Annotated in this window: 53 protein-coding genes (1 of these 53 only partly in view); 19 read left to right on the plus strand and 34 right to left on the minus strand. The window is 65.5% G+C overall.

What is annotated here, in order from left to right:
- Positions 1-218 precede the first annotated feature (218 nt).
- Genes imuA through M3149_RS06735 form a run of 3 tightly spaced genes read left to right on the plus strand, consistent with a single transcriptional unit; the run spans position 219 to position 5,375 of the window.
- Positions 219-971 (plus strand): translesion DNA synthesis-associated protein ImuA, encoded by a 753-nt coding sequence (imuA, locus tag M3149_RS06725; RefSeq protein WP_251708567.1) that lies wholly within the window; start codon positions 219-221, stop codon positions 969-971.
- Positions 925-2,223, plus strand: a complete 1,299-nt coding sequence (locus M3149_RS06730; RefSeq protein WP_251708568.1) for a Y-family DNA polymerase — start codon at positions 925-927, stop codon at positions 2,221-2,223. Before imuA ends, M3149_RS06730 begins: the two co-directional genes overlap by 47 nt.
- Positions 2,224-2,231: 8 nt before the next feature.
- On the plus strand, positions 2,232-5,375 hold the full coding sequence (locus tag M3149_RS06735) for an error-prone DNA polymerase (protein ID WP_251708569.1): 3,144 nt from the start codon (positions 2,232-2,234) through the stop codon (positions 5,373-5,375).
- Here the strand turns inward: M3149_RS06735 and M3149_RS06740 are convergent.
- The 8 genes from M3149_RS06740 to M3149_RS06775 all read right to left on the minus strand — a co-directional run bounded on the left by M3149_RS06740 (position 5,369) and on the right by M3149_RS06775 (position 12,715).
- Entirely contained in the window at positions 5,369-5,854 is a 486-nt protein-coding gene (locus tag M3149_RS06740; RefSeq protein WP_251708570.1) for an EVE domain-containing protein, read from the minus strand. The genes M3149_RS06735 and M3149_RS06740 overlap by 7 nt on opposite strands.
- The gene (locus M3149_RS06745; RefSeq protein WP_251708571.1) at positions 5,851-7,038 is read right to left on the minus strand and encodes an MFS transporter; all 1,188 of its coding nucleotides are present in this window, start codon (positions 7,036-7,038) and stop codon (positions 5,851-5,853) included. The genes M3149_RS06740 and M3149_RS06745 overlap by 4 nt, the downstream gene beginning before the upstream one ends.
- Positions 7,039-7,041: 3 nt before the next feature.
- Positions 7,042-7,596, minus strand: coding sequence for an NUDIX hydrolase (locus M3149_RS06750; protein WP_435370730.1), 555 nt, complete (start codon positions 7,594-7,596; stop codon positions 7,042-7,044).
- A 73-nt stretch (positions 7,597-7,669) separates the two neighbouring features.
- The gene (locus M3149_RS06755) at positions 7,670-8,716 is read right to left on the minus strand and encodes a TRAP transporter substrate-binding protein (protein ID WP_251708572.1); all 1,047 of its coding nucleotides are present in this window, start codon (positions 8,714-8,716) and stop codon (positions 7,670-7,672) included.
- Between the two features lie 105 nt (positions 8,717-8,821).
- Positions 8,822-9,517: a fumarylacetoacetate hydrolase family protein gene (locus M3149_RS06760; RefSeq protein WP_251708573.1), complete on the minus strand. Its 696-nt coding sequence runs from the start codon at positions 9,515-9,517 to the stop codon at positions 8,822-8,824.
- 23 nt (positions 9,518-9,540) lie between these two features.
- Complete coding sequence (locus M3149_RS06765) at positions 9,541-9,864, minus strand: 2Fe-2S iron-sulfur cluster-binding protein (protein ID WP_251708574.1); 324 nt, start codon at positions 9,862-9,864, stop codon at positions 9,541-9,543.
- An 11-nt stretch (positions 9,865-9,875) separates the two neighbouring features.
- Positions 9,876-11,351 (minus strand): glutamine synthetase family protein, encoded by a 1,476-nt coding sequence (locus tag M3149_RS06770; protein ID WP_251708575.1) that lies wholly within the window; start codon positions 11,349-11,351, stop codon positions 9,876-9,878.
- Positions 11,348-12,715: a Rieske 2Fe-2S domain-containing protein gene (locus tag M3149_RS06775; RefSeq protein ID WP_251708576.1), complete on the minus strand. Its 1,368-nt coding sequence runs from the start codon at positions 12,713-12,715 to the stop codon at positions 11,348-11,350. The genes M3149_RS06770 and M3149_RS06775 overlap by 4 nt, the downstream gene beginning before the upstream one ends.
- A gap of 74 nt (positions 12,716-12,789) precedes the next feature.
- Here M3149_RS06775 and M3149_RS06780 point away from each other — a divergent pair, with 74 nt between their 5' ends.
- A complete protein-coding gene (locus M3149_RS06780) occupies positions 12,790-13,509 on the plus strand; it encodes a GntR family transcriptional regulator (RefSeq protein WP_251708577.1) in 720 nt (239 codons plus the stop codon).
- A gap of 15 nt (positions 13,510-13,524) precedes the next feature.
- Here the strand turns inward: M3149_RS06780 and M3149_RS06785 are convergent, their stop codons facing one another.
- From M3149_RS06785 to M3149_RS06815, 7 genes are all read right to left on the minus strand, one after another.
- A complete protein-coding gene (locus tag M3149_RS06785) occupies positions 13,525-14,235 on the minus strand; it encodes an ABC transporter ATP-binding protein (protein WP_251708578.1) in 711 nt (236 codons plus the stop codon).
- Entirely contained in the window at positions 14,235-14,996 is a 762-nt protein-coding gene (locus tag M3149_RS06790) for an ABC transporter ATP-binding protein (protein WP_251708579.1), read from the minus strand. Before M3149_RS06790 ends, M3149_RS06785 begins: the two co-directional genes overlap by 1 nt.
- Entirely contained in the window at positions 14,993-15,976 is a 984-nt protein-coding gene (locus tag M3149_RS06795; protein WP_251708580.1) for a branched-chain amino acid ABC transporter permease, read from the minus strand. The genes M3149_RS06790 and M3149_RS06795 overlap by 4 nt, the downstream gene beginning before the upstream one ends.
- Positions 15,973-16,836 carry a branched-chain amino acid ABC transporter permease gene (locus M3149_RS06800; protein WP_251708581.1) on the minus strand — a complete coding sequence of 288 codons (864 nt, stop codon included), beginning with the start codon at positions 16,834-16,836 and terminating at the stop codon, positions 15,973-15,975. The genes M3149_RS06795 and M3149_RS06800 overlap by 4 nt, the downstream gene beginning before the upstream one ends.
- 62 nt (positions 16,837-16,898) lie before the next feature.
- Positions 16,899-18,086: an ABC transporter substrate-binding protein gene (locus tag M3149_RS06805; protein ID WP_251708582.1), complete on the minus strand. Its 1,188-nt coding sequence runs from the start codon at positions 18,084-18,086 to the stop codon at positions 16,899-16,901.
- 123 nt (positions 18,087-18,209) lie between these two features.
- Complete coding sequence (locus tag M3149_RS06810; protein WP_251708583.1) at positions 18,210-18,698, minus strand: flavodoxin domain-containing protein; 489 nt, start codon at positions 18,696-18,698, stop codon at positions 18,210-18,212.
- 68 nt (positions 18,699-18,766) lie between these two features.
- On the minus strand, positions 18,767-19,690 hold the full coding sequence (locus tag M3149_RS06815) for a LysR family transcriptional regulator (RefSeq protein WP_251708584.1): 924 nt from the start codon (positions 19,688-19,690) through the stop codon (positions 18,767-18,769).
- 96 nt (positions 19,691-19,786) lie between these two features.
- On the opposite strand from M3149_RS06815, the gene M3149_RS06820 reads away from it, so the two are divergent.
- From M3149_RS06820 to M3149_RS06835, 4 genes are all read left to right on the plus strand, one after another.
- Positions 19,787-21,307: an NADH-quinone oxidoreductase subunit L gene (locus M3149_RS06820; RefSeq protein ID WP_251708585.1), complete on the plus strand. Its 1,521-nt coding sequence runs from the start codon at positions 19,787-19,789 to the stop codon at positions 21,305-21,307.
- A 22-nt stretch (positions 21,308-21,329) separates the two neighbouring features.
- A complete protein-coding gene (locus M3149_RS06825; RefSeq protein WP_251708586.1) occupies positions 21,330-23,897 on the plus strand; it encodes a YbcC family protein in 2,568 nt (855 codons plus the stop codon).
- Positions 23,898-24,108: 211 nt separating this feature from the next.
- Positions 24,109-25,257: a site-specific integrase gene (locus M3149_RS06830; protein WP_251708587.1), complete on the plus strand. Its 1,149-nt coding sequence runs from the start codon at positions 24,109-24,111 to the stop codon at positions 25,255-25,257.
- 101 nt (positions 25,258-25,358) lie between these two features.
- Positions 25,359-25,514 carry a hypothetical protein gene (locus M3149_RS06835; RefSeq protein WP_251708588.1) on the plus strand — a complete coding sequence of 52 codons (156 nt, stop codon included), beginning with the start codon at positions 25,359-25,361 and terminating at the stop codon, positions 25,512-25,514.
- A 111-nt stretch (positions 25,515-25,625) separates the two neighbouring features.
- On the opposite strand, the gene M3149_RS06840 is transcribed toward M3149_RS06835, so the two are convergent.
- The 3 genes from M3149_RS06840 to M3149_RS23015 all read right to left on the minus strand — a co-directional run bounded on the left by M3149_RS06840 (position 25,626) and on the right by M3149_RS23015 (position 26,854).
- The gene (locus M3149_RS06840) at positions 25,626-25,970 is read right to left on the minus strand and encodes a hypothetical protein (RefSeq protein ID WP_251708589.1); all 345 of its coding nucleotides are present in this window, start codon (positions 25,968-25,970) and stop codon (positions 25,626-25,628) included.
- Positions 25,971-26,212: 242 nt separating this feature from the next.
- Positions 26,213-26,566, minus strand: coding sequence for a hypothetical protein (locus M3149_RS06845; protein ID WP_251708590.1), 354 nt, complete (start codon positions 26,564-26,566; stop codon positions 26,213-26,215).
- A gap of 156 nt (positions 26,567-26,722) precedes the next feature.
- Positions 26,723-26,854, minus strand: coding sequence for a hypothetical protein (locus tag M3149_RS23015; protein WP_285886639.1), 132 nt, complete (start codon positions 26,852-26,854; stop codon positions 26,723-26,725).
- A gap of 30 nt (positions 26,855-26,884) precedes the next feature.
- Here M3149_RS23015 and M3149_RS06850 point away from each other — a divergent pair, with 30 nt between their 5' ends.
- Entirely contained in the window at positions 26,885-27,226 is a 342-nt protein-coding gene (locus tag M3149_RS06850) for a hypothetical protein (RefSeq protein WP_251708591.1), read from the plus strand.
- A gap of 18 nt (positions 27,227-27,244) precedes the next feature.
- Here the strand turns inward: M3149_RS06850 and M3149_RS06855 are convergent, their stop codons facing one another.
- Together M3149_RS06855 and M3149_RS06860 are read right to left on the minus strand one after the other, a co-directional pair.
- A complete protein-coding gene (locus tag M3149_RS06855) occupies positions 27,245-27,721 on the minus strand; it encodes a hypothetical protein (RefSeq protein WP_251708592.1) in 477 nt (158 codons plus the stop codon).
- Positions 27,694-27,990 carry a hypothetical protein gene (locus tag M3149_RS06860; RefSeq protein ID WP_251708593.1) on the minus strand — a complete coding sequence of 99 codons (297 nt, stop codon included), beginning with the start codon at positions 27,988-27,990 and terminating at the stop codon, positions 27,694-27,696. The genes M3149_RS06855 and M3149_RS06860 overlap by 28 nt, the downstream gene beginning before the upstream one ends.
- Before the next feature lie 1,668 nt (positions 27,991-29,658).
- Here M3149_RS06860 and M3149_RS06870 point away from each other — a divergent pair.
- Positions 29,659-31,656 (plus strand): AAA family ATPase, encoded by a 1,998-nt coding sequence (locus tag M3149_RS06870; protein ID WP_251708594.1) that lies wholly within the window; start codon positions 29,659-29,661, stop codon positions 31,654-31,656.
- A 539-nt stretch (positions 31,657-32,195) separates the two neighbouring features.
- Here the strand turns inward: M3149_RS06870 and M3149_RS06875 are convergent.
- Genes M3149_RS06875 through M3149_RS06890 form a run of 4 tightly spaced genes read right to left on the minus strand, consistent with a single transcriptional unit; the run spans position 32,196 to position 36,668 of the window.
- Positions 32,196-33,140 (minus strand): alpha/beta hydrolase, encoded by a 945-nt coding sequence (locus M3149_RS06875; protein ID WP_251708595.1) that lies wholly within the window; start codon positions 33,138-33,140, stop codon positions 32,196-32,198.
- Positions 33,141-33,169: 29 nt separating this feature from the next.
- The gene (locus M3149_RS06880) at positions 33,170-33,949 is read right to left on the minus strand and encodes an SDR family NAD(P)-dependent oxidoreductase (protein ID WP_251708596.1); all 780 of its coding nucleotides are present in this window, start codon (positions 33,947-33,949) and stop codon (positions 33,170-33,172) included.
- A 34-nt stretch (positions 33,950-33,983) separates the two neighbouring features.
- Positions 33,984-35,027, minus strand: a complete 1,044-nt coding sequence (locus M3149_RS06885) for a TRAP transporter substrate-binding protein (RefSeq protein WP_251708597.1) — start codon at positions 35,025-35,027, stop codon at positions 33,984-33,986.
- A 45-nt stretch (positions 35,028-35,072) separates the two neighbouring features.
- Positions 35,073-36,668 carry a flavin-containing monooxygenase gene (locus tag M3149_RS06890; protein ID WP_285886640.1) on the minus strand — a complete coding sequence of 532 codons (1,596 nt, stop codon included), beginning with the start codon at positions 36,666-36,668 and terminating at the stop codon, positions 35,073-35,075.
- Between the two features lie 96 nt (positions 36,669-36,764).
- On the opposite strand from M3149_RS06890, the gene M3149_RS06895 reads away from it, so the two are divergent.
- Together M3149_RS06895 and M3149_RS06900 are read left to right on the plus strand one after the other, a co-directional pair.
- Complete coding sequence (locus M3149_RS06895; protein WP_251708599.1) at positions 36,765-37,499, plus strand: SDR family NAD(P)-dependent oxidoreductase; 735 nt, start codon at positions 36,765-36,767, stop codon at positions 37,497-37,499.
- Between the two features lie 29 nt (positions 37,500-37,528).
- The gene (locus tag M3149_RS06900; RefSeq protein ID WP_251708600.1) at positions 37,529-37,981 is read left to right on the plus strand and encodes a MarR family winged helix-turn-helix transcriptional regulator; all 453 of its coding nucleotides are present in this window, start codon (positions 37,529-37,531) and stop codon (positions 37,979-37,981) included.
- Positions 37,982-37,985: 4 nt separating this feature from the next.
- On the opposite strand, the gene M3149_RS06905 is transcribed toward M3149_RS06900, so the two are convergent.
- From M3149_RS06905 to M3149_RS06915, 3 genes are read right to left on the minus strand one after another with little or no spacing between them, the layout of a single operon-like run.
- Positions 37,986-38,279: a hypothetical protein gene (locus tag M3149_RS06905; RefSeq protein WP_251708601.1), complete on the minus strand. Its 294-nt coding sequence runs from the start codon at positions 38,277-38,279 to the stop codon at positions 37,986-37,988.
- A gap of 17 nt (positions 38,280-38,296) precedes the next feature.
- Entirely contained in the window at positions 38,297-39,424 is a 1,128-nt protein-coding gene (locus tag M3149_RS06910) for a CaiB/BaiF CoA transferase family protein (protein ID WP_251708602.1), read from the minus strand.
- Between the two features lie 13 nt (positions 39,425-39,437).
- Positions 39,438-40,859 (minus strand): hypothetical protein, encoded by a 1,422-nt coding sequence (locus M3149_RS06915; RefSeq protein WP_251708603.1) that lies wholly within the window; start codon positions 40,857-40,859, stop codon positions 39,438-39,440.
- Positions 40,860-41,004: 145 nt separating this feature from the next.
- On the opposite strand from M3149_RS06915, the gene M3149_RS06920 reads away from it, so the two are divergent.
- The 6 genes from M3149_RS06920 to M3149_RS06945 all read left to right on the plus strand — a co-directional run bounded on the left by M3149_RS06920 (position 41,005) and on the right by M3149_RS06945 (position 46,989).
- Complete coding sequence (locus tag M3149_RS06920; RefSeq protein WP_251708604.1) at positions 41,005-41,970, plus strand: Bug family tripartite tricarboxylate transporter substrate binding protein; 966 nt, start codon at positions 41,005-41,007, stop codon at positions 41,968-41,970.
- A gap of 15 nt (positions 41,971-41,985) precedes the next feature.
- The gene (locus tag M3149_RS06925; protein WP_251708605.1) at positions 41,986-43,716 is read left to right on the plus strand and encodes an FAD-dependent oxidoreductase; all 1,731 of its coding nucleotides are present in this window, start codon (positions 41,986-41,988) and stop codon (positions 43,714-43,716) included.
- 17 nt (positions 43,717-43,733) lie between these two features.
- Complete coding sequence (locus M3149_RS06930) at positions 43,734-44,045, plus strand: NIPSNAP family protein (protein WP_251708606.1); 312 nt, start codon at positions 43,734-43,736, stop codon at positions 44,043-44,045.
- A 76-nt stretch (positions 44,046-44,121) separates the two neighbouring features.
- Positions 44,122-45,072 carry a Bug family tripartite tricarboxylate transporter substrate binding protein gene (locus M3149_RS06935; RefSeq protein ID WP_251708607.1) on the plus strand — a complete coding sequence of 317 codons (951 nt, stop codon included), beginning with the start codon at positions 44,122-44,124 and terminating at the stop codon, positions 45,070-45,072.
- Between the two features lie 40 nt (positions 45,073-45,112).
- The gene (locus tag M3149_RS06940) at positions 45,113-46,504 is read left to right on the plus strand and encodes an MmgE/PrpD family protein (RefSeq protein ID WP_251708608.1); all 1,392 of its coding nucleotides are present in this window, start codon (positions 45,113-45,115) and stop codon (positions 46,502-46,504) included.
- Between the two features lie 29 nt (positions 46,505-46,533).
- Positions 46,534-46,989 carry a MaoC/PaaZ C-terminal domain-containing protein gene (locus M3149_RS06945; protein ID WP_251708609.1) on the plus strand — a complete coding sequence of 152 codons (456 nt, stop codon included), beginning with the start codon at positions 46,534-46,536 and terminating at the stop codon, positions 46,987-46,989.
- Between the two features lie 75 nt (positions 46,990-47,064).
- On the opposite strand, the gene M3149_RS06950 is transcribed toward M3149_RS06945, so the two are convergent.
- Genes M3149_RS06950 through M3149_RS06965 form a run of 4 tightly spaced genes read right to left on the minus strand, consistent with a single transcriptional unit; the run spans position 47,065 to position 51,142 of the window.
- Positions 47,065-48,219: an acyl-CoA dehydrogenase family protein gene (locus M3149_RS06950; RefSeq protein WP_251708610.1), complete on the minus strand. Its 1,155-nt coding sequence runs from the start codon at positions 48,217-48,219 to the stop codon at positions 47,065-47,067.
- Positions 48,220-48,240: 21 nt separating this feature from the next.
- A complete protein-coding gene (locus tag M3149_RS06955) occupies positions 48,241-48,675 on the minus strand; it encodes a Zn-ribbon domain-containing OB-fold protein (RefSeq protein ID WP_251708611.1) in 435 nt (144 codons plus the stop codon).
- Entirely contained in the window at positions 48,672-49,865 is a 1,194-nt protein-coding gene (locus tag M3149_RS06960; RefSeq protein WP_251708612.1) for a thiolase family protein, read from the minus strand. Before M3149_RS06960 ends, M3149_RS06955 begins: the two co-directional genes overlap by 4 nt.
- On the minus strand, positions 49,862-51,142 hold the full coding sequence (locus M3149_RS06965) for a CaiB/BaiF CoA transferase family protein (protein ID WP_251708613.1): 1,281 nt from the start codon (positions 51,140-51,142) through the stop codon (positions 49,862-49,864). Before M3149_RS06965 ends, M3149_RS06960 begins: the two co-directional genes overlap by 4 nt.
- Positions 51,143-51,247: 105 nt before the next feature.
- Between M3149_RS06965 and M3149_RS06970 the strand changes: the two genes are divergently transcribed.
- Complete coding sequence (locus M3149_RS06970) at positions 51,248-51,949, plus strand: nitroreductase (RefSeq protein ID WP_251708614.1); 702 nt, start codon at positions 51,248-51,250, stop codon at positions 51,947-51,949.
- A 1-nt stretch (position 51,950) separates the two neighbouring features.
- Here the strand turns inward: M3149_RS06970 and M3149_RS06975 are convergent, their stop codons facing one another.
- From M3149_RS06975 to M3149_RS06985, 3 genes are all read right to left on the minus strand, one after another.
- Positions 51,951-52,739, minus strand: coding sequence for a FadR/GntR family transcriptional regulator (locus tag M3149_RS06975; protein WP_251708615.1), 789 nt, complete (start codon positions 52,737-52,739; stop codon positions 51,951-51,953).
- A gap of 226 nt (positions 52,740-52,965) precedes the next feature.
- Complete coding sequence (locus M3149_RS06980) at positions 52,966-53,820, minus strand: restriction endonuclease (RefSeq protein WP_251708616.1); 855 nt, start codon at positions 53,818-53,820, stop codon at positions 52,966-52,968.
- Between the two features lie 252 nt (positions 53,821-54,072).
- Positions 54,073-55,704 carry the 3' portion of a restriction endonuclease gene (locus M3149_RS06985; RefSeq protein WP_251708617.1) on the minus strand. 606 nt of this gene lie beyond the right edge of the window, so 1,632 of the gene's 2,238 nt are visible here — the last part of the coding sequence; its start codon lies off the right edge, out of view; its stop codon occupies positions 54,073-54,075.

The following is a 55,704-nucleotide window of genomic DNA, read 5'->3' on the forward strand; positions in this document are numbered from 1 at the left end:
GGCCTGTTGTTCTACCGCTTGCTGCAGCAGGCCGTGGTCACCGACCCCTACACCTATGCCGACGTGGTGCGCAAGGCTCCACGCGTCGCACAAAACGGGGTAGCATCATTACTGGATGGATATCCAGTATAAAGTCTCGACTGGAGCTAAGCGGATACCCCTTATATACGTACAGTAAAGGAGTTGCACATGGTCCCGCTGATGGGCAGGAGGACGCCGTGTCCCCGTCGGTTTTGAAACAGGCCACACCGGTTTGGCCGAGCGCCGTGTGGCGGGCCGACCAGCTGGGCAGCCCGGTGGCGCGCGCCTGGCCCAGCGGCTTCGACGCGCTCGATGCCGAACTGCCTGGCGGCGGCTGGCCAGGCCATGGCCTGACGGAGTTGCTGGGGCCGGTCGGCGGCGCGTTCGAGTGGCGCCTGCTTGGGCCGTGGCTGCGCCAGCCGTCGGTGGCGGCCCGTCCGGTGGTGCTCGTGGGGCCGCCGCATCCGCCGCATCCGCCGGGCTTGCAGCACGCAGGCCTGGCACCCGGCCGGTTGGTCTGGCTGCGGGCCGACAGCGCAGCCGAGCGCCTCTGGAGCGCCGAGCAATTGCTCAAGGGCCGCACAGGGGCGGTGCTGGTGGCCTGGCTGCCGCAGGTGCGCCCGGCGCAGTTGCGCCGTCTGCAGGTGCTGGCCGCTGCCTGTGAGGCGCCGGCCTTCGTGTGCCGGCCCGAAACGGCTGCACGCGAACCGTCGGCTGCGCCGTTGCGCCTGCGCGTGGGGTTGGGGCCCGATTGGGCTCTGACGGTCGATGTCTTCAAGCGCAAAGGGCCGCCGCTGGCGCGTCCGCTGCGTCTTGTGTCGGTGCCCGGTGGGCTGGACGCGGTGCTACCACCGCGGCTCGCACAGCCCGCCCGTGTGCCGGTGCCGATGGTGGAGGTTGCCGATGTGGTGGTGCGCCCTGTGCCTGCCGCCGGACACGCCCTGCACTGAGCTGTCGTGGTGGGCGCTGGGCTTCACGCCGCGCGTGACCTGCGTTGACGAGGCGGTGCTCATGGAACTGGCCGCCAGCGCACGCCTGTTCGGCGGCCGGCGTACGCTGCGCGAACGGGTGCAGGTGCAGGCGCTGTCGCATGGGGTGACGCAGGTCGCCTGGGCGCCCAATGGGCTTGCGGCACTCGCGCTGGCACGCGCCGGGCAGACCGACAGCGGCACGCTGACCCTGGCCGATGCGCTCGATGCGTTGCCACTGGGCGTGCTGAGTGCTGCGCGGCCGCACGAGCGCACACTGGCCCAGGTCGGTTGCCGCACGCTGGGCGCCTTGCGCCGGCTGCCGCGTGAGGGGTTGGGCCGCCGCTTCGACCAGGCGCTGTTGCACGCGCTCGACCAGCTCTACGGCCTGGCGCCCCAGGCGCACGACTGGGTGCGCCTGCCCGAAGTGTTCGAGGCCCGGCTGGAGCTCATGGCACGCGTGGACGACGCTGCGGCGCTGGTGTTCGGGGCGCACCGCCTGCTGCAGCAGATGGCACTGTGGCTGGGCGCCCGGCGCAGTGGCGTGACCGCGTTCACCTTGCGCTGGGCGCACGATGCGATGCGATCCCGCGAGGTCGGCCCGACAGATGAGCTCACCGTGCGCACCGCCAGGCCTTCGCGCGACGTCAGCCACCTGCTCCGTCTGCTGGCCGAGCACCTGCACCACGTGCGCCTGCAGGCACCGGTGGGCGAGCTCTGGCTGCACGCGACCGACGTGCAACCGTTGCGGGAAACCAGCGCCTCACTGCTGCCGGATGCGGGGCAGGAGGGAGAGACCCTGCCGCGGGTGATCGAGCGCATCGCGGCGCGCCTCGGGGCAGCGCGCGTGCTGCGCCCGCTGCTGGTGGCCGACCACCGGCCCGAGGCGATGTGTCGATGGCGGGCGGCCGATCGGTGGGCCGATGCGCCGCTGCCGCACCACAGCGCCCCCATCAGCGACACACCGCAGCCGGGCTTTCTGCTGCCCGAGCCGCTCAAGCTGGTGGTGCGCGGGCATCGGCCGCTCTACCTGGGTGAGCTGCGCCTGCTGCTCGGGCCGCAACGTATCGAAGGCGGCTGGTGGGACCGCGACGAGGCGCGTCACGACATGCGTCTGGTGGTGCGTGACTACTGGATCGCCTTCTCCGGGCGGGCCGGCCTGCTGTGGATCTTCCAGACCCGCGCCACCGATGGCGCCGAGCCGGCCTGGTACCTGCACGGCTTTTTCGCCTGAGGTGGCCCATGCCCGACACCCTGCCGGCCTACGCCGAGCTGTGCTGCCTCTCCAACTTTTCCTTCCTGCAAGGCGCCAGCCACCCCGAGGAGCTGGTGGCGCGCGCGCACGCGCTGGGCTACAGCGCGCTGGCCATCACCGACGACTGCACCATGGCTGGCGTGGTGCGCGCGCACGTGGCGGCCAAGGCGCACGGGCTCAAGCTGCTCATCGGCAGCCGCTTCGAGGTCGATGACGGCGAGCACGGCCGCTTCGCGCTGGTGTTGCTGGCCACCACGCGCGAGGCCTATGGCCACTTGTGCGGTTTCATCACCCAGCTGCGTCGGCGCTCGCCCAAGGGCACGTACCACCTGGCGCGGCATGAAATCGACGCCACCGCGTTGCCCGGCTGCCTGGCCATTGCGCTGCCGGCGCGCCACGCGCCGCAAAGCGCGTGCGACGCGATCGCGCGCTGGCTGCTGCAGCACTTCATCGGGCGCTGCTGGCTGGGCGTGGTGCAGCGCCGCGCCTTCGACGACGAGCTGCACCTGCACCGCCTGCGCGAGAGCGCTGGCCTGTGCGCCGTGCCGCTGGTGGCCGTGGGCGACGTGCGCATGCACCAGCGTTCGCGCAAGCCGCTGCACGACGTGCTCACCGCCACCCGCATCGGCCGTGCGCTCACCGACTGCGGTTTTGCGCTGGCCGAAAGCGCCGAGCAGCGCCTGCGCTCGCGCCTGCTGCTGTCGCAGCGCTTTGCCCCCGGGCTGCTGGCCGAAACCCTGAACGTGGCGGCGCGGTGTCACTTCTCGCTCGACGAGTTGCGCTACCAGTACCCCGCCGAACTCGTGCCCGCCGGTCACACGCCCACGAGCTGGTTGCGCCAGCAGGTGTTCGAAGGCGTGGCCCGCCGCTGGCCCGCCGGCGTTCCCGCCGAGCGGCTGCAACAGATCGAACACGAGCTCGCGCTGATCGCCGAGCTGCGCTACGAGCACTACTTCCTCACGGTGCACGACATCGTGGCCTTTGCGCGCAGCCGCCACATCCTGTGCCAGGGCCGCGGCTCCGCGGCCAACAGCGTGGTTTGCTACTGCCTGGGCATCACCGAGGTGAACCCCGACGAGATGACCATGCTGTTCGAGCGCTTCATCTCGCGCGAGCGCCGCGAGCCGCCCGACATCGACGTCGACTTCGAGCACCAGCGGCGCGAGGAGGTGGTGCAGTACCTCTACGCCAAATACGGGCGCGACCGCGCCGCGCTCACCGCCACCGTCATCTGCTACCGCCCGCGCAGCGCCCTGCGCGATGTGGGAAAAGCCCTGGGCTTCGCGCCCGACGCGCTGCACGCCCTGGCGCGCGGGGTGCGCTGGTGGAGCGAAGGCGCGATCGAGCGCGAACGCCTGGTGGAGGCCGGCCTCGACCCCGATGCGCTGGCGGTGCGCCAGCTGGCCGAACTCACCGCCGAACTCATGGGTTTTCCGCGCCACCTGTCGCAGCACACCGGCGGCTTCGTGCTCACCAGCGGGCCACTCTCCAGCCTGGTGCCGATCCAGAACGCCGCGATGGCCGATCGCACCGTGATCGAGTGGGACAAGGACGATCTCGATGCGCTCGGCCTGCTCAAGGTGGACGTGCTCGCGCTGGGCATGCTCACCGCCATCCGCAAGGCGCTCGATCTGGTCGGCCGCCGGCTCGGGCGCCCCTTCGGCATGCAGGACATCCCCGGTGGCGATGCGGCCACCTACGACATGATCTGCGCCGCCGACACGGTGGGCGTGTTCCAGATCGAGAGCCGCGCGCAGATGAGCATGCTGCCGCGCCTGCGGCCGCGCGTCTTCTATGACCTGGTGATCGAGGTCGCGCTGGTGCGGCCAGGGCCGATCCAGGGCGGCGCGGTGCACCCCTACCTGAACCGCCGCCAGGGCAAGGTGCCCGTGGACTACCCGAAGAACCTGGAGAAGGCGCTGGACCGCACGCTGGGCGTGCCCGTGTTCCAGGAGCAGTGCATGCAGATCGCCATGATCGCGGCCGGCTTCACGCCCGACGAGGCCGACGGCCTGCGCCGTGCCATGGCCGCGTGGAAGCGCAAGGGCAGCCTGGGGCAGTACGAGGCGCGGCTGCTGCAAGGCATGGCCGAGCGCGGCTACGACGCCGGGTTCGCGCGCGGCGTGGTCGAGCAGGTCAAGGGCTTCTCCAGCTACGGTTTTCCCGAGAGCCACGCCGCCAGTTTTGCCAAGCTGGTCTATGTGAGCAGCTGGCTCAAGTGTCACCACCCGGATGCCTTTCTCGTGGCCCTGCTCAACAGCCAGCCCATGGGCTTCTACAACCCGCGCCAGCTGGTGCAGGACGCGCGCCGCCACGGCATCGAGGTGCGGCCGGTGGACGTGTTGCACAGCGACTGGGAGGCGGTGCTGGAAGCCACCGGAAAAATGGAATCTGACCCCAACAAGGAATCTGACCCCAACAAGAAGGCGGTGCGGTTGGGGTTGTGGCTGGTGGATGGGTTGGGCGAAGCGGTGGCGCGGCGCATCGTGGGGGCGCGGGCGCAGGGTGGGTTTGACAGCGTGGCCGATCTGGCGCGGCGGGCGCGGTTGGGGCGGCGCGAGCTGGCGCTGCTGGCAGCGGCCGATGCCTTGCAGTCGCTCAGCGGGCACCGGCGCCAGCAGGTGTGGGCGTCGGCGGCGCTGCAGGCCGCGCCCGCCTTGCTGCGCGACGCGCCGGTGGACGAGGCACCGCTGGCCTTGCCCGAAGCGCCGGAGGGCGAGGCCGTGGTGTGGGACTACGCGAGCCTGGGGCTCACGTTGCGCAGCCACCCGCTGGCGCTGCTGCGCCCGGCGCTGCAGCGCCGCCGCCTGCAGAGTGCGGCCGAATTGCGTGCCGCGCCCGATCGCCGTCTGGTGCGCCACGCCGGCATCGTCACCCTGCGCCAGCAGCCCGAAACGGCCAGCGGTGTGGTGTTCGTGAGCCTGGAGGACGAGACCGGCGTGGTGCAGGTCATCGTGTGGCGGCGTATTCGCGAGCGCTTTCGCCAGGTGCTGCTGCAGTCACGCCTGCTGGCGGTGTACGGCCACTGGCAGCGCGAAGGCGAGGTGGGCAACCTGATCGCGGGCCACCTTGAGGACCTCACACCGCTGCTCGGCCAGTTGAGCACCAGCCAGAGCCGCGATTTTCATTGAGCCGACGGCGTCGCTCGCCGCATCAGCACGTCGGTGATGAAGCGCCAGTGCGCCGGCGACACCGGTGTGATCGAGAGCCGGTTGCCGCGTTTGAGCAGCAGCATGTCGGCCAGCTCCGGCTCGGCGCGCAGTTCCGCGAGCGAGATCAGCCGCGTCTTGCGCAGCGCCTGCACGTCCACCAGTTGCCAGCGCGGTGCTTCGGGCCTGGAGGCGGCGTCGAAGTAGGGCGAAGATGGGTCGAACTGCGTGAGGTCGGTGTGCGGTGCGGACGCCACCCGCGCCAGGCCCGCGATGCCGGGTTGGGGACAACTGGAGTGATAGAACAGCACGCCATCGCCGATGCGCATGGCATCGCGCATGAAGTTGCGCGCCTGGTAGTTGCGCACCCCCGTCCAGGGCACCGTGGCCTGTGGCGCAGCCAGCGCGTCGTCGATCGAGCATTCGTCGGGCTCGGATTTCATCAACCAATACTGCGTCATTGATCGAGCTCCCTGGCTGCCTGGACCGGTGGCCCTGGCACGCGCAGCCACCACAGGCAGGCCAGCGCACTGCCCACCAGTGCGCCAGACACCCACAAGGCCCCGCCGCCCCAACGTTCGACGAGCCAGCCGAACACCAGCGGCGAGAAGGCCTGCGCCACGCGCGAGGGCGCCACGATCCAGCCCTGCCGACGCCCATAACCCACCGGTCCGTAAAAGGCCAGCGGCAGCGTGCCCTTGGCGATGGTGAGCATGCCGTTGCCCAGGCCATGCAGCACCGCAAACACCGGCGCCGCCACGGCGCCCAGCGCCATCCACACCAGCACGCCGAGCGGGTGCATGGATGCCGCGAATCGCGCCGCCCACAGCGGATGAAAACGCCGCAACCCCCCGAACTCCAGCAGGCGCCCAGCCACCTGCGCCGGCCCCACCAGCGCACCGATCGCCAGTGCCCCGGCCAGTGACAAGCCGCCGGCCATCAGCAGGGCGGGCAGGTGGGCCGCCAGCGCGGTGCTGACAAACCAGGTGGCCGCGAACACATAGGCCAGCACCCAGGCCACATGGCGCTGCGCGGGTGGCGCGGCCAGGCTGCCCTGCGGCGCCAGCGCCTCCGGCGCGGGCAGCGCCTGGGTGCGCGGCAGGCTGGCGTTGAGCGGCAGGCCCAACAAGAGGTGCAACGCGGCCCAACCCAGGCAGGCGCCGCGCCAGCCAAACTGCACCTCCATCCACGCCGACAACGGCCAGCCGACAGTACTGGCCAGGCCGCCGAGCAAGGTGATGCCCGTGATCGCGCCGCGCGCCTGCTGCCCCTGCAGGCGTACCAGCGTGGCGAACGCGGCCTCGTACAGGCCCGACCCCATCGCCACGCCGATCACGAGCCAGCCCGCAAACACGGACACCGGCCCCTGCGCCAGCGCAAGCAGGACCAGGCCGGCCGCGAACAAGCCGCTGGTGCCCATGAGCACAGGGCGTCCTCCAAGCCGGTCGATGGCGCGACCCACCGAGGGGCCGACCGCGGCCGACAACAGCAGCGCGAGCGAGAAGGCCAGCCAGACCAAGCCCACGGGCACGCCCGCATCGGCCGCCATGGGCCGGACCAGAATGGCGGGCAGGTAGTAGCTCGATGCCCAGGCCAGGGTCTGGGCGGTGCCCAGTCGCAGCACCAGGGAGGTGTTGCCGTCCATGGCCTAGACGATGTCGATGGTGTGGAAGCCGAAGCGCCCGTTGCGCCGGTCGGCAAAGTAGTGCTGCAGCGTTTCGCGCACGGTGCGAAAGGCGATCTCGTCCCAGGGAATCTCGTCCTCGCGGAACAAGCGTGCTTCGATGGTTTCGTGGCCAGGGTTGAAGCGGTCACTGAGGAGCCGGGCGCGGTAGAAGAGGTGCACCTGGCCCACGCGAGGCACGTTCATGAGGGTGAAGAGCTCACCGAGTTCGATCTGCGCGCCGGCCTCTTCATCGGTCTCGCGCAGTGCACCCTCGGCCGTGGTCTCACCGAGCTCCATGAAGCCCGCGGGCAGTGTCCATTTGCCCCAGCGCGGTTCGATGTTGCGCTTGCACAGCAGCACCTGCGCGCCGTCGCTGCCCCACACGGGCACGGTGCCCACCACGTTGAGCGGGTTGTCGTAATGCACCGTGCCGCACGCCGGGCACACGGCGCGTTCGCGCGTGTCGCCATCGTCGGGCAGGCGCATCTGCACAGCGGTGCCGCAGTTGCGGCAGAACTTGGACGGCGGACGCAGCATCAGGGCAGTGTAGCGGCGGGCGTGGAGGCGAAAAAAAGGCCGGGTGATCCCGGCCTCGTGCGGCAGCAGTGCTTTACGCCTTCTTGCCGTGCTTCTCGATCAGGGCCTTGGCGGTCTCGAACAGCTTCTTGCCGTCAAAGCCACGCTTGTCCATGTCCTGCATCCATTCCACCTCGACCAGGCGCGCCTTGCGCTTGAACTCCTGCGCGTCGGCAGCGGAGATCTTGTGGATGGTGTTGCCCAGATCGGCAGCGGCCTTGCGGCCGGCCGGATCACCGCCTTGCTGCGTCTTGCCCAGCCAGCCCGAGGTCTCGATGCCGGAGTTCTTGTCGATGATGGCCTTCAGATCGGGCGCCAGGCTGTTGTACTTGGCCTTGTTCATCGCCATCACGAAGGTGGTGGTGTAGAGCGCGCCGCCGGCCGGATCGAACTCGCTGTGGAACTTGGTGAGCTCGTGCACTTTCACCGAAGGCACCACCTCCCAAGGGATCACGCAGCCGTCGATCACGCCCTTGGAGAGCGAATCGGGGATCTGCGGCAGCGGCATGCCCACGGGCGTGGCGCCCAGGTAACCCAGCATCTTGGTGATCTGGCGGGTCGGGCCGCGCACCTTGGAGCCGCGCAGGTCGTCGGCCGTCTTGATGAGCTTGCTGCGCATGTGGAACATGCCCGGGCCATGCACCTGCAGCGCGATCGGCTGCACTTCCTTGAACTCGTCCTGGGCGACGGTCTGCACGTATTCCCAGTAGGCGCGCGAGGTGGCCTCCGCGTTGTTCATCATGAAGGGCAGCTCGAACACCTCGATGCGCGGGAAGCGGCCCGGGGTGTTGCCCGGCAGCGTCCACACCACGTCGACCACGCCGTCGCGCGCCTGGTCGTACAGCTGCACCGGCGAGCCGCCGAGCTGCATGGCCGGGTAGGCCTCGAACTTGATGCGACCGCCCGAGTCCTTCTCGACCTTGTCCATCCAGGCCTTGTGCATGTTGAGCCACACGTTGGACTGCGGGGCCATGAAGGTGTGGAACTTCAGCGTGACGCTTTGCTGGGCAAAGCCGGTGAGGGCCGGCGCGCCCAGGGCGAGGGCCGCACCGGACTGGATCAGGGTTCTGCGCTGGATCATGGTGGAGGGTCTCCGTGGTGATGAACTTGGTTGAAGCCTAAATCGTGAGTGGGCCCAGCGGTGAGAGGTCAAACCCGAACACCGCCTGTCACCGCCTGTTCCCGCTCACGCCACCTTGACGGTGATCGGCACGAGGCCGTCCACGCCGCCGGTGAGGGTGTCGCCCGACACCACTGCGTTCACGCCCTCGGGCGTGCCGGTGTAGATGAGGTCCCCGGGTTGCAGTTCCCAGGCGGCCGACAGGTGTTCGATGGTCTCGGCGATGTTCCAGATCAGCTTGTTGACGTTGCTGCGCTGGCGGTCCGCGCCATTGACCTGCAACCAGATGGCGGCATTGACCACGTCGCCCGCCTGCGCAGCGGGCGTGATGGGGCCGATGGGCGCGGAATGATCGTAGGCCTTGCCGATGCACCAGGGGCGGCCCTGCTTTTTCATCTCGCCCTGCAGGTCGCGGCGCGTCATGTCCAGCCCGACCGCATATCCATAGACGTGATTGAACGCATCGGCCGCTGCGATGTTGCGGCCGCCGGTGCCGATGGTCACCACGAGTTCGATCTCGTGGTGCAGGTTCTTCGTCAGGCTGGGGTAGGGGATGGTGGCGGTCTGCCCCGCGTCGGCGACCACGATGGCATCGGCCGGCTTGAGGAAGAAGAACGGTGGCTCGCGGCCGGTGAAACCCATTTCCTTGGCGTGTTCTTCGTAATTGCGGCCGACGCAGTAGATGCGGTGCACGGGGAAGCGTTCGCCACGGCCAACGATGGGCACGGACACGGTGGGTGGTGGGGGGAAGAGGTAGCTCATGGTTCTGAGTGTGCCACCCGTCGTCAGTACTGGGTGGCCGGCAAGTGCACCACCAGGCCATCGAGTTCGGGGGTGAGTGCAATCTGGCACGACAGGCGGCTGGTGGGCTTCACCGGCGCGGCCGCGAAGTCGAGCATGTCGGCCTCGTCGGCCACCGGCGCGGGCAGGCGCGCGGCCCAGGCCTCGTCCACATAGACGTGGCAGGTGGCGCAGGTGAGGGTGCCGCCGCAGTCGGCGGCGATCTGCTCGATGCCGGCGTCGACGGCCGCTTTCATGAGGCTTTGTCCGGGAGCGCAGCGCAGTTCGCGCGTGCTGTGGTCGGCGGCGATGAGGTGGATGGTGATCATGGTGTCTGGCATCAATAGCGCGCGAAGTACTCGCGGCGCTCGAAATCGGTCTTGTCCTCGGCGGCGGCGTGGCGTTCGAGTTCCTGCTGCTTGATGCGGCAGAAGTGGTTCACCAAAGACGCGCCGAGGGCGTCCACCAGCGCGGTATCGGCCCGCAGCGCGGCCAGCGCGTCGCCCAGGTTGTCGGGGATGCGCTCGCTGCCGGCGGCGTAGGGCGCCTCGGTGCCCGCTGGTGGGACCAGGCCGCGCTTGAGGCCGTCGAGCCCGGCGTGGATCTGGGCGGCCATGCACAGGTAGGGGTTGGCTGCGGGCTCACCGAGGCGGTTCTCGATGCGTGTGGCCGCATCGCCCGCGCTGCCCACCACGCGCAGCATGGCGCCGCGGTTGTCGCGCCCCCACAGGATGGCCTGCGGCGCCAGCGCGTTGGGCCGGAAGCGCCCGAAGCCATTGACCGTGGGGGTGCACAACGGCGTGAGCGCGCGTGCGTGCGCCAGCAGGCCCGCAAGCCAGTGCGCGCCGGCCTTGCCGAGCGTGTGCAGCGCATCGCGCGGCGTGTTGCCCACCGCGGGTTCGTCGCGCACGAACACGTTGCGCCCGCTGGCCAGCTCCACCACCGACTGGTGCAGGTGCCAGCCGCTGGACATGATGTTCGGGAACGGCGGGCGGCACATGAAGGTGGCGTGATAGCCCGCGCGGCGCAGCGCCTGCCGCGCGCCGTTGCGCAGCAGCACCATCTGGTCGGCCGCGGTGAGGGCATCGGTGGCGTCGAACACGGCTTCCACCTGGCTGGGGCCGAGTTCGATCTCCAGCGATTGCAGCGGCAGACCCAGGCCCAGGGCGGTGCGCTCCACGATGCGCAGCGCCTCGTCGGCCATGTCGCTCATGGCTTCGCCTTGCAACTGGTAGCCGGGGTGGATCATCTGCACCGCGGGCGGCTCGCCCGGCCAGGCAGCGCGCATCGGGTCGAGTTGCGGCGTGGCGTCGGTGAGGCGGTAGATGTGGAACTCGACCTCCAGTCCGGTCTTGAAGCCCAGGCCTTCGCGCGCCAGCGCAGCCAGCGCGGTCTGCAGCACGCGGCGGCTGTCGAAGTCCACCGGTGTGCCGTCGGCATGCCACGGCTGGCAGCGAAGCCAGCCGGTGCCGGGCGCCCAGGGCAGTTCCACGAAGCTGGCGGGATCGGGCAGCAGCAGCAGGTTGGCCGCGCCCGCAAAGCCGGGCAGGTCGTCGGTGGCGCCGGGCTCGAACACCTTCCACGCGGTCTTGTCGGCGGTGTCCTTGAGCATCAGCGTGCCGACCATGCCCACGCCATCGCGCAGCGCGCGCACCGCGGCGTGCGGCATCAGCGTCTTGCCGCGCAGCAGGCCGTGCGCGTCGCACCAGCCCAGGCGCAAGCGCTCGATGCCGCGCTCCTCGATGTAGCGCGCCAGGCGTTGGCACGCGTCCTCGCGCGCGGCGTCGTGCACGCCGCAGCGGTGGGCGAAGCTCATTTCGCGCCCGCCAGCGCTTCGTGAGGGGCCGTCCAGGGCGCGGCTTCGCGGCGCTTGCGCACGGCGTCCTGCCACCAGGTCTGCCAGGCGCCGGTGGGCGCAAAGCCGTCGATGGTGTCGGGGCCGTGGATGTCGGCGTGTTTCGCCGCGTCGCCGATGCCGGGCGCGGTGCCGCCTTGTTCCACGGCATCGATGGCTTGCAGCAGCAGGCGGCGGTTGGCCATGATGACCTTGTCCGACGTGCCCAGGTGCTCGCGCGTGCGGTCCTGGATGGCGCCCATGCTCTCGCAGGCCCACTGGTCGTGCACGTTGATGTCGTCTTCGCCCATGCCGAGGTAGGTGCGCTCCACCTGCTCCTGCGGGTTGAAGCCCCAGTGGTTGTGGCGGCCCGTCTTGGGCTCGAAGAAGGGCAGCGTCACCGCGTCCAGGCGCGGCTTGCGCATGGCGGCCTTGTCCACCGGTGCGTCGAAGCTGGTGAAGAAGGCGTACCAGTAGTTGCGGGTGTCGTCCACCGGCACGTGCATCTGCGTGATCGTCATGGTCTCGGACAGCGGGATCACAAAGGTCTGGGGGAAAACGGCGTTGGTCACGCGCACATGCGTGAGTTCATCGTTGAGCTTGCGCAGCGCGGTGAGCTGGATGCCCCAGGGCTTGGGCTCGTGCGAGATCTCCGGACTGCCGAACTCGCGCATCACGCGCGTCATGGGCCAGCGTTCGCCCGCCACTTCGCCCGCGCTGGCGCCACGAAACTGCTTGCCGTAGGCGTCGTCCAGCGGCGCGTCATTGAAGAAGCGGTGCAGATAGGAGGCGTGTGCCGGGTCGATGCCGACCTCCAGCGACTGCAGCCAGTTGCAGTTCCAAAGGCCCTTGAAGGCGAAGGTGTGCGTGGCCGGTGCCTCGAAACAATCGAGCGCAGGCAGTGGTGGCGGCTCGCCGTCGCCTAGCCAGGCAAACAGCACGCCGCTGCGTTCAATCAATGGATAGCTCTGCTGGCGTACGCGGTTGCACAGCGTGCTGCCCGCGGGCTCGGCGGGTGTTTCCAGGCAGCGGCCATCAATGTCGAACTTCCAGCCGTGAAACGGGCAGCGCAGGCCATCGCCCTCGTTGCGACCATAGGCCAGGTCGGCGCCGCGGTGCGGGCAGTCGCGGTCGAGCAGGCCGAAACGGCCCTTCGCGTTCCTGAACAGCACGAAATCCTGGCCCAGCAGGCGCACCGGCTTGACCGGGCGCACCGCCATCGCAGGGTCGATGGCCGCGTCGAACTCGTCGAGCAGGGCGACGGGTTGCCAGTAGCGGCGCAGCAGGCGCCCACCGGGGGTACCGGGGCCGACCTGGGTGAGGCGTTGGTTGAGTTCGGCTTTCATGCGTGGCCTGTGTTGGTACCGGGGTGGGGTAAAACGGTATCCCGTTTCTTTGGTTCAGTGTACAGTCTGTGGCCATGAGCTTGCAAGAAACCGTTCTCATGCAGTTGCGCGACTGGATCCTGTCGGGCGAATTCGAGCCCGGCCAGCGCCTGGCCGAGCAACAACTGGCCGAGCGCCTGGGTGCCTCCCGCACGCCGGTGCGCGCGGCCCTGGTGACGCTGGAGCAAGAGGGCCTGGTCGAGGCCAACGAGACCGGCAAGTACCTGGTGCGTCAGTTCACGGCGCAGGAGGTGATCGACGCGATCGCGGTACGCGGGCACCTGGAAGGCATGGCCGCGCGGCTGGTGGCTGAGCACGGCGTGCCGCGCGCGCTGCAGAACGAGTTGCAGGCGGTGCTCGACGAAGGTGATCGGCTGCTGGCGGACGACCCGCTGACGCTGGCGAGTTACGCCGCCTATGCGTTGATGAACGACCGCTTCCACGCGCTCATCCTGGACGCCTGCGGCAACCGCGCGTTGCAGCGCGCCGTGGCGCTCAACGACAAGCTGCCGTTCGCACCGGCCTCGGCCATGCTGCCCATGCAGGGCGCAGTGGCACTCGACCGCGACTGGATGCTCTACGCCCACCGCCAGCACCACATGCTGTTCGACGCGCTCAAGCGTGGCGAGGGCGCGCGCGCACAGGCACTGGCCACCGAACACACCGAAGTGGCGCAGATGAACATGCGCTTGGCTCTGGAGCGGCGCAGCGAGAGCGAGCGGGTGATGCCGTTGATGAAGCTGGTGGTGGGCTGACACCACCGGCCCGCCTCAGACGCCGAGGTACTGCGCCAGGAGTTCCGGCTTGGCGAGCAACTCCGACGTCGCTCCTTCGAACACCACCTCGCCCTTCACCAGGATCACGTTGCGGTCGGTGATCTGCGTGACGTGCTTCCAGTTCTTGTCGACGATCACGCTGCTGATGCCGCTCTCGCGGATGAGCCCGCAGATGCGCCAGATCTCGCGCGCGATCAGCGGCGCCAGGCCTTCGGTGGCCTCGTCGAGGATCAGCAGATCGGGGTTGGTCATCAGCGCGCGGCCGATGGTGAGCATCTGCTGCTCGCCGCCGCTCAGTTGCTGGCCGCCGTGGTTCAGGCGCTCGGCCAGACGCGGGAAGGTGTCGAGCACGCGCTCGTAGGTCCAGTCGCGCTGGCCCTTGGTGCCCGCTCGCGCGGCCATCACCAGGTTTTCCTTCACGCTCAGGTTGCCGAAGATGCCGCGGCCCTCGGGCACATAGGCGATGCCCTGGCGCGCCACGGCATAGGGCGAGGCACCTGTCATGTCGCGGCCCTTCACCTGTACCGTGCCGCCGCTGGGTTTGACGAGGCCGATGAGCGACTTGAGCAGCGTGGTCTTGCCCATGCCGTTGCGTCCCATGAGGCCGATGGTCTGCGCCGGACCGACGGTGAAATCGACACCGCGCAGGATGTGGCTCTGGCCGTAGTGCGTGTGCAGGCCGCGGGCTTCGATGAGCATGGACATCAATGCTCCTCCCCGAGGTAGGCGGCCTGCACGCCTTCGTCATTGCGGATCTGCTCGGGCGTTCCGCTGGCGATCACCTGACCGTTGACCATCACGGTGAGCACATCGGCGAGCGCGAACACCGCGTCCATGTCGTGCTCCACCAGCATCACCGCGTGCTCGGCCTTCAGGCGCTGCAGCAGCGCCACCATCGATTCGGCCTCGGCCGCGCCCATGCCGGCCAGGGGTTCGTCCAGCAGCAGCACGGTGGGTTCGGTGGCCAGTGTCATGGCGATCTCGAGCTGGCGCTGCTCGCCGTGGCTGGTGGCGGCGGCCACGCTGTTGGCGCGCGCCGTCAGGCCGGCGAGTTCCAGCGCGCGCTCGCAACGCCGGTTCACCTCGGCCAGTCGCCCGGCCGGGCTGATCCAGTGCAGTGGGTTGAAGGGCGCATGACGCTCGCGCGATTGCGCGGCCAGTCGCACGTTCTCCCACACGGTGAAGGGCAGGAAGATGTTGGTCTTCTGGTAGCTGCGGCCCAGGCCCTGGCGCGAGATGCGCTCGGGCGGTTGGCCGGTGATGTCCTGCCCGTTGAGCCGGATGCTGCCGCTGGTGGGTGGCAGATCGCCCGAGAGCAGGTTGGTCAGCGTGGATTTGCCCGCGCCGTTGGGGCCGATGACCGCATGGATGCGGCCGCGGTGCAGGTCCACCGACACGTCGTTCACGGCCGCCAGACCGCCGAAGCGCTTGGTGAGGTTCGTTGCGGAGAGCAGCAGTTCGTTCATGCCTTCTCTCCACGCTTGGTGAAGCGCTCGATCAAGCCGAGCAGGCCGCGCGGCGCCACGATGACCACCAGCACGATGAAGCCGCCCATGAGCAGCTGCCAGTGCTTGGTCATGTCCTTGAAGACGTGCATCACGTACTCGAAGGCGAAGGCGCCGACGATGGCACCCGCGAAGTTGCCCATGCCGCCGAGGATGACCATCATGATGGCGTGCGCGCTCATGTGAAAACCCATGAGCTCGGGGTTCACGTAGCCGGTCTGCGCAGCCCACAGGTAGCCCGCCACGCCCGCCAACGCACCGGCCAGCGTGAAGGCGGTGAGCTTGTAGCCGAAGGTGCCATAGCCCACCGCGCGCATGCGGTGTTCGTTGACACGGATGCCGGCCAGCACGCGGCCGAAGGGCGAGAACAGCAGGCGGCGCAGCCCGACGTAGATGAGCAGCAGCAGCGCGAGCGTGAAGTAGTAGAAGACGAGCTTGTTGTCCAGGTCGATACCGAGCGCGGTGGCGTCGGGGCGGAAGGTCACGTAGATGCCGTCGGAGCCGCCCAGTGACTTGTTGTCGAAGAACAGGAAGAACACCATCTGCGCGAACGCCATGGTGACCATGATGAAGTAGATGCCGTGGGTGCGGACCACGAAGAAGCCGATCACCAGCGCCGCCAGGCCGGCGGCCAATGCGGCCAGCGGCAGCGACCACCACAGCGCGATGGGCGTGTCCGGCGGCGTCATGAAGGCCAGCGCGTAACCCGCAATGCCGAAGAAGGCCGCGTGGCCGAGCGAGACCAGGCCGCTCACGCCCTGCAGCAGATCCAGGCTCATCGCGAAGATGGCCAGGATCATCATCTGCGACAGCATGCCGAGGTAGAAGTCGCCGCCGTCCAGCGGCACGAACGGAAACGCCGCGAGCGCGATGGCACCCAGTGCCAGCACGAACTGGATGCTGCGCGGCAGTTTTTCGAGTTGGGCTTTTGCAGCGCTCATTGCTTGAACAAGCCTTCGGGTTTGTAGAGCAGCACGAGCGCCATCAGCATGTAGACCGCCATGCCCGCGATCTGCGGCACGAGCACCTTGCCGAAGGTGTCGACCAGGCCCACCAGCAAGGCCGCCACCAGCGCACCGCGCACCGAGCCGATGCCGCCGATGACCACCACCACGAAGCACATGATCAGCACCGAGCTGCCCATGCCGGGGTACACGCTGGCGATCGGCGAGGCGATCATGCCGGCGATGGCGGCCAGGCCCACGCCCAGCGCGAACACCACGCCGTGGATGAGGCGGATGTTCACGCCCAGCGATTCGGTCATGTCGCGGTTGAAGGCGCCCGCACGGATCTTCATGCCCAGGCGCGTCTTGCTGATCAGCAGGTACAGGCCGATGGCGAGCACGATGCAGATGCCCGACATGACCAGGCGGTAGACCGGGTAGGACAGCGTGTCGGTGAGCGGGATCGACCAGTTCAGAACCTCGGGCACCTGCACCGCGTGCACGTCGTCGCCCCAGAAGATGGAGCGCATCTCCTCGAAGATGTAGATCAGGCCGAAGGTGAGCAGCACCTGGTCGAGGTGGTCACGGTGGTAGAAGTGGCGAAACAGCAGCCACTCGAGCAACCAGCCGAAGACCACCGCCAGCAAGGTGCCGAGCACGATGGCCAGCGTGAGGCTGCCGAGCGCGGAGGTGAAGTACCACGCGAGGTAGGCGCCCAGCATGTAGAAGCTGCCGTGCGCGAGGTTGACCACGCCCATGATGCCGAAGATCAGCGTGAGGCCGGCGGCCAGCATGAACAGCAGCAGCCCGTACTGGACGCTGTTGAGCAGCTGGATGAGGAGGTTGGCGAAGTCCATGGAGTGCAGACGTCAAACCGGCGCCGCAAGGGCGCCGGCTTGCAGGGGGAAAGACGCAAGGATCAGGCCATGCGGCAGCCGGTGGCCGGATCGGCGACGGCCTTGGCGGCGATGCCGATCACCTTGTTCTCCTTGTTCTCCACGCGGCGCAGGTACATGTCCTGGATCGGGTTGTGCGCCGGGCTCATCTTCCACTTGCCGCGCGGGCTGTCGATCTCGGCACCGCGCATGGCCGCGTACAGCGCCTGCTTGTTGCCGATATCGCCCTTGACGGCGTTCGCGCCCTTGATGAGCAGCAGGCCGGTGTCGTAACCCTGCACGGCGTACACGTCGGGTTGCAGCTTGAAGGTCTTGGCGTAGTCGAGGCGGAATTTCTTGTTGCGCGGCGTGTCCAGCGAGTCGCTGTAGTGCATGGTGGTCAGCACGCCGTTGGCGGCGTCACCGGCGGCGTCGAGCACGCCTTCGGTGAGGAAGCCCGACCCGTAGAGCTGGATGCTGTTGCTCAGACCGGCGGCGTGATAGTCGCGCAGGAACTTGGCAGCGCCACCGCCCGCAAAGAAGCAGGCCACGGCATCGGGCTTGATCGAGGCAATCTCGGTCAGCAGGGCCTGGAACTCCACGTTGGGGAAGGGCAGGGCGAGTTTCTTGACGATCTGGCCGCCGGCCGCGGTGTAGCTCTGCTCGAAGCCCTCGAAGGCCTCATCACCCGCGGCATAGCTCCAGGTGATCCACACGGCCTTCTTGTGGCCGCGCTCCATCATGGGCTTGCCCAGTGCCAGCGTGGGCTGGCTGTTGGTGAACGAGGTGCGGAACACGTTGGGTGCGCATTGCGCGCGCGTGGCCACGTGCACGCCGGCGTTGGGAATCAGGCTGAGCACGCCCGATTCGCGCGCCACGCGGTGGATGCCCATCTGCACGCCCGAGTGCACCGTGCCCACGAGCACATCGACCTTGTCGCGTTGCACCAGGCGCGTGGCGTTCTCCACGCCCTTGGCCGGGTTGGATTCGTCGTCGACCTTGAAGAACTCGACTTCGCGGCCACCCAGCTTGCCACCCTGCTCGTTGAGGGCCATGCGGAAACCGTTCTCGATCGCCACGCCCAACTGCGCGAAGGTACCGGTGTAAGGCAGCATGAAGCCCACGCGCACCTTGTCGGACTGCGCGCGCACGATCTGCGGCAGCAGCAGGCCGGAGGATGCAGCGCCGATCACGGCGGCACTGCGGGTCAGGACGAGACGGCGGGTGGTCATGGTCTGGGTCTCCTGGGGGTTATGGATACGGGGCACTGTAGGTTCGTCGGGCGGTGCTTGGCGATCCTGAATTACCCTATGCGCTTCAAATCTGAAATGTTCAGAACTGAAATAAATGCGGTGTCAGGCCGGGTCTGACACGGCCAGTGCCTGGGTCAGCCATTGCCGGCACCAGGCCGCGCCGACGGCCTCGGGGTCGTCATCGCTGGAGGCGTCCAGGATCAGCGGTTCGCCGATGCGCACGGCACCCAGGTCGCGCAGCCGTTCGTCAAAGCGGCGCCCGCCGTTGGCGAAGGTCTGGGGGTACTGCAGGCTGTCGCCGAGCGCGATCAGCCCGTAACGCACATGGCCCAGGAAGCGAGGCTGGCTCTCCAGCGAGGCGTAAAACGCCTGGGCGTTGTCCGGCACGTCACCCGTGCCATAGGTGGACGAGCATATGACGTAAAGTGCATCTTCGTCGAACACGCTGGGGTCAAGCCCGTCCATCATCCGCACCTCGATGCGCTCGATGAGATCGGAGCTGTCCAATTCGATGGCTTGCGCGACGTACTCGGCGGTGCTCGTCACGGTGCCCACGAGAATGAGCAGCTTGGTGGGCGGTTGGGATGGCATAACACGCACTTTAGTGCATGTTCTCGCGGTGCATCATGGGGTAAACCCGCGAGTCATGGCCGCGTCGTTCAAGTTCCCGCAGCCTGCGCCGGGGGCGGGTCGGCCATCAGTGGTGCGGCCGCCAGGAGTTGCTCCAGCCGCTCGATGCGGTGTCGGTGCAAGGTGGTGATGGCGTAGAAGTTCTCTTGCAGTTGGGTGGAGCGGCCCACCGTCACCAGCGCACCGGTGCGCAGTTCGTCCTGCACCACCACCTCGGGCAGCACCGTGAGCCAGCCGCTGTCGCGCGCCAGCAGGCGAAGCATGGCCATGTCGTCCACCTCGGCCCGCAGGCGCGGCACGACGCCCGCGGCCACGCACAGCGCGTCGAACTGCCCGCGCAAGGCGTGGCGCGGGCCCGGCAGGGCCAGCTCCAGCCCCTCCAGATCGTCCGGCACGCGCAGGCTGCGGCCTCGCCACGTCCGGGCAGGGCCCACCAGCGAGATGGCCTGGCTGCCCAGGAAGCGGCAGTGCAGCGGCCGATCCGGATCGGAGGGCACGGCTTCGTTGGCGAGCACCACGTCCAGCTGGTGCTGCTGCAGCCGCGACAGCAGGTCCGCCAGCAGGCCGGACTCCAGCGACAGGGTGACGGTCGGGTCGGCCAGTAACGGCCGGATCCAGTTCTCCTGGTAGTTGCGCGACATGGTGGCCACGCTGCCGACGCGCAGGCGGACCATGCCCTCGCTCTGCCCCTGCAGCCGACCCAGCAACTCCTGGCCCAGGCCGAAGATGTTCTCGGCGTAGGACAGCGCCAACTGGCCGGTGTCCGTGAGCTCCAGCCGCCGCCCGCTGCGCTCGAACAGCGGGCTGCCCAGACGCTCTTCCAGCTGGCGGATCTGCGTCGACAGCGAGGACTGCGACACGTGCAGTTCCTGTGCCGCGCGCGTGAGTTGGCCGGTGCGGGCGACACGCCAGAAATAGAACAGGTGATGGAAGTTGAGCTGCTCGACCTTCATCGTTCTTATTTCAGGATGATTTCGTTCTTTACATTGTAATTTACAGAACCTTGGTTGCGCTGCAACATCGCTGCCGTCCTGACCGGAGCGCCACCGATGACCCCTGACAACGTTCTGTTTTTTGCCACCGCGCTGCTGCCCCCGCTGCTCATGCTCGCCGCCATGCCCCCTGGGCGGGTCGAGTCGGTCTGGCGCCGCTTCCACTTGTTGTCCCTGGCGGCGTTGTCGCTGACCCTCGGTGCGCTGGCGCTGCAGCTCGTGGGGGCGCCTGGCGCCGGCGGGCCCTTGCTCCCGGGCCTTGGCGCCACGCTCGTCGGCGCCTGGGTGGCCGTGCTGGTGCAACTGCTGGGTACCGTCATCGGCGTGTTCTCGTCGCGGTATCTGCAGGGTGAACCGGGGCAGGCGCGCTATGTCGCGGCGCTGGCCGGCGTGCTGGGTGCCGTGCACCTGCTTTTGCTGGCGAACCACTGGGTGGTGCTGATCGCAGCCTGGGCCGCGGTCGGGATGGCCTTGCAGCACCTGCTGTGCTTCTACGCCGATCGGCCGTTTGCGCGGCTGGCGGCCCACAAGAAGCGCGTTGCCGACCGGCTGGCCGACGTGTTGCTGCTGGCGGCCGCGTTCCTGTCCTGGCGCGAGGTCGGTTCCGGATCGTTGCCCGCCCTGTGGCAACACCTGGAGGCTGGCCCGGCGTCGCTCGCCCTGCAACTTGCCGCCGTGTGTCTGGCGCTGGCTGTGGTGCTGCGCACCGCGCTGCTGCCGCTGCACGGCTGGCTGATCCAGGTGATGGAGGCGCCGACCCCGGTGTCGGCCCTGCTGCACGCCGGCGTGGTCAACCTGGGCGGCTTCGTGCTGATCCGCTTCGCCCCCTTGCTCGAAGCCGCACCGCTGGCGCGCTGGCTGCTGGTGGTGATGGGCCTGGCCACCGCCTTGCTCGCCGGGCTGGTGATGCTGACGCGGGTGAGCGTCAAGGTGCGGCTGGCCTGGTCCACCGTCGCGCAAATGGGCTTCATGGTCATGGAATGCGCGCTCGGGCTCTACACGCTGGCGTTGCTGCACCTGATCGGCCACTCGCTCTACAAGGCCCACACCTTCCTCGCGGCATCGGGTGCGGTGGAGGAGGCCCGGCTGCGTTCGATGCGCGGCGACGCATCCCCCTCGCTGCAAAGCCTGCTGATTGCGCCGCTGGCAGCCGGCGCCATGGTGTCGTTGCTGGTGGCCTGGGCGCCACTGCCCGCCTGGCCCTGGTGGTGGAGCGCCGTGCTGGCGCTGGCCTGGGCGCCGCTGCTGTGGACGCCGGCAGCGGCCGCGCCCGACGCCGCGGAGCGTGCCAGGCGCTGGCTCACGGCCATGGGCCTGGTGGGGCTGCTGGCCACGGTGGCGCTGCTGGGCCACTCCGTTCCCTTTGGCGTGCAGGACGCGCCTCACACCGCCGCGGGGCTGGTGGCGTCGGCCGGCATGGCGGTTCTCTATGCATGCCTGGCCGCCATGCAGGCCCGCCCGCAGGCGCTGGCCACCTGGCGCCGCTGGAGCTACGCGGGCTTCTACGTCGACGAATACGCCACACGGGCGGCGTTGCGCTGGTGGCCAGCGCGCTGGATGCCCGCCGCGAACGATTGACCCGCAACACAAGGACGCACCGATGGAAACCTGGATGACACCGCGCGCCGATGGCGATCGCCTGGCGCAACGGGCGCTGGCGCACCCGCTGCCCTCAGCCGCGCAGGCCGACTGGAACGAACGCATCGACGCCGCCTGTGCGCAGGCCTGCCGCGCCATCGCACCGGCCTGGCCGCTCGACCAGGCCATTGCGGTCAACCCGCACTGGGAGCGCGTCGAGCGCAGCGTGCGCAGCGTGGCCGCGCGCATGGCGGTGCTGGGTGGCGTCGCTGTCTTTCCACCGCGCCAGCGGCTGCGCGAGGCGTGGCATTCAGGGCGCATCACCGAGGCCGATCTCGCCGAGGCGCTGTCGCGACTGGCGCCCGAGCGCGATCACGCTCTCGATGCGGCACAGGCCATCGCCGCGCTGGGCGCCATGCCCGCGCTGGAACGCCTGCCGCTGTTGATCGACGTGCTCGATGACGACCCGACCGGGCACACCCGGCTGCCGTGGCGCCAGGCCATCACCCACCAGGTCAGCCAGGTCTGCGCCGCTTACTTCGATGAACACCAGGCCGACTGGGCGCCAGAGCGCCGCGGCGGCCTGTATGCCTTCTGGCGCGACACGCTCACCCACGACCACGGCATCGGCCATCTGATGGGCTTGCCCCACATTGCCCGCGGCCTGGCCGCCTTGCCCGCCACCCGCGAGGACGCGGAGCGCTGGGTGTTGCGCCGCCTCGGTCTGCCCGAGGCCTGCTGGGCCGACTACCTCGAGGCGGTGCTGCTCACCGTGAACGGCTGGGCTTCGTGGTGTGCTTACCTGGGCTGGCAGGCACGCCTGGCAGGTGGCGATGACGGCCACCTGCGCGACCTGCTGGCGATCCGCCTCGCCTGGGGCGCCATCCTGCTGGAATGCCGCGACGACGCGGCGGCCCAGCGGGCCTTTGCCGCGCTGCAGGCGCGCTGGGCCCTCGCACCCGCACTGCTGGCGCAGGCCGAACACGCGCTGCGGGTGGACGAGGTCTGGCAGCTCGCTTTCGAGATCGGCTATCAGCGCGGCCTTGTGCAGCGGCTGGCGGCGGTGGCGCCACTTGCACCCGCAGCCCATGAAACGCCGGCGGTGGAGGTGCAGGCGGCCTTCTGCATCGACGTGCGCAGCGAGCCGCTGCGCCGGGCGATCGAGTCGGTCTGGCCCGCCGTGCAGACCATCGGTTTCGCGGGCTTCTTTGGCCTGCCCGTGGCGTACACCCCGCTGGCCACATCCGCGCGCCGGCCACAACTCCCCGGCCTGCTGGCGCCCGCTGCGGAGGTGACCGACCGCGTGGCCGACACGGTGGCGGACTTCGGCCCGCAGGGCGATGCGCTGCAGTGGCAAGCGCAGCGGGCCCGGCTGGGCCGCTTCTCGCGCACGGCCCAATGGGGGGCGGGGAGTCGCTGGCCCGGCGCGGCGTTCTCGTACGTGGAGTCGGTGGGCGCGGGCTACCTGGGCAAATTGGGGCAGTGGTTGCGTCCGTCGGCCGCGCCGCGCGCATCGCTGGATGGCGAGGGTCTGCCCCCGCGCTATCGCGCCGTGTGCCGCCCCACGCTGGCGGGGCTGGACCTGTCGGCCAAGGTCGAGCTTGCCGCCCGTGTGCTGCACGCGATGGGGCTGGACCGCGGCCTCGCGCCCCTGGTGCTGTTCGTCGGGCACGGCAGCCAGAGCGCCAACAACGCGCAGGCCGCCGCGCTGGATTGCGGCGCCTGCTGCGGCCAGAGCGGCGAGGTCAATGCCCGGGCGCTGGCCGGGTTGCTCAACGAGCCCGCGGTGCGGGAGGGCTTGCGCCAGCGCGGTATTGCCGTGCCGGCCGACACGGCCTTTGTGGCGGCATTGCACAACACCACCACCGACGAGATCGAACCCTTCGACCTCGACCTGCAGGACGAGGCGGCCCGCACGCGCTGGTTGCGGCTGCAGACGGCTCTTCAGCACGCTGGCGACCAGGTGCGCCGCCTGCGCGCCAGCTCGCTCGGCCTCGATCCGCGCGCACCGCACGCCACCTTGCTGGACCAGCTGCGCCGCCGCGCCAACGACGGCGCACAGACCCGGCCCGAGTGGGGCCTGGCGGGCAACGCGGCCTTTCTGATCGCGCCGCGCGCGCGCAGCCTGGGTGCCGTGCTGGACGGGCGCGCCTTCCTGCACGACTACGACGCAACCAACGACCCGGATGGCAGCGTCCTTGAGCTGCTCATGACCGCGCCCATGCTGGTGACGCACTGGATCAACTGGCAGTACCACGCCTCCACCTGCGATCCGCAGCGCCTGGGCAGCGGCAACAAGCTGCTGCACAACGTCGTCGGTGGTCGCATTGGTGTGTTCGAGGGCAACGGCGGTGACCTGCGTATCGGCCTGGCGCGCCAGTCGTTGCACGATGGCGAGCGCTGGCTGCACGAGCCACTGCGTCTGACGGTGGTGATCGATGCCGCGGCCGATGCCATCGAACGCGTGATCGGCCGCCACGAGGTGGTGCGCCGCCTGGTGGACAACGGCTGGCTGCACCTGTGGCGTTTCACCGCCAACGGTGGGGTGGCCCGGTACGAACGAGGCGTGTGGCGCGCGGTTGAAGGCTGAGCGCGAAACGGGGCCCCGGCCACGGGTTGGCCTGCCCGGAGGGACTCGAACCCCCGACCTGCTGCTTAGAAGGCCAAAAATCCAGGCTTTCTAAGCCGTTGATCTGTCTAAAGTTTTCGGCATTTCGGCCGAAATTCGAGGTCAACGGGGACAATTTGGGGACAGTTCGCAGTATGAAATTCAGTGCGACCGCATCGAAGAGGGGCCTTTCATGGCCTCGGTGAAGCAGCGTCTCAGCGGGACTTGGCAAGCAAAGGTCCGTCGCCTGGGGTTCCCCGATCAGTCCAAGACGTTCGCGCGAAAGACCGACGCGGAAGCGTGGGCGAGGGCGGTTGAGCGGGAAATGGACGTGGGCAGTTTTGTTTCGAGGAACAAGGCAGAGAACACCACGTTCGGCGAGGCCGTCGATCGCTACCTGGCTGAGGTCGTGCCCAAGTTTCGGGCGCAGCGTCAGCCCACCAGCATGTTGCTCAAGTTGAAAGAGCGTTTCGGCGAGTACTCGCTGGTGGCCATCCAGCCATCGATGCTCGCGGCCTATCGTGACGAGCGGCTTCGAGCCGTTGGTCCCCAGACCGTGACCCACGAGCTGGGGCTGGTCAACCGGGTCTTTAAAGCCTGCCAACTCGATTGGGGCATCCCGCTGCCGCAGGGCATCCCGACGGCGGGCATTCGTAAGCCCAAGTTGCCGCCCGGCCGAGATCGACGCCTGGAGGGTGACGAGGAGGCGATCCTGCTGCGGTCGCTCGGTCAATTGGGAACTCCCTGGATGAAGGCTGCTTTCGTTCTGGCCGTTGAAACGGCAGCACGAAGGAGCGAACTGCTTTCCCTGGCCTGGCAGGAGGTTGACCTGACGAGGCGTGTCGCTCGCATTCGAGGGGTCGATGGTCGCGCCACGAAGAACGACCAGCGCTACCGCGATGTGCCGCTGTCCACGCGAGCGGTGGCGACACTGGCTCAACTGCCGCGTTCAACGACCGGTCGGGTGCTGCCCATCACCGCGGATGCGCTCGACTCGGCCTGGGATCGCCTGATCGCCCGATGCCGGCGCGAGCACGTTCATGGCGTTCTCACCAGGAAGCTCGAAGAACAGGGGATCGACGCGGCACGAGAGATTCGGGCCTTGGTCTACAAGAAGCGGGCCCCGCTGGACATGACGCTGAAGCTGCTCGCAGAAGTCGAGCGGATGGAGATTCGGTTCCTGGATCTGCATTGGCATGACCTTCGGCACGAAGCGGTCTCGCGCTTGGCCGAGCGCCTGCAAATGCACGAACTGATGAAGGTCACGGGGCAGAAGACCGCCAAGATGGTCGCTCGCTACTACCACCCACGTGCCGAGGACCTTGCTGCGAAGCTGGGCTAGCTAGATGCGTGCCTTGCGGAGACTGAAGCTCATTGAATGGCGCCTTCCAAATAGAATGAACGACCTCTGTGTGACAGTGGACCTCAACCTCGAAAGATCTCATGTCTGCGGCGGACTACCTCAAGCTCTTCATGCTCTTTGGCATCGCGATCGGCATCGTGCTGAATCGGCGGTTGGCGCGATCGAGCGTCGCGCTTCGAATCGCGAACAAGCGCTACGTTGACCAAACCGATCGCATGTTTGCTCTGAAAGACTGAGCGGTGCCGAGAGCACGAAAGGCGTGCTCCTCGGATTGCCGTGAGGATTTGCGCGCGATTTCGCGGTGCGCTTCCCATCCGCAGGAAATGGATCCTGGCTAGGAGGCGGATTTATGTATGGGACCATTGAGGCAGAGGCTCCCCACGGCTCAAGGCGAGCATCGAGCGCGAAGCCAGCTTCATGAATTTGAGGGTTTGCCACATCGTGCTGGGCTTTGAGACATCCCTCAGGCCGAGGTCGTCCACCATGCGCTCCAGTTCCGGATCCAAATACTCGGCGTACCGCCACTCGGGCACGTCCATCTGAGGTTCCACTTGGCGCAGCCGCATCTTGAGCAGATCGCGACCAAACGCTGTGGCGAGGAGCCAGTGCGGTGAAGTCCTTGCGGAAGGCTCCGGGGTGAAGTTTTCACGGAAACCTGCCGCGGTCAGGGTGGACTCTTTCAGGTCGGTCATCTTCTGGCCTCATGTCTGATGGGATGACTACCAGCCTCGCACGGCTGCTCGTGATGTCAATGGTCACCACAAAAGAAAAGGACCGGCGCGCCGGACCTCTCTATTGCAGCAATGGCTACTAGACGGTGGGCAAGAGCGCCATGGGCGAACCGATGCGCTCCAGGGCGAGCGCGATCGACGCCGACCGCGCATCAGCCACAGGCTTGCTCATGCGTGGAGCCGGCTCGGATCGACGGACTGACTCAGTAACCCGCACTTGCGAGGTGTAGAGCGCCGGAATGAAGGGCGAGCCAATAGCCATAGCCCTCAATCGAAGCGACCGTACCCGCGGGGTGTGCGAGCAAGGCGCGCGAGACAAGCTCACTGGTTTCCATCAAGCGAGTGAACGCTTGTGCCTCGTCTGCGTGCTCGCTGTATCGGCGTTGTGCTTTGTGCAGCTTGTAGCCGCGTTCGTCGGCGACTTTGGAGAGTGGAGGGCGGGGGAGGTTTGATGACATCGAAAGTTCCTGTTGTGCTTTCAAGCTACAAGAGGAACCCTCGAAGTCAAGGCGACCGCGGTCGATAAAGCCTGGCGTGTGCGCGCCGTTCGTTGCCATCTTCGGCCGCTCGTACGATCGCATCGAGGAATGAGGAATGCGCCACGCGAATCGAAGGTGCGAAAGGCCGCACGGGAGCCTTCATTTGCGCTAAGTCATCGAGAATCGAGGGCCAAGGAAACAGCTCCTATGCCCTTGACACACGCGCACCACGCATCAAGCACCCACGATCTCCACGTCGACTTCGCTGACAGCCTCCCGGCGAGTGGGCAACGAGTCAACGAACATCCCGCTGAAGAACGTTGCCAGCCCCAGGATCAGGTGGCCCGACAGGCGATGCATCGACATGCCCTGCGCGATGTCCTCACGCGAACCGCCGTGATCGAGGCCATCCTGCAGAGTGAGTTCAAGGGCAAAGGGCGCGGCATCCACAGCAAAGTGGCGTCCAGCGCCCATCCCATACCGCCGGAGCTTGCCGCGCGATTGCGCTACATCGGAGCCGTGCGCAACAAGGCGGCGTACGAGCCGACGTTCGCGATTCCAGACCGAGCCAACTTCATTGTCATGTGCGACGAGGCAGCATCGGAATTGGTGCTTCTGTCGGGGCGCTATCGCAACCGCGTCGAAGTGGGATGTGGGCTACGACGCAGCCTTTTCAAGCTGGTAGCCGCGATATGGAGTGACGCTCGATTGAGCCGACGAAACGCCCTTGCTCGGTAAACGGCGATCGTGTTTGTTTCAAGCCGTTCGCTTCGCAAGGATCGCCTGAATGCGGGCTTCATGATCGAGGCGGCGCAGCATGATCGTCTCTAGCCGCTTGTTGACCTCGCCAATAGCCTTGGTGGCCTCATCCTTCGAGATGGACTTGCCCTCAATAGAGTAGATCGCAAACTGTCCGTCACGAAGCAAAGCGCCTCTGCCGCCCACACGCTCCGCCGCCAAGTGATGCTGAAGGACTGCCTTATCGTGGTCAGAGATCTGCTGTACCAAGAACTGAAGATAGTCTCTGTGAATGCTTGCCTCAGCCAGCGACGCATTGACCAGGCTGGTAAGCGCCGCAAGATCCGCGGAGTCGTTGGCGTGGCGGGCTTGCTCGTCAAGTGCCTGTCTGGTCGCGGCCAACTCCTTTCGCTGCATGCGAATCGAGAGCGCGAGCAGGTACAGAGCGGCCGAGGCAACCACCGGGTTCAACAGCCCGCCGAAGTAGTCGCCCAACTGCCCCCATTTGTCCGACATCCACTGGAATGGAACGCTACGCCCTTGCCAGCGAAGTAACGCGTGCCTCCCAAGGTGACCACCGTCCCATCGGCGGCCTGCGAACCCTCGCGAATCTGGAAGCCATCGTTTGACAGCACGGGCGCAAGGGCAGGGAAGACACCGGTACGGATCACGACCTGGCCGCCGACTTGGGCGCGCCCCGCGCTGTATTTGACGTTGGCATAGCCGACGTCAACCGCACAAGACGAGACGACGGTGGGATTCATATCACGATGCATTTGGACTCTCCGAAGTTGACATACACGACAGGTGCACGCGGCGATTGTCCGTAGCGGAGCGCGATTTGTCGCGCGATCTGGCCCACCACTGCCTCAGTGGGCCAAAGTGGGCCAGTGGTGGCCCAATCTGGCCCAGCACGACGACTGCGATGGTGGTCGATGAAGATGAAATGGGCCAAAGTGGGCCAGTGGTGGCCCAATCTGGCCCAGCACGACGACTGCGATGGTGGTCGATGAAGATGAAATGGGCCAAAGTGGGCCGCGGGTGGCCCACTGTGGCCCAGCGCGACGACTGCGATGGTGTGCTACGGGGTTTGCTCACTCTGGGCGGGGGAGGGCGCCGCCGAGGGTGTGAGCGCTGCTCGTGGACCAGACCTGCCCTGCGGCTGGGCCATCGACAAACCATGTCTCATCAAAATGCCGCAAACCGCACCGGCTTGTCCACGTTGCTTGGCAAGCGCCGGTTACCTGGGATGCGTCCAGACGGAGTGAGGACAGAACGCAGCGTGGACGCGGCCTGCCGGGCACCGTTAAAGGCATTATCAGCAGGATGAACGAAGTCTTGAACCTGTGGATATCTGCGTTTGCGGCCTGCGATGTTCACAGGTGGACCAGATCGCTAGCGCACATCCAAGTACGTGGGTAGAGTGCGCACCACTGCATCCAAGTGATGTATCGGAAGCCAAGCGCTTTCAGAGAACCGCTCCCATGCTGGAGCAACTGCCTCGCCTCCCAAGTTGAGAGTCGCAGTGCAAGGACCAAGAAGGTCCAGAACCGGGTCAGCAGACCCAGCAGCCTTGTCCCCAGATGCGGACAGGAAGTGGCGGCCCCGCATGGGGTTCAGCCCGCTAGTAATCCATCAGGTCCAAGACTGGACCCGCCATCACGTGCTGTTCTCTACAGAAGCATCTGAGCCGGCGCCCTTCGGGGAATCAAGCAATCGCTTCACGTTCCGACGCACGCATCCACCGAGAGTGGCAAGTCAAACCGCCTGGCACAGCCGGGAGCCCATGGGGCCTACAAAGGGGGAGACGGGAAAACATGCGTGCGGAGCGGGTCAGTCGCCACGTCCGGCTGACAAGTGAAGAAACGGATTCCGCAAATAGCGGGTCGAGGCTGGCCACCGGAAACGGCCCTGGCTTTTGAAGTCAGTTACCCCCCCTGAGCTGCCTCACAGGCTCAGGGTGCCCCTTGCAAGAGGGTTGCCCCACGGAGTCGCTACCCGTGCCGGCAGGATGGATTACTAACGTACTCAGCGACACCAAGACGAGTGATGAATGCCCGCCAGGGGGTGCAAGACCTGGAAGCTGTTCTGTAGAGGTACGAACCGATGTGGTGCGCGTTGTTCTTTTGCGTTTGCGAGGTCGGGCCAGTGGTTGTCGATCGGTGTCAATGACTTGCACATCGCGGCTCATGCCCGCAGTGAGGGATTGGTGCTGGTCACGAACAACACCTCGGAGTTCGATCGGGTGCCTGCCCTGGAGCTTGAGAACTGGGTAGGCAACGGTCCGTGAGGCCTTGTGGCCGCACGTGAAGACCGCGGGCTATGCAGGGAGTCCTTGATGACTATCCCCATGTGAAAGAGGTGAACTCGGTGCCCTTGACGATGTGGGGTTCTCCGGTACGTTGGTCACAAGACCACTCACGTACCTCCCCATGCTCAAAGAGTTCATCTACGCGATCGAATACCAGGCGTCATTGCGCGCGGCCCAGCTGACCGCCATTCTTCAGTTCTTCTGGCTGCTGAAGATGCTGGTTTCCATCGTCTTCGAAGGAGGCCCTCGGCTCGATCATCGCGCGGTCAACGCCGAGTTCCTGATGCCGATGCTCATCGCGGTCATCGGCACCATTGCCCTGTTCTGGCGTGTGCTGGGTCGTTGGGTGCTGGGCAGTTGGAGCAACAACGAGTCGTTCTGGATGGAGCGCAGCGCCTTCAGGCATGCCCTCTGGGGCGCGGGCGTGATGGCAACCCTCTGGTTTGTTTACGAACGCTTCGACGCGAACATGATGTACCTGACTGGGTATGTGCTGTACCTCTCGATGCTCACCATGCTCGTGCGTGCCGGGCCGCTGACCAATGGCGTATATCGCCAAGCCCGAACTCGTGCCTGTGCAGGGGCGCAGCGGCGTGAGGACGGTCTACCGAGCGTGGCCAGAGCGGTCATGCCGAAAATCAGCTTTAAGGACATTCATGGCAACGCTGACATCAAGGCTCGGCTGAAGGAGGCCGCGCAAGCAGTGATTGAAAAGCGGGGAGGGGTGCGAACCGAGCGAAACGGCATCCTGTTGTCCGGCAAACCTGGCAACGGCAAAACCATGTTCGTGGAAGCGCTTGCTGGCGAGCTCAAGCTGCCCCTGCTGCAACTGACCTACGGCGATGTGGCGAGCCCCTGGGTGGGCGAGAAGACTGCCCGCATTAACGCGGCCTTCGCCCAGGCGCGCCGTCAACAGCCATGCGTGCTTTTCATCGACGAGGTGGACAGCTTCCTGAGTTCGCGCGATGGTGAGGCTGGCAACGGCGTCAAGGAAGACCGCGACGTGGTCAACGCGCTGCTCACCCTGATGGTGGACATTCGCAAGGAGCGGGTCATCCTGGTGGCCGCCACCAACCACATGGATCGCCTTGATGCGGCCGGCGTCCGAGAAGGCCGGTTCGACTTCAAGGTGGAGATCACGCCGCCCGATGCCGAGGCGCGGATCGGTCTGCTCAAGCTCGGCCTCAAAACCCACCTGCCGAAAACCAGCGTGGATCCGGTGGTGATCGAATCGGTTGCCCGCCGTTGGAACGGCTATTCGGCCAAGCGCATCCTGGCCGTCACCGAGGAGCTCGGGCCTTACCTGCGGCGCGCAAGTCGCGTGACACCTGTCTACGAAGACTTCATGGGCGCACTCCGCGCGCTGCAAGGTCGCAAGGGCGTATCGCTGGAGAACGTCAAGGCACTTGACGAGCTGGTACTGTCGCCAGTCACCCGTGAATCGCTCGGGCTCATCGCCGGGAGAATGGCCGATCCGCAGCACACCGAGGCACACGGCGGCACCCTGCCAACCGGTGTGCTCTTCTATGGTCCGCCAGGAACCGGCAAGACGGCCACGGCCAAAGCCCTGGCCAAATCGATCGACTGGGCGTTCCTCACGGCCACGGGAGCAGACCTCGCGCGCACTCCCGCGGAGCTGCAGAAACTCCACGACCAGGCGAACGAACTGCGCCCCTGTGTCATCTTCGTGGACGAGGCCGACGAGTTGCTCAGGAGCCGTGACCTTTCGCCCCACACCGAGGGGACCAACAAGCTGCTCACGCTCATGGACGGGGTAGGGGACCGCGTGAAGGACGTCGTGTGGATCGCCGCGACGAACAACCCTGAGCAGATCGACCCGGCGCTGCTGCGTGGTGGACGGTTCACGGAGAAGGTGCCGTTTGACCGACCGAGCGCGAAGAGCCTGAGCCTCTACCTGGAAACCTGGTTCGCGAGCCGCAAGGTCCGCCTCGCAGGCGGCCTCACGGTCGCGGCGGTGGCCCAAACGCTGAAGGGCGAGAGCATCGCGAACGCGGAGGCGGTTGCGCAGGGAGCGCTCAACCGAGCGATTTCGCGGCGCAGCACACCGGTGGTGGTCACTTCAGCCGACATCGAGCAAGCTTTAGTGACGGTGCTTTGATTCACATGCCAACAGGAGGTCCGCTGACTTCACGATGGGCGCACTGGTGACTCCGCTGATACTACGCACCTCGGACGGGGGATTCAATCTGCCAGAAGGGGTAGTCGCCACGCGAGATCCCTGCGCTGGGGCAGTGCTGACGGCGAGAGGGGTGGTGGAGACGAGGAGGATCTCCACCAAACGTTTGCAAGTCCTTGTTCCCCAGGTAGTTTTCGGGGCAGATGTGCGGGAAAGGGCGCGTTTTGGACCACCTGATTGGGCCACTCGATAAGTCTATCCGGTGCGTCGACGGTTGGCCAAAGAGTGAGATGCGTCCTGTCGGGGGAACGGCGCCTTGAGGATGCGGAGCACGCCCTCAACAAGACGCTCGAAGTCGACCTCCGCAGTGGCGCTCAGGGGCTTGGCGTTCACGAACGTAGCCCATTTGCGGCGAAGACATCAGGTCGTCGCATGTCGCCGATGGGTCATAGCCGTCGGCAGGGGCAGGAGGGCCAAACTTCCCGGGGGTAGTCTGGAACGGCAATTGGGACCTCGGCAGTTCAGGTTTGTACGGTCGCGGTGGCACCGTCAATCCCGGACACGATCCGCTCGAACGCACGTTCCGCAGCTGGCGCATAGTTCACCATCGCCAGAAACCCATGTACAACGCCATCGCAACGCACGACGTCCGTGGTGACACTGGCTTCACGCAGTCGTTCGCCATAGGCCTCTCCCTCGTCACGCAGGGGGTCGAGCGCCGCGCTAAGTACCAGAGCGGGGGGGGACGCCGATAGGTCCGGCGCACGCAGCGGCGAAGCCAGCGGATCGTCCCGCAGTTTCACGTCCGGCTGGTACTGATCCCAGAACCAGGCCATGTCGCGACGGGTCAGCAGGTACCCCTCGGCAAAGTCTTCGTAGCTTTCTGTGTCGAACCGGTGGTCTGTGACCGGGTAGGCCAGCACCTGATAGTCAACGGGTCGCGCAGACGGCAGTTCGTTATGCAGGCGGGCCGCCACGGTAGCCAAGTTTGCACCCGCGCTGTCGCCCATGGCGATGAGCACAGGAATCGGTGCCCCGATACGGGCGACGGCAGCATCGCTGGCAGCCCACTCGATGGCGGCACGGGCGTCGTCCAGCGGCAGCGGGAAAGGGTGCTCTGGCGCCAGCCGGTAGTCGACCGAGACCACGGCGCAGCCTGTGCGCTGAGCCAGGTAGGCGGTGAAGGGGTGGTATGAATCGACGCTGCCGATGACCCAGCCACCGCCGTGGAAGTACACGATCAGGCCCTTCGGCTCCTTGTCGGGGACGTAGAGACGCATTCTCAACGCATGACCCCAGGAGGAATCGACGTTGAAGTCCTCCACTCTCCCGATCTCCGGCGCAGGGCCGAACAGCAGTGCCATCAGCGTGGGCCCGCTGCGTGCCTGCTGTGGCGTGCTCTGCCAGAACGGTGTGCGCTTGGCTTCCTTGATCTGTTGCAGCAGTGTGGCGATCTCGGCGTCCATCAGTAAGGGTTTCCTCGAGTCGTTGGATATCAGAGCCCTGCGCGGCGCTCTGCCACGCTGGCCAGGCGCTGCGGCGGCGCGCCAAAGGCCAGCCAGCCGCCATCCACGGGCAAAGTGGCGCCGGTAACGAAGCTTGCGGCCGGCGATGCCAGGAAGGCGATGGCCTCGGCGATCTCCTCCGGTCGTGCGAAGCGGCCCATGGGTGTCCTGGCCTCGATGTCGCTGGCGTTCAAGGCGCCTTTGTCGATGAGCGCGCGCACCAGGTCGGTCATCACGTAGCCGGGTGCCACCGCATTGACGCGGATACCATCGAGTGCCCATTCGCTTGCCATGGCCTCGGTGAGTGTGGATACGCCGGCCTTGGCGGCGCCGTAGGCGTTGCGCCCGGGGTGTCCGCCCCAGCCCGCGATGGAGCTGAGGTTGACGATGCAGCCCGATTGCTGCGCCACGAACAGGCGTGCGGCCTCGCGACTCATCAGGAAGCAGCCGCGCAGATGGACTGAGACGATGCGGTCGAACGCTTCGACCGTCTGCTCCAGCGTCATCATGGGTTGCTCGCCGATGCCCGCGTTGTTCACCAGAACGTCGAGGTGGCCGAAGCGATCGTGAACTGCTTCCAGGGTGCGTACCACCTGTGCCTCATCGCTCACGTCGCAAGCCAGGCCCAGGTGATTCGGCCCTAGTTCGCCCGCACGCGCCTGTGCGACGTCGCCACGCAGATCGGCGAGGACCACGTGATCGACATCCCGCGCCAGGCGTTGTGCGGTGGCCAGGCCGATGCCGTCGGCCGCTCCGGTGATCAGGGCCACGCTGGCCCGATCACGCTTGCCCTGCGTACCCACTTCAGGCCTTGGGGCGATGCCGCTGGATCAGAGATCTGGCCTCGGCCAGCAGCTTGTTGCCGTCGAAGCCCTTGGCGCTGACCTCCTTCACCCAGTCAGCGGTCACGGGCTCGGTGAGCTTGATGAACTCCTCGGTTTCGGCTTTGCCAACCACATGAACGGTGTTGCCACGGTCGACCACGGCTTTGCGGACCACCGGGTCTGCCATGGCGATCACGCGACCGTACATGGCCGATACGTCGGCCCCCGAGTTGTTGTCGATCACTTTTTTCAGATCGGGTGGCAGACCTTCGTAGCGTGCCCGGTTCATGGTGAGAAACTGAATGCTGTTGTTGAAGCCCGGCATGCCTGCGGGAAACTCGGTGTGGAACCTGGTGAGTTCGTCGAGCTTGGCCGCGGGCACCGTGTCCCAGGGGATGATGGCACCGTCGATCACACCCTTGGAGAGTGCGTCGGGGATGGCGGGCAGCGGCATGCCCACCGGGACCGCACCCACGTTGGCCAGGAACTGGGTGGCGCGCCGCGACGGCCCACGAACCTTCAGGCCCTTGAGTTCGGCGGCTGACCTGATGACCTTGTTCTTCATGTGCAGGATGTTCAGGCCATGCATGTGGCATGCCAGCAGCTTGACGTCGCGGAACTCATCGGCGGCGTTGGCCGCCACGTACTCCCACGCGGCGCGCGATGCGCCCTCGCCGTCGTAGGTGAAGAAGGGCAGTTCGAATACCTCGGTGCGCGGGAAACGGCCCGGCGTGTAGCCGGCCAGCGACCAGATCACGTCAACGACGCCATCGCGGGACTGGTCATACAGTTGCGCGGGCGAGCCACCCATCTGCATGGAGGCGTAGCCCTCGAACTGGATGCGGCCCCCCGAGTCCTTCTCGATCTTCTGCATCCAGGGCGTGATCACCTTGCTGTAGACGTTGGAGGTGGCCGGCACGAAGGTGTGCAGGCGCAGCTTGACGGGGTTCTGCGCCGAGACCGGCAGCACGATGGCGGGCGCGGCCAGCGCCGCGGCGGATTTGAGAAGGGTTCTGCGGTCCATGGTCTGTCTCCTAGAAATGAGTGGTGGTGCCCTTGCTGCGTGGCCTCAGGCGATGTCGAATCCCTGGTAGTTGTTGGCGGCGACTTCTTCGATGATCCGGCGGTACAGCGGTACGCCCGACACGAAGGCCATGAACACGCGCGGCTTGCCGGCAATGTTGGCCCCCATGTACCAGCTGTTCGCCTGGGGATAGAGCGTCTTGCCCGCTTCGTCCGCACAGCGCTGCACCCAGGCGTCTTCTGCCTCCTGCCTGGCGGCCACCCGTCTGGCTTCGCGCGCTTGTGCGGTGTGGATGAGCTTCATGATCCAGTCCACATGTGTCTCGATCGAATGCACCATGTTGCTCAGCACCGAGGGGCTTCCGGGTCCGGCGACCACGAACAGATTGGGGAAGCCAGCGATGCCGATGCCCAGGTAGGAGGTGGGCCCGTGTTCCCACTTGTCGCGCAGCAGCACGCCGCCTTCACCGCGCAGGTCGATCGATTTGAGCGCGCCGGTCATGGCATCGAACCCGGTGGCAAAGACGAGGGCATCGAATTCGATCTCGCCGCTGGTCAATCTCACGCCCTTGGGTGTGGCTTCGACCAGCGGGTTGGCGGCGATGTCAACGATGTCCACGTGCGGCAGATTGAAGGACTCGTAGTAGTTCGTGTCCACGCAAAGGCGTTTGGTGCCGAACGGCAGGTCGTCTTTGGGGCACAGGATCTCGGCCTTTCTCGGGTCTTTCACCACCTCTCTGATCTTTCGCCGTGCGAACTCGGCCACGAGACGGTTGGTTGACAGCCTGGACATCTGGTCGGCAAAGGCGCGCAGCATGCGGAAACCGCCGCCTGCGCCACGCCACCGGTACTCCAGTTCGGCCATCTGCTCCTCGGGCGTCATTTCGGCCGCGGTCTTGGTGTTGGCGTTGAGGAACTGCCCGGTGATCGCTTCGCGGCCCATGGCCCTTCGCTCGGAATAGCGCGCCTTCGCGGCTTTCAGCGCCTCGGGTGTGAACGGCACGTTGTGCGCGGGCACGCTGAAGTTAGCGGTGCGCTGCAAAACGGTCAGTTGCCTGGCCTGGGCTGCAATCTCCGGTGTCATCTGAACGCCACTTGAGCCGGTGCCGATCATCACCACCCGCTGGCCGGTGAAGTCCACGCCTTCGGTGGGCCAGCGCGCGCTGTGGTACCAGGGTCCTTTGAATTCGTCTAGGCCTTTGAGCGAGGGCTTCTGCGGAACCGACAGTCCGCCTGTGGCCATGACCAGCCAGGTAGCTTCATGGTGCCGACCGTCGGCGGTTCGCACATGCCACAGGGAGTGGTCCTCGTCGTAGTGAGCAGCCGTCACGCGTGCGTTGAGCTCAATGCCGTCGCGCAGCTCGAATCGATCCACCACATGATTCATGTAGCGCAGGATCTCGGCCTGCGATGCATAGCGCTCGCTCCATTCCCATTCCTCTTCAAGCTCGCGGCTGAACGAGTAGGAATAGTCCAGGCTTTCCACGTCGCAGCGCGCACCGGGGTAGCGGTTCCAGAACCAGGTGCCGCCGATGCCTTCCCCGGCTTCCAGCACCTTTACGCTCATGCCCGCTTCGCGGGCCTTGTACAGCTGATAGATGCCCGCGAAGCCGGCACCCACCACCAACATATCCAGTTTCATGCTTGTCTCTCTCGTCAATAGGTTGTCATGTCAACCTGAGCTAAGTGTCGACTCATTAGGTTGACGCGTCAACATGATGTAGGCAAAATCCGACGGATGGACAGACAGGACCTCAAAGAGCGGCGGGTGTTGGTGACAGGTGGGGCAGGCGGCATAGGCTTGGCCTGCGCGCGCCACTTTCTGGGGCGGGGCGCGCACGTGACGCTTGTGGATGTGGACGCCAGCCGGCTCGCGGCGGTGCATGGGCAACTCGGCGGTGCGGGCGTGGCAACTGTGGTGTCTTCGCTGGCCGATTCGCGGGAGTGCGCGCGGGCAGTGGCGGCCGCGGGAGGGCCGCTGCACGCGCTGGTGCATATGGCGGGAGTGTTCGAGCACGATCCACTGGAGGTCGGGGACCGCTCGGTCTGGGATCGCGCCATTGCCAGCAACCTTAGCAACGCCTACGAGATGGTGCTGGCCTTTCGCAGCGCGCGGGATGTCCGTGGGCCTTCGCGCGTGGTGATGTGCAGCTCGCGTGCCTTCCAGCGCGGCACCTCCAACCGCGCGGCGTACGCAGCAGCCAAGGGGGGCATCGTGGGGCTAGTGCGGGCGTTCTCGCGCGACCTCGCGCCGCAGACCCTGGTCAACGCGGTCTCGCCCGGGCTCATCCGCACACCCATGACGGATGCACTCGTCGTTTCCATGGGCGAGCAACGCCTGGCCGAGATCCCCCTGGGGCGATATGGGGAGCCTGAGGATGTGGCGGGCGTGGTGGGCTTTCTCTGCAGCGACGCGGCAAACTATGTCACCGGCCAGGTGATCACCGTCGACGGTGGCGTGATCAACGGATGAGTGGCCGCCATTCAGACCCGACTCTCGCCATGCAACTCGATCTCGACCGATACGTACCCGGCCTGCTGCTCTGGCTGTCGAACAAGGTGTCCAGCAGCGCGTCGGCGCTTTACCATGACAGGTTCGGCATCAGTGTCACGGAATGGCGTGTCCTGGCGTACTTCAAGATCTACCCCTGGTCCACGGCGTCCAAGGCCTGTGAGCTCATGGGGCTGGACAAGGCGGCGGTGAGCCGCAGCGTCGCTCAGCTCGTCGCCAATGGATTTCTCGAATCCCGGCCGCAGGGCCTGCGCAAGATCGAGTACCGGGTGACCGCGGAAGGCAACAGGCTGCACAACGCCGTGTACCGCTTCGCGATGGCCCGCGAGCAAGCCCTTCTCAAGGGCATCAGCGATGCCGAGCGCGTGCTGCTGATCGATCTGCTGCAGCGCATGCTTGGCAACCTCGAGGAAGTGCAACAGGTCGGGCGTGGTTCGCGCTGATTCCTCAATTGACTGACGGGTCCGACCTCGCGAGGATGCACAGAACATGTTCCACCAAGGGGCCGAAGTCGATCGAGGCCGGCCTGACCGATGGCGAGGCATGTGCAAAGGCGGCCCAATCCCTGGCCGTTCGCCGGATGCGTTCCAGGTCGCGCGGCGCACAACGCCGCATGGCAGCAACGCAGTAGCTTTGGTGCGCGGGGGGGACCGGGTGGCTCAGGGCTTCGAGCATGAAGTAGTAGCGCAGTGCGACCTTGTAGTGGTTTCTGGCGCGCTTTTGCTCCAGCAGTTCCAGCAAGGTCCTGTGTGCAGGCCCTATTGACATGGCTGCGCGCGAGAGAGTTGCCAGCCATCGAGTACCTCGTCTGCCGGCCAGCGTGCTGCGGTAGGCCCTTGCGAGATGGTGCCGGGTGTGACGGAGAAACGCGGTGCTGGTGCGGTGTGCTCGACGCCGTCCACCTGGATGAAGCCGCGACGCGCGACGATGTGCGGGTGTCGGGCCGCTTCGGGCGGTGTCAGCACCGGGGCGAAACACACATCAGTGCCCTCGAGCCGCGCGCACCAGTGCGCCAACGGCTGGCGGCGCAGGGCATTGCCGATGGCCGCGTGCAGCGCCGGCCAGTGCGAAGGGTCGTTCTGCAGGCTTGCCAGGGATTCGGGCAGTTCAAGCTCGCGGCACAGCGCCTGGAAGAACCTGGGCTCGATCGGGCCGATCGACACGTATCTTCCGTCTGCCGTCTCGTAGGTTGTGTAGTAGGGGGCACCGCCGTCGAGCATGTTGCTGCCTCGTTGATCGCGGAACCGGCCTTGCATGCGGTGGGTCATGTTGTTGCTCAGCAGAGAGAGAACACCGTCGCAGATGGCCGCGTCCACCACTTGGCCTTGCCCCGTGGTGCGCGCGTGCAGCAACCCGGCAAGCAACCCCATCACGAGGTAGAGGCTGCCACCGCCATAGTCGCCCACCAGGTTGAGCGGCGGCACAGGCGCGCCGTTGGACGGACCGATCAACGACAGTGCCCCGGCGAGTGCGATGTAGTTGATGTCGTGACCCGCCGCCTGGGCCAGTGGGCCGTACTGGCCCCAGCCGGTCATGCGCCCGTAGACCAGACCTGGATTGCATGCATGAACGGTCGTCGGACCGAGGCCGAGGCGTTCCATGACGCCGGGTCGAAAGCCTTCCACCAGCAGCTCTGCGTGCCGGGCGAGCTCGAGTGCCCTGGCGACGTCTTCGGGCGATTTCAAGTCGAGCGCAACGGTTCGACGGCCACGGTTGACGATGTCCCGTGCGTCTATCGGTGGTGCGTCCGGGCGGTCGATGCGGACCACGTCGGCACCCATGTCGGCGAGCAGCATGCAGGCAAACGGGGCCGGGCCAAGGCCGGCGAATTCGACAACACGCACGCCGTGCAGCGGGCCACCACGGGGGGATGTTGGTTTGTTCATGGGTTGTTGTCCTTCACGCATGAATCCATGTCGCCAGCGTGCCGAGCAGGACCGACGAGACGAGTAGCGCCAACAGCACGAAGCCGCCGTTGGCGCGCAAGCTGATGGTGAGTACGGGAACGCCCGACCAGCGACTGGCCATCAGGCTCAGCACCGAGAATGGTGTGATGGTGATGGCCAAGCCCCAACCCACCAGCAGGGCGGTGAGGTGCACGGGCAGGGGAAGACCCAGTGTGGTTGGTGTGAGGCTGGTGCCCACGATGACGGCACACAGCATCGGGTGAATAGCCGCTGCACACAGTGCCACGATCAGCGCCGACAGCGTGAGGCAGGCCAACACGGGTGCACCTGCCACCCAAGCGCCAATCTGCGCAGTCCAGGCGTCAGGAATGGCACTGGCGATTACGGTTCCTGCGCATCCCGAGGCGAGGAACATCAAGACCTCGCTGGTCATGCTCCGGAAACCCGCCATGTCGGCCCACACCATGCGCGCCCCCGTGCCCAGGCCTTTCGAGCCATGCTGACCGATACAGGCGTTGACGACCCAGGCACCCAGTGGCGTCACGGTGATGATCACAGCGGTGATCGGCCATTGCTGACCATGGCTGAGTGCGACCAGGACAGCCATGAAGCACAGCATGGTCACCACGATCGGAGCGCCGGATCGCCAGATATCACGGGCCGCCACGTCGGGCGTATCGACCGTATCGGCCGTCGCCTCACGGCCACGACGACCGAGGCGGTCCATGGCGGTCCCCAGCACGATGAACAAGGCCGTGACGCCCAGGGCCATTGGAAGCATGCCCGTCCAACTGGTGCCTGCGTACAGGCCGAGCACGATACTCATGTTGCTGTACAGGGGACTCCACAGACTCAACGCGGAGTAACCCCTTGCAATGGCACAGAAAGAGGACAACTGTTCGCGCGCGTCGTCGCGGTCGTGTTGGGCGGCTGCCTCCATCATCATGGCGATGCCGGCCAGACCAAGAAGTCCGCCGAAGAACTGGCTGGCAAGGCTCAAGCGCCAATAACGCGAGGGGTGTGGCGATTGCTGCAGCGTGCGCAGCACGTCGCGCACGCGGGTGGTTCGGCCGGCGGCGCGGGACAACAGGTTCACCGATACCAGCAAAGAGGCAATCAGGGCACCGATGCGAACGCCCTGTTGCAGGGCCATCCATGGTTCATCCAACCCGGGCAACAGCAGCAACGTCAGGGATCCGAGCAGCACCGATGTGCGTAGAACACCAGCGCTGACCTGAGTGGCGTTCAACAACAGAAACAGTGCAAGCACGGCTGCCAGTACGGCGATCGATCCGCTCGGACGCAGCATGAGGTCCACCAGCGTGATGACCGGAATGGCGCCCGTCACGGTCAGCGTCAACGAGGAGGTGGGTGCCGTGAGAACAGGGGGTGAGGCCGTCGCGGGGTCGCGCATGGGTTTTAGGGGCTGCCGCTTGTCGGTGAGTCGCCGGTAACCGCCGCTGGGGGGTTGTGTATCTGGGTCACTATACTATCATTGGATCAACCATTGAACATATAGATCAATCAGGGACAACCATCCACCACGAGGAGCAACAGACATGAAATCCATCAAGTACCTTGCCGCTGCGGCGGCGTTGACCGTCGGTGCCGTCGCCTGGGCGCAGGACACCTTCCCGTCGCGTCCCATCACCATCGTGGTTCCGTATCCGGCGGGTGGCACCAGCGACAACCAGGTTCGCATGTTCAAGGACGAGCTGTCCAAACTGCTTGGACAACCCGTCGTGGTCGACAACAAGCCAGGTGCTTCGGGCGCCATCGGCGCACAGTTCGTGGCCCGTGCTGCAGCCGATGGCCACACGCTGCTGTACCCGAACAACGGCGTGGTCATTGCGCCGCTGCTCAATGACAAGGCCGGTTACGACGCGATCAAGGACTTCAAGCCGGTGACGCAGGTGACCGCGGTGCCCATGGTGCTTGTGACCAACAAGAGCGTGCCCGGCACCAATCTGAGTGACTTCCTCAAGCAGGCCAGGCAGGTGCCCAATGGGCTGCTTTACGCATCGGCCGGTACGGCTTCTTACGGGCACCTGGCCTCGACGCGCCTGGGTTCGATGACCGGCCTGAAGCTTCAACACGTTCCCTACAAAGGCGAGGCCAATACCACCCTCGCGGTGCGCACGGGCGAGGTGCAGATGCTGCTGACCACACCGTCCTCGGCCATGATGGGTCAGGTTCGTGAAGGCCATCTGAATCTTCTTGCCGTGGCTTCGGAGGGGCCTTCGCCTGTCGTGCCAGGTGTGCCCACCATCAACAGCGTGGTCCCCGGTTTCGTGGCCGAAGTCTGGTTCGGTCTTCTGGCCCCGGCAGGGACTCCTGATGCCGTGGTGAACAAGATCAATGCCGCCATGCGCCAGGTGATGGCCAATGAGGAGCTGGCCAAGCGACTCTTGCCCACGGGTGCACAGCCTCGCGTGTCCAGCCCTGCCGAACTGGGCGGCGTGATGAAGCGCGAGCAGTCGGATTGGCGCGAGATCATCACCAAGCACAACATCAAGGCCGACTGAGTTCGGGTACGCGGCATGAAGTCTGAATACGATCTGGTCGTCGTCGGTTCCGGGGCAGCAGGACTCACCTGCGCCATCACGGCGCGCAAGCAGGGGCTTGACGTCGTGGTGCTGGAGAAGGAGCCGGTGTTCGGTGGCACCACCGCGCTCTCGGGCGGCGTCTTGTGGGTGCCACTCACGCGCCATGGCCGCGCTCAGAACCCCGGCGACACGGTGCAGGCGGTGCGCGATTTTCTGCAAGCCGAGACTGGCCGCTTTTACGACAGCGAATCGGTTGAGGCCTTCATTGCCAACGGGCCGCAGATGGTGGACTTTCTGGAGCGCGAAACCAGTATGAAGTTCGTGCCGACGCTCTACCCCGACTATCACCCCACGGCACCCGGTGGTGCGGATGTCGGGCGCTCCATCCTTGCCCAGCCCTACGACATCCGTGGCCTCGGCAAGGATATGGACCGGCTCAAGCCACCGCTCAAGACCATCACCTTCATCGGGATGATGTTCAACTCGTCCAACGCCGACCTCAAGCACTTCTTTCGTGCTACCAAGTCACTTCGCTCGGCGCTCTACGTCGCGCGACGCCTGCTCAACCATGTGAAAGAGCTGGTTCTCTATCGTCGCGCCGTACAAGTGACCAGCGGTAACGCCCTGGCGGCGAGGCTGGCGAAATCGGCACTCGACCTGGGGATTCCGATCCTCACATCAATGCCGGTTGCCCGCCTGGCAACGCAGGGTGATCGTGTTCACGGGGTGTATGTCGACAATGCGGGCGCCGAACGGCTGGTGGGCGCTCGAAAGGGCGTGGTGCTTGCCTGTGGTGGATTCCCCCACGACAAGGAGCGCGTCGCTCAGGCCTACCCGCATGTGCGGCGCGGTCACCAGCATCTTTCGCCTACGCCGGTGGGAAATACGGGCGATGGTTGTCGTATGGCAGAGGCCGCTGGGGGCTACGTGGATATCCGGTTTCCCCAGCCGGCAGCCTGGATGCCGGTGACGCGCGTGGACTTCGGCAAGGGCGAGACGGGCGTGTTCCCGCACCTGCTGGATCGCTACAAGCCGGGCGTGATCGGTGTGCTGTCCAATGGCCGACGCTTCACCAACGAGTCCAACTCGTACCACGACGTGGGCGCAGCCATGATCAAGGCCTGTGAAGGTTTGCCAGAGACGGCGATGTGGCTGGTCTGCGACAAGCGCGCGCTTGCCAGCTACGGGCTTGGCTACGTGAAGCCCGCCCCCATGCCGATCAAACCGTTCGTTCGAAATGGCTATCTGGTAGAGGGCAAAACCTTGTGGGACCTCGCTCAGCAAGCCGGCATCGACCCCCAAGGGCTCGAAGACACCGTGCGTGAGTACAACCGTCACGCCGTCAATGGCGAGGACCCGGCGTTCGATCGCGGAGGCAACAGCTTCAACCGCTACCTGGCTGATCCCGAGAACAAGCCCAACCCATGCGTGGCGCCGCTCACCGATGGTCCGTTCTACGCGATCAAACTGGTGATGGGCGATCTGGGTACCTTCGACGGCCTGAGCACCAGCACCGAGGGCGCAGTGCTGCGACGGGACGGCTCGGTGATCGAAGGCCTCTATGCCGTGGGCAACGACCGCGCCAGCCTCATGGGCGGCAACTACCCGGGTGCAGGCATCACGCACGGCCCCAACATGACGTTTGCCTACATCACCGCGCGACACATCGCATCCGGCATTCGTGCGCGCGAGGCCAGGGAAGACCGAGAGGTGGTGGCCGCATGACCATGTCAAATGCTCCCATGAAGGCCTGGGTGGACCACCGCGTCTACACCATCGCGTTGCGCAAGATGCCGGAGTTCCTCGAGGTGTTCCATCGCCTGGCCATGCCCGTCCTGATGGACACACTCGGCCATCCACTTGGCTTCTGGACCAGTGTCGTCGGACCGCAGAATCAGTTCATCCATCTGTGGGGCTATGACGACCTGGCGGACTATGAACGCCGTTGCCAGGCGCGCGACTCGCATCCGGAGTTCCCGGCCTATCTCGCCGCCTCGGGTCACTTGATCACATCACAGGAGACCCGGCTCGTCCGCGCCGTGGCACTCGCTTGAAACCCGACGGCGGTCCGCTGGATTCGCTCACCCAATTCATAACAACTGGAGCCAAGACAACATGACATTCGCTCGATTGACCCTGATCGCCACGCTGGCTGTTGCCGCGCCGTTTGCTCATGCTCAGGAGGCTGCCTATCCGACGCAGCCCATCACCATGATCGTTCCCTTCACGCCCGGCTCCAGCTCGGACGTGACCGCACGAGCCATTGCACAAAAGTTGTCCAGCTCGATGGGGCAGCCCGTGGTGGTCGACAACCGCCCAGGGGCCGGTGGCGGAATCGGAATGCAAGCGGTGGCGCGCAGCAAGCCGGACGGCTATACCTTGGCGGTGAGCACCGTGTCGTCCACCGTGGTGCCGCCCATCATCATGAAGAACGTGATGGTCGACCTGTTCAAGGAGTTCACTCCGGTCGCCACGATGGCCAACACACCGCTGCTGCTGACGGTGCATTACGACTCGCCTTTCAAGAGCGTTCAAGATCTGATCGCCGCAGCCAAGAAGGCGCCAAAGACCCTGACCTACGGCAACTCGGCTGGTCTGTACCGGATCGCCATGGAGGCCTTCAACCACCAGGCGAGTATCGACCTTCTGGGCGTTCCCTTCAGGGGGCCGGCGCAGGCCGCCACCGAAGTGCTGGGCGGACGACTGAGTGTGAACCCCGACGCGCTGGGAGCCGCCGGACCGATGCTGCAGGCCAAGCGCATGCGCGCGTTGGCGGTGCTTGGATCAAACCGAACGCCAGCGTTGCCGGATGTGCCGACGATGCAGGAACTCGGCTTCAAGGATTTCGCCTTCAACGGTTGGCTGGGTGTGCTGGCACCCGCAGGTACGCCTGCGGCCATCGTGCAGCGTCTGCACAAGGAAATTGAACAGGCTGCCCGCACGCCGGACGTCCAGGCTTTGTACGCGCGACTCGGGATGGAGGGAACCGTGCTGTCGCCCAAGGCTTACGGGGAAGAGATGCGCAAGGATTTCGCGAAGTACAGCGACATCGCGAAGCAGGCCGGCATCGAGAAAGAATGACGCCACGCCGAGCGGCCTGGAGCAGACAGTTGTGACCCACATGCCACCCAACTCCTTTGCGGCACTGAAGCTGCTTGCCCGGCAGGCCCGGGACATGACGATCGAGACCATCCCGGCAGAGGTCGCACACCAGGCCCGTCTGTGCCTGCTGGACTCGGTCGGCTGCATGCTGGCGGGCACCCGCACGCAAGAGGCCGAGCTGGTGATGGAATGCGAACCGGCCTTGGCCGCCGAAGCGGGTGCAACCATTGTGGGCACGCCCCATCGGCGCGACTGGCGCGGGGCCGTTCGAGTGAACGGCTATCTGGGCGACGTGCTGGAACTCAACGACCTGATCGGCGGGCACGCCAGCATCGGCGTCGTTTCGGCCACCATGGCGTTGGCCGAAACCCTGGGGAGCCCGGGCGTACGCACCGTCGAGGCCTTGGTGCGCGGCATCGAGGTGACAGCGCGCGTCTACGATTCGGTCTACCCCTCGTTGAAGCGTTATACGGACATGGCCTTGGTGCCTGTCGGTATTCCATCAACCATCGGGGCTGCGGCCGCTGCAGCCTGCCTGCTCGAGTTGGACGAGGACAAGACGCACCACGCCATGGCGATCGCTGCAGCGCTGGCTGGGTGGTGCCCGGCCGAAGTGATCTTCGGCGACGGCGGCACCGTCAAACCCATGCTGTTTGGTGCGCAGCCCGCAGACACGGGTGTGACGGCGGCGTGGTATGCACGTGCCGGCATGACCGGGCCGCCGGCCATTCTGGACGGCAAGACGGGCTACTTCGCCACCGCCTCGCTCGAAGGCAAGTTCGATGCCGAGGCCTGGCAAGCCCGATGGGCGCTGGCTGAACCCCGGCGCAAGCTGCACGCCTGTTGCGGCTACCTGCATGCGCCCGTGGATGCCGTGCGCCAACTGATCGGTCGACTGGGCAAGCTTCAGAGTGACGGCGCCATCGAGGTGCGGGTGGCGCCATATGTGGCCGATGTCGTGGCCAAGGATCGTCCACCCCAATCGTCAAATGACGCGCGGTTTCACCTGCAATTCTGCGTGGCGCTGGCTGTTTGTGGAGCCGATGTCATCTTGCCGGAGCACAGCATCGAGCTCGAGCGCCAGTTGCAACGCGAGGACGTGCGTGCGGCCATGGGTCGCATCCGGGTTCGCCCCGACGCCACCTTGAACCACTACCACCACTGCGCGGTAGAGACGACGGATGAGAACGGTCAGAACGTCTCCCTGGCTCTGACGTCGCCCCGGGGTTCACCCAAGACACCTCTGACCGACGAGGACGTCTTGACCAAGTTCAAGGTGCTGGCGGAGCCAGTCATCGGCGTCGAGCGTGCCAGGCAGTTTGCCCAAGCCTGCGAGGCGATCGATCGCATGAGTGACACGCACGCGCTGTTCGCCTTGCTTCAAATACCTGCGGGAAAGGATTGCCGATGAGTCACCACCCCAACTACCGCCCACGCGGAATGTATTTTGAAGAATTCGAGATCGGCCAGACCATCGTCACGTCGCGACGTACGGTGACGCAGACCGACATCGTCAACTTCGCCTGCCTCTCGGGCGACCACAACGCACCGCACATCGATCACGAGTTCTGCAAGACACAGCCGTACGGAGAGCCGATTGCCCATGGCCCCTTGGTGCTGGCCATCGTGGGCGGCCTGCAGTGCCTCAGCGGCATCAACGACGGCACCATCATTGCGATGACCGGGCTGGATCAATGGCGCATGCACTTGCCGGTGAAGGCGGGCGACACCATTCACGCGCTCATCACGCCGTTGGAGAAAAAGCTCACCAGCAGCGGCACCAAGGGCATCGTGACCTGCGAGCGTATCGTCAAGAACCAGCGCGACGAGATGGTGCATTCGATGATCATCTCCAACATGTACCGTTGCCGACCGGTACTGGCAGCTACTGCCTGAGCAGCGTCGGCGCCAACGAGAAACCGGGCCTTGGCCCGGTTTTCTTTTGTCAGGAGTGGGCCCGAAGGCCCCGTCTCATGCGAGATCCATTTGCTTGGCAATGATATTGCGCTGGATCTCGTTTGTGCCACCGCCGATGGGACCGACGCGTGAGTCGCGGAAGAACATCTGCATGTCGTACTCGTTCGAGTAGCCTGCGCCGCCCAGGATCTGCATGCCGATGTCGGCGCACTTGAAGTTGTTCTCGGTGCAGACGATCTTGGCGATGGAAGCTTCCTGAACCACTTTGTGACCACCGTCGAGCAGTTCGGCCACGCGGTAGACGGACTGGCGGGCCGTCTCGGCCATGATCATCATGTCGGCCAGCTTGTGCTGGATCACCTGGAACTGCGAGATCGGCTGACCAAACTGGATGCGCTCGCGTGCGTAGTCGCGCGCGTATTCGGTGATCTTGAAGCAATGTCCGGCCGAGATGGCGGCCAGGCCCATGCGTTCCAGGCCCAGCGCGGCCATGATGTTCTTCCAGGCCTGACCTTCGCCGCCGAACAGGTTGCTGGCCGGCACGCGCACGTTGTCGAAGAAGACCTCGTTGGCGTGGGTGGTGCGACGGCCCAGCATGGACAGCGGGCGGATCGTCACGCCCGGTGTATTGGTCGGCACAAGAATGGTGCTGATGCCGTTGTGGCGTGCCTGCTTGTCGGTCTTGACGATGGCGACCAGATAGTCCGCCACGTGCGCACAGGTGATCCAGACCTTGCTGCCGTTGATGACGTAGTCGTCTCTATCACGAACCGCCGATGTCTTGATGCCGGCGACATCGGAGCCCGTTCCCGGCTCGGACATGGCCAGGGCCAGCTTGACCTTGCCGGCAACAATCTTGGGAACGATGTCCTGCTTCATCTCTGGTGTGCCGAACTTGGCCACGTGCATGCCGGCATAGATGGCGGTGGTGGTGACGCCCTGGGCAATGCCGGTGTAGTAGTAGCCCAGTGTCTCCATGAACACGGCGATGTCCTTGTAGCTCGCGCCCATGCCGCCGAGTTCTTCCGGGTAGAAGATGCCGAGATAGCCGGCCTCGGCGAGCGCGTTGTAGGCCTCGTGCGGGAACTCGCGGGCTTCGTCCATCTTGCGCACACGCTCCCAGGGCAGGTGGCGGGATAGCAGATCCAGCACGCCCTCGCGCATCATCTTCTGCTCGTCGGTCAGGCCGTGGGTGTTGATCAATGACATAGGGGTCTCCTCGGGTTGGGTTCAGATCGGGCGGGCGGCGAACAGAGGGCCGTCCTCGTAGCTCAGCACCACCATTTCGACCGGCATGCCCGGCGTCCAGGGGATGTTGTCGGTTTCCACCAGGCGGCAAGCCAGGCGCAGTCCGTCGTCGAGATCGACGATGCCGACCGCGTAGGGCGACTCGGCGGCGAAGACGGCGGGAGCTGCGTGTATGCGCGTCCAGGAATAGAGGCGACCGCGCGCGCCCAATGGCGCCCACTGCATGTCGGTCGACCAGCAATGCGGGCAGACGGGTTTGGGCGGGAAGGTGGCGTGGCCGCAGGCGCCGCAACGTGTGGTCTGCCAGGTGCCTTCTCGCAATGCCTCCCAGAACACCGCGGTGAAAGCGGAGTGGCGGGGAGGGTAGGCGCGCGCGCCTGTTTGAGGCAAGCGCTCAAGGCGGGTGGTATTGTTCATCGCACAGCCTCCAGCACATGCACAAGGGCGGCGTTGTAGTTGCCCAGTTCACCGGTGGCCAGGCCCCAGAGCGCGTCCTTCACCTGCCGATCACCGGCGCGCCCGCGCAATTGGTCGGCCAGCTCGACGTAGTTGTAGAGGGAGGTGACATAAGCCGGGTGACCGCGCGACGTGAGCCCGCCTGAAGTCGAGACGGGGATGCGCCCGCCGAGTCGGGTTTCACCGTCGAACGCTGCTCTTGCGCCTTGGCCTTTGGCAGCGACGCCAATGGCCTCGGTCACCAACACCTCGACGATCGTGCAGGGTGCGTACAGCTCGGCGAGGTCGAGGTCGCCCGGTTGTATGCCCGCCTGTGCATAGGCGTCGCGCGAGGCCTTCGCAGCGGACTCGAAGGCGATCATGTCGTTGGGCACGTCGCTGATCTGGTGTGAGCCGTCATGACAGAAGCCGCGCCCACGCACCAGCGCATAGGGCCTTCCGGTGGCCTTGGCCACTTCCTCACTGGCGAGCACCAGACAGGCGGCGCCATCGCTGCGGCCGGGCACGTCGTACAGGCCCAGGGGCTCGACGATGGGTCGCTGGTTGATCACGTCCTCCAACGTGATCGGCTTGCGGTATTGGGCCAGCGGATTGAGTGAGGCGTGATAGCGGTTTTTCACCGCAACGGCGCCGAGTTGTTCGCGCGTTGCGCCGTGCTCGTGCATGTAGCGTGTGGCGTCCATGGCGTACCAGGCAATGGGCGTGAAGCCGGCTGAAGTGTGGAAATCCACGTCACCCGTGGTGCGCATGCTGCTCATCATGTGTTCGGCCGCCGGGACGGCGCTTTCCATGTTGATGCCCAGCGCGAGGGCCACGTCCGTGCGGCCCAGCAGAATCTCGTCGCAAGCCTTGTCGAAGGCGAGGGCGGCCGTCATCCCGTTGCCCATCACCTCCATCACGCTGCCCCGGCAGGCCAGGCGCAGTTGGCCCATCAGGAAGGTGTGAAAGTACTTCTGGCGTGTATAGGGGCGTGGCAGCGTGAAGACCAGGCTCTGGATGTCTTCCTTGCTTATGCCGGCATCGCTCACCGCCTCGGCGACCAGGCGCGTCATGATCTCGTGTTCCAGCGTCTGCAAGGCCGCGTCGTCGGCCGTTTGGTGACGCCCGACGGGAATCGCGCTCGCGCCAATGAGGGCGACGCGCCGTGTCATGCCGAGACTCCGTCCAGAACGCCGAAGGCCCCTGCCTCGCGCAGTGCTGCGATGCGTTCTTCGTCGTATCCCAGCACCTCGCGCAGCACCTCTTCACTCTGGGCGCCAACGGCGGGCGCCGCCTGCGACGCCACCGCCGGCGTGCGCGACATGCGGATCGGCGAGGCAATGTTGGGAATCCAGCCTTTGACCGGATGCGGGATGCGGGTGACGAGATCGCGTGAGCGAACTTCATCGGAAGTCAGGGCCTCGCTCAGCGTCTTGACCTGACCGTGAGGCACATTGGCTGCGCGCAGCTTGGGTGCCCAGTGGCTCCATGGCTGGGCCGAAAAGGCCTCGTCCATGATCTTGAAGAGAAGCTCGCGTTCGCGCAGCCGGTTGACGCGTTGCGACAGCACCGGGTCGTGCGCCAGATCGGAACGGTCGAGCACCTGTTCGAACAGGCGCTGATAGATCTTGTCGTTTCCACAGTTGATGTAGAACGGTTTGTCCTGGGCCATGAACACGCCGGACGGGCAGGTGTCGGGACTGACGTTGCCGTTGCGCTGGGGCTCGTAGCCGGTGGTGAGGTGTTGCATGGCGCCGAAGCCAGTCATGAGGATGGCAGTGTCCAGCAGTGCAACCTCCACACGTTGGCCGACGCCATCCCGGGCACGTGCGATGAGGGCCAGCAAGATGGCGTTCGTGGCCGTCATGGCGGTGGCGGTGTCCATGATGGCGGCGCCAGTGCGCACACCCTGCCGGTCCGCGTATCCGTTCATGGAAATGAAACCGCTTTCGGCCTGCACGATGGGATCGAAACCCAGGCGGTCGGCATAGGGGCCTTCGCGTCCGTATGCCGAGACCGAGCAGTAGATGAGCTTGGGATTGATGCGGGCGCAGGTCTCTGGGTCGAGTCCGAAACGCTCCATCACGCCCGAGGAGAAGTTCTCCACCAGCACGTCGGCTTGGGCAATCAACTCCCTGACCACCTGAATCCCGGCCTCGCTCTTGAGATCCAGGGCCAGGCTCTTCTTGTTGCGGTTCGTCCAGAGAAAGGGGCCGCCTTGAGCAGGAATCTCAGGGTCCACCGTGGGGTAGTGCCGAAAATCGTCGCCGCGCACGGGCGCTTCGATCTTGATGACGTCGGCGCCGAAGTCCGCGAGCGTCATCGTGGCCAGCGGGCCAGCCACGAAATGTGTGAAATCCACCACCTTGAGCCCTTGAAGCACGGGCGCAGCGGCGCTGGCGTTGGGCCGCTGGATGGGCAGTGCGTTGATGCGCTGCTGGTCGAACATGGTTGCCTCCATATCAATGGTTCAACCATTATACTTCTCGAGAGACAACTGACAACCTCCATCCGTCATCTGCCGTTCGCCGTCCACCATCCCTGGAGTTCAGACATGAACACAAGCCTTGAATCCATAGCCTCAGCCGACTGTGCGGCGCTGGATCGCCTGCTGCAGGCGCGCCACAGTTGCCGGGGCTTTCTGCCAACACCCGTGCCGAGGCCTCTGCAACGAAAGATCCTCGCGATGGCGCAGCGCACCGCGTCCTGGTGCAACTCGCAGCCATGGCAGGTCCACATCACCGAAGGCGAGGCCACCGAGCGTTTCCGCGCGACCCTGCTGACGCCCAAGGCGGCCGACGAAGCGGGACCTGATTTCGTCTGGCCGTCCGAGTACCGGGGCGTCTACCGCCAGCGCCGGCTGGACTGCGCGCTGCAGTTGTATGAAAGCGTAGGTATCGCGCGAGGTGATCGCGAGGCCTCGGCCAAGCAGGCGCAGGAGAACTTCCGTCTCTTTGGCGCGCCCCATGTGGCCATCGTCACGACGGACGCTGCGCTGGGCGTGTATGGTGCCGTGGACTGCGGCGGTTTCGTGGCGAACTTCCTACTGGCCGCGCGCAGCCTGGGCGTGGCCACCATTGCGCAGGCTGCCCTGGCCTCACGACCGGCGCGCGTTCGCGAGTTCTTCGGTCTGAGTGATGACCGGCTCGTGGTCTGCGGAATTTCGTTTGGCTATGCAGACGAAGCGCATGCCGCCAATGGTTTCAGGACACCGCGCGCATACCCGGACGAGGCCGCGAGCTGGCTGTCGACCTGAGCTACGTGCCGCGTCCAGCTGCCTTCTTCGGATCCGCATCGCTTCGGGCGTGAGACAGATAGCTGCGTTGCAGCTTCTTGAGGCTGGCCTCCATCTCGGCAATGGCGCCGTCCACGTCACGCGCTTCCATGTACTTGAGGAATCGCTTGCGGGAGGGCACAACGAACGCGTTTTCGTAGTCGCCGATCGACAGCACGTAGTGACGCAGAACTGTCAGCACGCCGTCCATCACGATCTCCATGATGGGATTGCGAGTCATGCGAGCGAGCAGTCGGTGGAACTCCAAGTGGATATCGGCGCGACGGTGAAAATCGCCAGCAGCGATGGCAGCCTCTGCATCGCGCACGTTGGCGTGCAGCATTTCGAGATCTGCTGGCGTCGCACGCAGACACGCCTCGCGCACGATGATGGATTCGAGCCAGATGCGGGCCTCGGTCAGTTGAGCGGGTTGGATCGCACCGAGGTGGTACATGTCCATCAGGCCGGTGGTGATGACCTGGCCATTGCCCTCAGTGATGAAGGCGCCACCTGTCGCACCCTTCTGCAGTCGGACGAGGCCCGCGTGTTCGAGCGATCGCAGGGCCTCACGCAGGGTGTTGCGGGATACACCGAACTGCTCGGCCAGCGCCCGTTCGGAAGGCAGGCGACTGCCTACACCCAAGCGACCTTGCGCCAGTTCCGTGCGGATCTGCTCGGCAATCTCCTCGAATGCCCGCTGCGAGCGGATGGGCTTGAAAGCAGTGGATGGTGGGGGACTGGCAGGAGAGGAGGGATGGTTCGGCGTGGCCACGGCGCTTCTCAAGGGTAGTTAGATCAATGATAGAACCAATTGATCCGGTCGACTTGATTCGGCCACATCGGGCGGTAAATCTGTCAGTAGCCGGCACCCGGGATAAAACGGCTTTAAGTGAGGTCAGCAGCACAAACGTACTGCATACGGCTCCATGCCCATGGAGAAAGGGGCCTCCTCGCATCCTGGGGCGATTCAAGGGGGACTCATTCAGGTGACAAAGCTCTCAAGCGGGCCGCACGCCGCGGCATTTCGGGAACTGTCGACAGCCCCAGAACGACTCGCCCGCCCGGTTGCCTTGCTTGGCCTGCCTGAGCACCATCGCGCCCTTGCAGACGGGGCAGGTCGGCGTTGTGGCCATGGCAGGCTCCCGCCGCTCTGCTTCGAAGCCTCGGTGCGATTGCGGCTGGGCGGACTTGCTGACAGCGGCGACCGCCTTGCTCAGTTGCTCGCCGTCGATGAGGACAATGGGTTTGCCGACCGCAAACTCGATGGCCTCGTGAGTGAACCTTCCCGAAGTCACAACGAAGCCGCCCGCAGCGCCCTCCGCGGTGATGAGGCCGAACTGTTCGCGTACAACCGACACACCCACACGATAGGTGCGCCACTGCTTGCACTGCACGAGATAGCGCTGCCCCGCCTTGGTTGCGAGCAGGTCAACGCCTCCATCGGCGCCTCCGCCGCCGTTCTCGACGACTTGATAGCCCATGCGGTGAAGCGTTTCGCCCACCAGACGCTCGAACTGCGGCCAAGTCATCTGGTTGAGGCCAGAAGTGCCCGGTGCACTGGCGACCCGCTCAACCAAAGCCGCACCCTCACGGCGCCGTAGAAAGGAGGTGAGTGCGCCCAACAGGAATAGCAGGGGGACGACGTACTGTCCCGCAACCGCCAGGCCCTTCCAGAGCGAACCGACCATCAGTGAACTCACCTGGTTCGGCTGGACACTCTTTGGCGTTGGCGCGCTCGCAAATGAGCTGAGCAGCAGATAAGCGACGAGTGCGCACAGAACCGAAACCCACCATGGCAGGCGCGAGATAAGCTGAACCAGTTCGTTGGCTTCTTTGCGATTTCTTCTTCCCACGTGGACGCTCCCTTGCGCAGCTGTTGAACTGTTCTGACGCCTGAAATGTAGTTGTAGGGCGTCTCAAGTGACGAGTCCGTGGCCAAAGCTCAGCCAGTGCCCTGAGTTCCTTGAGTGGTGACGCCACTCTATGGGCAGCTGCGCAGCGACTCCAGTCGTTCAGCCGGTCCACCGAGTTCACGCTTTCGGCAGGCTACCGGTCACTGACTCGCCCGGACTTGATCCGACGAAAGCCTGCTCCGAGAAGCACGGCTATCCGCTGACTGGGCCGGTGGACATAAGCGAGAACATCGACTTGATCTCGGCGTCCGAGATTTCGCCAGCCGCTACCTGCGATCCGGTCTGTTGATATGGATCGCTGTCTTCTTCGCCCTCGCGCACTTCGAGAGTCTCGCGGCGACTTTGAATGTCTTGCATCAATGTCGGGCCAATTCGGACGTCATACGTCTTTGCTGCGGAGACAAGCTCTTCGAGGAACGTTCCGAGTTCTTGAGTGGATGAGATGTCGGAAAGTTTGCCCTCAATTCCACAGATGAGCCCTTGCAGCGCTTTGCGCGCTGAGCTGTGGACCACGCCTTCTTCCGTCAGTGGCTCAAGTGCGCTAGCAATACTGGTAATGTCGTCGATCGCCAAGTCATCACCAGCATTGGCAAGCATGTTTGCCGCTGCATTTGTCAGGGCTTCGCGGGCTGGAACAAGAAGTTCATCCGTCCGAAACGGGAGCCGCTTCAACTGCCGCAGAGAAAACAAGCACTCATAGAAATCTCCTGGCTCGATTCCCTGCAACATCAAATCGTTGACTACCTTGAAAAGAACAGCCTTGATATGGAGACCCGGCAAGTGTTCGCGCATCTCAAGAATGTGCCGCAGTGATGCGATCGCGGTTGTTCTGTTGTCGCCCTGGACGCGGACCATGGCGGCTAGCCACAGATCCTGTTCGCCGAATTGATCGCGACACTTCGCAATGTTTGTCCTGAAAAAACTCCATGCGCTTCTGAACTCGTAGATCGTCGAAACGGATCGCACAACGACGGGAAGCAGCTGGTCGTCGATGAAGACACTGCTCAGGAAATCACGAATGCCGGGATTCGCGAAGGAAATTTCTTGATCTCCGACCGTAACAAACGATCCGCTCAGTTCCTTCAACCCTGTCCGGAAACGTGAAACTGCATCCGACGAAGCGATCTGGAACCCTGCGTTTGCGGTGATTCGCTTGAACAGTTGCAGACAGAGATCCATTCCTACATAGGGGCCGGTAAAGAAGGTAGCCCACAACAGACATCTCGCATCTGCGCTCAGGTGCGATCGATACGGCCGCTCCCAGAGTTCCAAAGGGTTGTCCAAAACACGAAGGACAGTGGCCTGGATGGAATCGTCGCCTACAGAATAGTAGTCTGCGGAAGTCAGCAACTCGATCAAGCGGGGGCTGAAGTTGCGGTGGTCGATCATCGTCAGGAAGAAGTCACCGTCCAGGAGCTTAGCCTTTTCTTCATCGACCAGATCTGAGAAGTAAATGTGATTGAAGACAACTTTGGCTTTGATGATCCGTGTATAGACCCCAACGTTCAGAATCATTTCGCTTGCCTCCACTCGTGAAGACGAGAGCTTGTCCGACTGGATCTGCGCTTGGTTGAGCAGGTACAGCCTAGTTGTCAGGATGAAGCGAAGATCCTTGTTGTTTCGAAGTCGATCCAGGAAAACGGGCAGACGCTGATCCACCTTACCCAACAGCTCGTTGGTCAGACTGATCTGACCCAGGAAATCGTCGAGGAAGATGAGCCGCTTCTCGCCGGCTGTACTGACGGCCATAGCCTCCTGCAGGTCGTCCACGACAAAGACCTTCCAGTTCTGCTCCATGTGGAGCCAAAGCAGCATGCGGCCAAG

It is taken from the genome of Hydrogenophaga intermedia (genome assembly GCF_023715105.1).
Classification (GTDB): domain Bacteria; phylum Pseudomonadota; class Gammaproteobacteria; order Burkholderiales; family Burkholderiaceae_C; genus Hydrogenophaga; species Hydrogenophaga intermedia_A.

What these genes read in the sequence shown, in the direction of transcription:
- M3149_RS06730 (WP_251708568.1), top strand. Translation starts at nt 925, where the DNA reads ATGTGGTGGTGCGCCCTGTGCCTGCCGCCGGACACGCCCTGCACTGAG.
- M3149_RS06735 (WP_251708569.1), top strand. Translation starts at nt 2,232, where the DNA reads ATGCCCGACACCCTGCCGGCCTACGCCGAGCTGTGCTGCCTCTCCAAC.
- M3149_RS06740 (WP_251708570.1), bottom strand. Translation starts at nt 5,854, where the DNA reads ATGACGCAGTATTGGTTGATGAAATCCGAGCCCGACGAATGCTCGATC.
- M3149_RS06745 (WP_251708571.1), bottom strand. Translation starts at nt 7,038, where the DNA reads ATGGACGGCAACACCTCCCTGGTGCTGCGACTGGGCACCGCCCAGACC.
- M3149_RS06750 (WP_435370730.1), bottom strand. Translation starts at nt 7,596, where the DNA reads ATGCTGCGTCCGCCGTCCAAGTTCTGCCGCAACTGCGGCACCGCTGTG.
- M3149_RS06755 (WP_251708572.1), bottom strand. Translation starts at nt 8,716, where the DNA reads ATGATCCAGCGCAGAACCCTGATCCAGTCCGGTGCGGCCCTCGCCCTG.
- M3149_RS06760 (WP_251708573.1), bottom strand. Translation starts at nt 9,517, where the DNA reads ATGAGCTACCTCTTCCCCCCACCACCCACCGTGTCCGTGCCCATCGTT.
- M3149_RS06765 (WP_251708574.1), bottom strand. Translation starts at nt 9,864, where the DNA reads ATGATCACCATCCACCTCATCGCCGCCGACCACAGCACGCGCGAACTG.
- M3149_RS06770 (WP_251708575.1), bottom strand. Translation starts at nt 11,351, where the DNA reads ATGAGCTTCGCCCACCGCTGCGGCGTGCACGACGCCGCGCGCGAGGAC.
- M3149_RS06775 (WP_251708576.1), bottom strand. Translation starts at nt 12,715, where the DNA reads ATGAAAGCCGAACTCAACCAACGCCTCACCCAGGTCGGCCCCGGTACC.
- M3149_RS06780 (WP_251708577.1), top strand. Translation starts at nt 12,790, where the DNA reads ATGAGCTTGCAAGAAACCGTTCTCATGCAGTTGCGCGACTGGATCCTG.
- M3149_RS06785 (WP_251708578.1), bottom strand. Translation starts at nt 14,235, where the DNA reads ATGTCCATGCTCATCGAAGCCCGCGGCCTGCACACGCACTACGGCCAG.
- M3149_RS06790 (WP_251708579.1), bottom strand. Translation starts at nt 14,996, where the DNA reads ATGAACGAACTGCTGCTCTCCGCAACGAACCTCACCAAGCGCTTCGGC.
- M3149_RS06795 (WP_251708580.1), bottom strand. Translation starts at nt 15,976, where the DNA reads ATGAGCGCTGCAAAAGCCCAACTCGAAAAACTGCCGCGCAGCATCCAG.
- M3149_RS06800 (WP_251708581.1), bottom strand. Translation starts at nt 16,836, where the DNA reads ATGGACTTCGCCAACCTCCTCATCCAGCTGCTCAACAGCGTCCAGTAC.
- M3149_RS06805 (WP_251708582.1), bottom strand. Translation starts at nt 18,086, where the DNA reads ATGACCACCCGCCGTCTCGTCCTGACCCGCAGTGCCGCCGTGATCGGC.
- M3149_RS06810 (WP_251708583.1), bottom strand. Translation starts at nt 18,698, where the DNA reads ATGCCATCCCAACCGCCCACCAAGCTGCTCATTCTCGTGGGCACCGTG.
- M3149_RS06815 (WP_251708584.1), bottom strand. Translation starts at nt 19,690, where the DNA reads ATGAAGGTCGAGCAGCTCAACTTCCATCACCTGTTCTATTTCTGGCGT.
- M3149_RS06820 (WP_251708585.1), top strand. Translation starts at nt 19,787, where the DNA reads ATGACCCCTGACAACGTTCTGTTTTTTGCCACCGCGCTGCTGCCCCCG.
- M3149_RS06825 (WP_251708586.1), top strand. Translation starts at nt 21,330, where the DNA reads ATGGAAACCTGGATGACACCGCGCGCCGATGGCGATCGCCTGGCGCAA.
- M3149_RS06830 (WP_251708587.1), top strand. Translation starts at nt 24,109, where the DNA reads ATGGCCTCGGTGAAGCAGCGTCTCAGCGGGACTTGGCAAGCAAAGGTC.
- M3149_RS06835 (WP_251708588.1), top strand. Translation starts at nt 25,359, where the DNA reads ATGTCTGCGGCGGACTACCTCAAGCTCTTCATGCTCTTTGGCATCGCG.
- M3149_RS06840 (WP_251708589.1), bottom strand. Translation starts at nt 25,970, where the DNA reads ATGACCGACCTGAAAGAGTCCACCCTGACCGCGGCAGGTTTCCGTGAA.
- M3149_RS06845 (WP_251708590.1), bottom strand. Translation starts at nt 26,566, where the DNA reads ATGGCAACGAACGGCGCGCACACGCCAGGCTTTATCGACCGCGGTCGC.
- M3149_RS23015 (WP_285886639.1), bottom strand. Translation starts at nt 26,854, where the DNA reads ATGTCGATGCATCGCCTGTCGGGCCACCTGATCCTGGGGCTGGCAACG.
- M3149_RS06860 (WP_251708593.1), bottom strand. Translation starts at nt 27,990, where the DNA reads ATGAATCCCACCGTCGTCTCGTCTTGTGCGGTTGACGTCGGCTATGCC.
- M3149_RS06870 (WP_251708594.1), top strand. Translation starts at nt 29,659, where the DNA reads ATGCTCAAAGAGTTCATCTACGCGATCGAATACCAGGCGTCATTGCGC.
- M3149_RS06875 (WP_251708595.1), bottom strand. Translation starts at nt 33,140, where the DNA reads ATGGACGCCGAGATCGCCACACTGCTGCAACAGATCAAGGAAGCCAAG.
- M3149_RS06885 (WP_251708597.1), bottom strand. Translation starts at nt 35,027, where the DNA reads ATGGACCGCAGAACCCTTCTCAAATCCGCCGCGGCGCTGGCCGCGCCC.
- M3149_RS06890 (WP_285886640.1), bottom strand. Translation starts at nt 36,668, where the DNA reads ATGAAACTGGATATGTTGGTGGTGGGTGCCGGCTTCGCGGGCATCTAT.
- M3149_RS06895 (WP_251708599.1), top strand. Translation starts at nt 36,765, where the DNA reads ATGGACAGACAGGACCTCAAAGAGCGGCGGGTGTTGGTGACAGGTGGG.
- M3149_RS06900 (WP_251708600.1), top strand. Translation starts at nt 37,529, where the DNA reads ATGCAACTCGATCTCGACCGATACGTACCCGGCCTGCTGCTCTGGCTG.
- M3149_RS06910 (WP_251708602.1), bottom strand. Translation starts at nt 39,424, where the DNA reads ATGAACAAACCAACATCCCCCCGTGGTGGCCCGCTGCACGGCGTGCGT.
- M3149_RS06915 (WP_251708603.1), bottom strand. Translation starts at nt 40,859, where the DNA reads ATGCGCGACCCCGCGACGGCCTCACCCCCTGTTCTCACGGCACCCACC.
- M3149_RS06920 (WP_251708604.1), top strand. Translation starts at nt 41,005, where the DNA reads ATGAAATCCATCAAGTACCTTGCCGCTGCGGCGGCGTTGACCGTCGGT.
- M3149_RS06925 (WP_251708605.1), top strand. Translation starts at nt 41,986, where the DNA reads ATGAAGTCTGAATACGATCTGGTCGTCGTCGGTTCCGGGGCAGCAGGA.
- M3149_RS06930 (WP_251708606.1), top strand. Translation starts at nt 43,734, where the DNA reads ATGAAGGCCTGGGTGGACCACCGCGTCTACACCATCGCGTTGCGCAAG.
- M3149_RS06940 (WP_251708608.1), top strand. Translation starts at nt 45,113, where the DNA reads ATGCCACCCAACTCCTTTGCGGCACTGAAGCTGCTTGCCCGGCAGGCC.
- M3149_RS06945 (WP_251708609.1), top strand. Translation starts at nt 46,534, where the DNA reads ATGTATTTTGAAGAATTCGAGATCGGCCAGACCATCGTCACGTCGCGA.
- M3149_RS06950 (WP_251708610.1), bottom strand. Translation starts at nt 48,219, where the DNA reads ATGTCATTGATCAACACCCACGGCCTGACCGACGAGCAGAAGATGATG.
- M3149_RS06955 (WP_251708611.1), bottom strand. Translation starts at nt 48,675, where the DNA reads ATGAACAATACCACCCGCCTTGAGCGCTTGCCTCAAACAGGCGCGCGC.
- M3149_RS06960 (WP_251708612.1), bottom strand. Translation starts at nt 49,865, where the DNA reads ATGACACGGCGCGTCGCCCTCATTGGCGCGAGCGCGATTCCCGTCGGG.
- M3149_RS06965 (WP_251708613.1), bottom strand. Translation starts at nt 51,142, where the DNA reads ATGTTCGACCAGCAGCGCATCAACGCACTGCCCATCCAGCGGCCCAAC.
- M3149_RS06970 (WP_251708614.1), top strand. Translation starts at nt 51,248, where the DNA reads ATGAACACAAGCCTTGAATCCATAGCCTCAGCCGACTGTGCGGCGCTG.